Origin of the sequence: Acinetobacter haemolyticus, assembly GCF_900406815.1 — a bacterium.
In the GTDB taxonomy this organism is placed as follows: Bacteria; Pseudomonadota; Gammaproteobacteria; order Pseudomonadales; family Moraxellaceae; genus Acinetobacter; species Acinetobacter haemolyticus_A.
Map to the genome: position 1 here is coordinate 57,672 of NZ_OVCN01000011.1, position 57,671 is coordinate 115,342.

Genomic DNA, 57,671 nt, shown 5'->3' on the forward strand with positions numbered 1-57,671 from the left:
TGTTCCAAACCAAGAGCAACACGACGGGGTTGAGTATGAGCATCGTCGACCAATGCTTGGACTTCAACGAGTAGGGGGCGAGTACCTTCACGGCTAATCATCACAATAGAGCCAGGAATTGCCTCATCATAGCGGCTTAAAAAGATGGCGGATGGATTTGCAACTTCTCTTAAACCTTTATCGGTCATTGCAAAGACGCCTAGTTCGTTCACTGCACCAAAACGGTTCTTTACCGCACGAATCATGCGATAACGTGAGTCAGTTTGCCCCTCAAAATACAAAACGCAGTCCACCATGTGTTCTAATACACGAGGTCCAGCGAGAGCACCTTCTTTAGTCACATGCCCTACGATAAACAAAGCAGTACCGCTATTTTTGGCAAAACGTGTGAGCAAAGCTGCAGATTCACGGATTTGTGAAACTCCACCTGGTGCTGATTGTAGCGTCTCGGTATATAAGGTTTGGATGGAATCTAAGATGGCAACAGCAGGGCGTTCTTGTGCCAAAACCTCACAAATACGTTCCACACAAGTTTCTGCCATTACTTTGAGTTGGTCAGTGGGTAAATCTAGACGCTGGGCTCGTAAAGCAACTTGAGAAAGAGATTCTTCGCCAGTGACATAAAGCGCGGAGCTGTTCTTACTGGCCATGTGGGTGGCTGTTTGCAGTAAAATCGTGGATTTCCCGATGCCAGGATCGCCCCCTATTAGTACCACTGAACCCGTTACCAGACCCCCTCCCAAAACACGATCAAACTCACTTACACCTGTCTCTAAACGCGTTTCATGGGACACAGAAACTTGATTAAGTGTTGTAATATTGGCAACTTGTCCTGCATAGCCCCCAATTTTAGATTGACCGCGATGAGTAACAGTAGGTTCGATACGTACTTCGACCAAACAGTTCCATTCACCGCATTCAGTACATTGCCCAGCCCATTTTGGATGATCAGCACCACATTGTTCACAACGGTAAACAGTTTTAATTTTTGCCATATTTAAAATTGAAAAATTTCTGTAAATTAGTTAAAAAGTAAAGTAAATACGAAAACGATGCGTCGAGTCCATTTTTTCTTGATAAGGATAAAGAAAAAGGGCGTTTTTTCGTATTATTACTGGTTAAAGGGAAGTGCTCAGAAAAATAACATGATATAAGACTTTTACAAGTAAGATACAGTGTGTTTTTGAGACTAGATATTTCTTCAGTTCACTTTTTCCATGGAAGGTCTTTGAGCGTTTGTTCAATTCTTGTCGTGAAGCTTAAGTTGAATGGCATAGATATTGCTCTTGCTCAGACAAATGGGAATTTAACAGTTGTTATATTTCCGACGTATATAAAAAAGGTTGATTTTTATGAGTGCAGCAGAAATTGTTGATTGGTTTAATGGTATTATCTGGAGCCCAGCGCTAATCTATTTATGCTTAGGTGCAGGTTTATTTTTCTCTATTCTTACGCGGTTCGTTCAAATCCGACAACTCAAAGAGATGGGAAGATTATTAATAAAAGGAACTTCCTCATCACAGGGTATTTCCTCTTTCCAAGCGTTATCCGTTTCGCTTTCTGGTCGTGTTGGTGTAGGTAACATTGCTGGTGTTGCAGCAGCAATTGGTTTTGGTGGTCCTGGTGCCGTATTTTGGATGTGGGTTGTTGCATTCTTAGGTGCAAGTACAGCATATGTTGAATCGACTTTAGGTCAAATTTATAAAGTAGAATACCAAGGTCAATACCGCGGTGGTCCTGCTTTCTATTTTGATAAAGGCTTAGGACAACGCTGGTTAGGTATTTTATTTGCGATTGCTGCAATTATTTCCTGTGGTTTGTTCTTACCTGGTATTCAAGCAAATGCAGTCGGAAATGCATTTACGCAGATCACAGGCCCTGGAGCGATTGTCTTTGGTGATGTCGGTGTATATAAGCTTCTCGCACTTGTTGTGATCGTAACCTTATTATCGGTCATTATTTTTGGTGGTATTAAGCGTATCGCACGATTCGCCCAGTTTGTTGTGCCATTTATGGCGCTTGGCTATATCATCATGGCATTGGTGATTGTATTCATCAATATTCAAGAACTTCCAAATGTTATTCGTATGATCTTCGCCGATGCTTTTTCACCAATGGCGGGTGTTGGTGCTGCGATTGGTTGGGGGGTAAAACGTGGTGTTTACTCAAATGAAGCAGGTCAAGGTACAGGCCCGCATGCGGCAGCTGCAGCTGAAGTTCAGCATCCTGCTCAACAAGGTCTAGTACAGTCTTTCTCTGTTTATATCGATACTTTATTTGTCTGCTCTGCTACAGCTTTCATGATCTTGATTACAGGGATGTATAACGTTCAAGGAACTCTAGAAGCAGGTCAATTTATTGTTCAAAATGTTGGTGCATCTGTTGAGATTGGTTCGCCAGCATTTACTCAAATGGCAGTAAGTACAGTCTTTGGTGGTTTTGGTCAAATCTTTGTAGCGTTAGCGGTGTTCTTCTTCGCTTTCACAACAATTATTGCTTACTACTATATTGCTGAAACCAACATTACTTATCTCAGCTATATCACAAAAAACCCTTCATTAATGTTCCTCACCAAATGCTTCATTATCGCAGCAGTGATTTATGGTGTGATTAGTGCAACAGGTTATATTTGGGGCATCGGTGATATTGGTGTTGGCTTAATGGCTTGGATTAACATCATTGGTATTATCTTGACGTACTTTATCTGGAAGCCGACAATTAAAGCATTGCGTGACTATGAGAAACAGCAAAAAGCTGGTGTAACGGAATTCACATTTGATCCAGTTAAGCTTGGTATCCGTAATGCAACATTCTGGGAAGATCGCCTCAAGAATAAATCGAAAAAAGATTAAGTCTTGATGTCTTCATCTTAATATTCTACTTAAAAGCAGCCTAAATGGCTGCTTTTTTGATTTTTACTTGAAATATTAATGAATATAGGTCATGAATTAGTAAAGATATCTAAACAGAATGTGGGCTTAAATAAGAATAAAAAAAAGCATGTTGGATTGATTCAAAGTGATTTTGAATATCAGCGACCAGCAAGGTGAAAGATATTCATAAAGAAAGCTAATTTTTTTATCCATCAGCATCTTCCTCAGAGAAATTGGCGTTTTTTTATGTTTAGACTTTAGCCTGTCGATTGATCACGCTATACTGCTGCGAATCGTAAAAGTTAGGTGCTCAGATGCGTCCAGTCATTTGTTCTATCAGTGTGTTGCTGAGTTGTGTTGTATTAACAGCATGTGGTCAGTCAGGTGCATTGCAATTACCGTCTGATCCAAATCATGATAAACGTGCAAAATATTTGCTTTACAAGAATGAAGCATCGTCAGCCAAAGTTTCTTCTGATGTAAATGCTGATGATAGCAAAGCGGAAAATCAAGCTTCGCAACCTTCGACTCAATCTCAGACCACTTCACCTTAAGTTTGTAAATAAGGACATCTTCATGAGTTTCACTCGCATTAATGGAGTATTGCATGCAGAGCAATGTTCATTAGATCAGCTCGCACAGCAATATGGCACACCTTTATATGTTTATTCCAAAGCAACGTTGGAAAAACATTATTTGGATATGGATCGTGCTTTTGATTTTATTGATCATCAAATCTGTTTCGCAGTGAAGTCAAACTCAAATTTAGCTGTTCTCAATGTTTTGGCAAAGTTAGGTGCTGGTTTTGATATTGTGACTGGGGGAGAGCTTGCGCGTGTCCTTGCAGCAGGTGGTGATCCAGCCAAGATTGTTTTTTCTGGCTTAGGTAAATCAGAGGCAGACATTGAGAAAGCATTAACCGTGGGTATTGCTTGTTTCAATGTAGAGTCATATGCCGAGTTAGACCGAATTCAAAAAGTCGCAGCAAAACTTGGCAAAAAAGCGCCGATTTCGTTGCGCGTTAATCCTGATGTGGATGCGAAAACCCATCCATATATTTCGACAGGCCTAAAAGAAAATAAGTTTGGTATTCCGAGTGATGCAGTCGATGCAACATATCAATATGCAGCATCCTTACCGAATTTAGAAATCGTGGGTATCGATTGTCATATCGGTTCACAATTGACAGAAACCAAGCCTTTCGTTGATGCACTTGATCGTGTCATTTTAATGATTGAGCAGTTGAAAAAACTTGGTATCAACCTCAAACATATTGATATCGGCGGTGGTTTAGGAGTCTGTTATAAAGATGAAACACCACCAACGGTGGCTGAATATGCAAATTCAATGCGCCCAGCTTTAGAAAAATTGGGTTTAAAAGTTTATATGGAGCCAGGACGGAGTATTTCAGCCAACGCAGGTACTTTACTGACAAAGGTCGATTTGCTAAAGCCAACCAACCATCGCAACTTTGCAATTATTGATGCAGCAATGAATGACTTAATTCGTCCTGCATTATATGAAGCTTGGATGGATATTCAGTCAGTTAATCCAAATCCAGATGTTGAAGTAAAAACGTGGGATCTCGTCGGCGCTATCTGTGAAACAGGTGATTTCTTAGGTAAAGAGCGTGATTTAGCTCTACAAGAGAATGATGTGTTGGCCGTCTTGGGTGCTGGTGCATATGGTTTTGTGATGAGTTCAAATTACAATAGCCGTGGTCGTGCTGCCGAAGTAATGGTCAATGGTGATCAGGCCTATTTAATTCGTGAACGTGAAACAATAGAATCACTCTGGGAAAAAGAGCGTTTGTTGCCTGAGGAGTAAATTGGATGTTTTTAGAATTTACCAAAATGCATGGTTTGGGCAATGATTTTATGGTCGTTGATCTCATTACCCAGCGAGCTTATCTAGATAGCGTGACGATTCAGCGTTTAGCAGATCGTCATTTTGGTGTGGGTTTTGATCAGCTTTTAATTGTTGAACCACCTGATTTTCCAGATGTTGACTTTAAATATCGTATTTTTAATGCGGATGGTTCCGAAGTTGAACAATGTGGAAATGGCGTCCGTTGTTTTGCACGTTTCGTGCATGAACGCCGTTTAACCACAAAAACCAAGATCCGTGTTCAGACCAAAGCTGGTATTGTAGAACCTGAGCTGGGTGCCAATGGTTGGGTTCGTGTCAATATGGGGCCACCAAAATTTCTTCCAGACGAGATTCCGTTTGTAACTCAAGTCGATGAAGATATTGAGGGTTTATACTCCTTAGAGCTTGCTGATGACAAGAGCATTAATATTGACGTCGTCAATATGGGTAATCCGCATGCAGTGACGATTGTTCCAGATGTACTAACCGCTGATGTAGCTGGAATTGGTCCACAAGTTGAATCGCATGTACGTTTTCCAGAACGAGTCAATGCAGGCTTTATGCAAATTTTGGATGAAAAACACGTGCGTTTACGCGTGTTTGAGCGTGGTGTTGGTGAGACCTTAGCTTGTGGTACAGGTGCATGTGCTGCAGCTGTAAGTGGTATGCGTCGTGGTTTACTTGCGAGTGAGGTTGAAGTTCAACTTGCAGGTGGTAAGTTGCATATTGCATGGCGTGAAGGTGATGTCGTCTGGATGACGGGTCCAACTGCATATGTATATGAAGGGCGTTTGGATTTACGTTATTTTCAATCTTAATGCACTTAAGAGCACCAGATCATGGTGCTCTTTTTTATTTTAATAGCTTGAAGTTGCTGATGAATAATAAAATTATTTTTTTACCGGGTGCATCTGGCGATCTAAATTTTTGGCAACCTGTAAGTGATTTGTTGCCTGATAGATATAACAAAGAAATTATAGGTTATCCTTCATTTGGTTTTGTTGAAGCAGATAAAAATATAGAAAGCTTCGAGGCATTGATTGATTATGTGATCGGAAAAGTTCAACAAGAATGTGTGATCGTCGCTCAATCCATGGGTGGGATTTTTGCAGTTGCCTCTGTTTTAACTAAACCTGAATGGGTAAAAGGATTAGTATTGGTTGCCACGTCTGGTGGTATTCCGCTGGAGCCTTTTGATGTTCAAGATTGGCGTGAAGGGTATAGCCAGCATTATTTACAATATCCAGATTGGTTTGTGACAGCCAATATTGATTTTGATGCTGAGTTAGATTCAATTGATATTCCAGTATTGTTATTGTGGGGAGACCAAGATCCATTGAGTCCACCCACTGTCGGGGAATATTTAAATCAACGCTTTCCAAATGCTGAACTGCACATTATAAAGGATGGTGATCATCAGTTTGCTCATACACATGCACAGCAGGTAGCAGCATATATTGATATTTATTTGAATCGTCACAATTCAAATTAACGTTTACTAAACGCAAGTTTGAGTGCAAACAGAATAAAAATACTACCTGTAATTCGATCCATATAGCGAATAAATTTGGGTTGTTTCAAGTAATGAGAAACCGTTTGCATGGCATAGATCAGGAACATCGACCAGATAAAACCAATGACCACATGAATCATTACTAACCCCATCGTCCAAGCAATTGGTGAGGCTGATTGCGGAATAAACTGAGGTAGAAACGAAATATAAAAAATACCAACTTTAGGATTCAGTAAATTACCTAAGAAACCTTTCACAAACCAGTTCTGAGTTGAATGCGTTGTGGGAGTATTTGTGAGTTGTGCGCGAGGTTTTAGGAGCATATTAAATCCAAGCCATGCAAGATAGAATGCACCCATCCATTTTAGAATGTTAAAAGCCAGATCAGAAGTCATTAATAATGCCCCTAATCCGCCAGCCACGATAAGTCCCCAAGCAATACACCCTAAGTTAATTCCCAATGCTGCTTGAAAGGCTTTTAATTTTCCTTCGAGTGTTGCAGTACGAATAATCAAGGTTGTGTCTAGGCCAGGAGTGATCGTGAGGAGGGTAATTGCGATTAGATAAGGGATTAGAATTGTTGTCATGGCAGTGGGCTAAAGTCTAATGCTTGAAATTTATTGTATTACAATGATCAATGATCTTCGAGATGTGTTTAATACTGAGAACAAACATTGCTAGAATAACACGATGTAGGAAATAGAATGGAGAAAGATTTGGAAGCTCCTGAAAAGCTGCTGTCGATGTGGTTAAAAGAACGAATTATTCAAAATCAGTCAGCGCATACGATTTCCGCTTATCAACGTGATCTATCTGATTTCTTTAGATTTTGTGAATATAAGCAATTGCAGCTACAAGATGTTGAAGCCTCAGATTTAAGAGAATATTTGGCATCTCGGGTAGAGCAGGATCAATTGAGCTCCAGTAGTTTGCAACGAAACTTGACGTCAATCCGTCAATTTATGAAATGGGCAGCGCAAGGACAATATCTACAACATAATCCATCTGCCGATCTTAAGTTAAAACGCCAACCTAGACCTTTACCGGGTATGATTGATATCGAAACGGTCAATCAAATCTTAGATCAGGCTGTACCAGAAAAACCGATTGATCAACAGCTATGGTTACGAGATAAAGCTATGCTGGAACTTTTATATTCAAGTGGATTGCGTTTGGCTGAACTGCAAGGTTTGACCATTAAGGATATTGATTTTAATCGCCAGCTATTGCGTATTACGGGTAAGGGCAATAAAACCAGAATCGTTCCTTTTGGTACTAAAGCAAAACGAAGTTTGATTGAATGGCTGAAAATTTATCGCATTTGGCAAGGTAGCTTTATGGCTGACTCGGCAGTATTTATTTCTCAACGAGGGGGTGCCTTGATGCCGAGGCAGATTGAAAATCGGGTGAAATTACAAGCACAGCGCGCTGGGGTGAATGTTGATTTACATCCACACTTGTTAAGACATTGTTTCGCGAGTCATATGCTTTCAGCGAGTGGGGATTTGCGCTCTGTACAGGAAATGTTGGGGCATAGTAATTTATCTACCACACAAATATACACCCATGTAGACTTTGATCAGTTGGCAAAAGTTTATGATCAAGCCCATCCTCGCGCACAAAAAAGTTAATTTTTGATATATTATGTTGCAAAATTGCTTGTTTAATAGTCGATGAATTTTCCACTTTCTCTAGAAAGTTCACTAATTCATGGTGCTTACTTTATTGCCAGTTTTTATATAAAGTTGAAGTCTGTTTAAAATGATGAGAAATGATCTGCCATAGATCATTCTAAATTGAAGAATAAAGTTTGTTTTAGGTCTTTGAATTATTTAAAAGATTAGAAAAATCAAAATGTAATATTCATTTTGCTGATAAATTAAAACCGTTAAATGAATAATTGTTTCAAATTAGTGAACTGGGCATTTCATCTTTTTTATTGTGCTAGCAGAAATTGTGACTTGACCGAAATGCCAAATACATTGCAAGATAGGGCACCTAAAAAGTTTCATTCGAAGAGTTAGAATACTCTTTACTACATTTACTTGCTTAGAACAGCCGAGGATTACATGAAGGCTCTTGTTGCTGTAAAACGTGTGGTTGATGCCAACGTTAAAGTTCGTGTTAAGCCGGACAATAGTGGGGTTGACCTTACTAACGTTAAAATGTCTATCAACCCATTCTGTGAAATCGCAGTTGAAGAAGCGGTTCGCTTAAAAGAAAAAGGGACGGTTACAGAAATCGTTGTTGTTTCAGTGGGTACTAAAGATGCGCAAGAACAACTTCGTTCTGCAATGGCTTTAGGTGCTGACCGTGGTATTTTAGTTGAAACTGCTGATGAAGTTGGCGCTTTAGAAGTTGCTAAAATCTTGAAAGGCGTAGTAGATGCTGAGAAACCAGAACTTATCCTTCTTGGTAAACAAGCGATTGATGACGACTCTAACCAAGTAGGTCAAATGCTTGGTGCTTTACTTGGCGCTGGTCAAGGTACTTTCGCATCAGAAGTTAAAGTTGAGGGTGGTAAAGTTCAAGTAACTCGTGAAATCGACGGTGGTTTACAAACTGTTGAGCTTGGTCTTCCAGCAATCATCACAACTGACTTACGTTTGAATGAGCCACGTTATGCTGCGCTTCCAAACATCATGAAAGCGCGTAAAAAGCCGCTTGATACTAAGTCACCTGCTGATTTTGGCGTTGCAACAGGCACTAAACTTAAAACAATTAAAGTTGAAGCACCTGCTGAACGTAAAGCTGGCATACAAGTGAAGTCAGTAGACGAGCTTGTTGAAAAATTGAAAAATGAAGCGAAAGTGATCTAAGGGAGTAAAATCATGAGTATTTTAGTTATCGCAGATCACAACAACCAAACTTTGAATGGTGCGACATTAAACGTTGTTGCAGCAGCTCAAAAAATCGGTGGTGACATTACTGTATTAGTTGCTGGTTCTGGTGCTCAAGCAGTTGCTGACGCTGCTGCTAAAGTTGCTGGTGTAAGCAAAGTATTACTTGCTGACAATGCTGCTTATGCAAACCAACTTGCTGAAAACGTTGCTGGCTTAGTTGCTGACATCGCGAAAGGCGGTTACAAATACGTATTAGCTGCATCTACAACAACTGGTAAGAACCTTCTTCCACGTGTTGCTGCACTTTTAGATGTAAGCATGATCACAGACATCATCTCTGTTGAATCTGCAAACACTTTCAAGCGTCCTATCTATGCAGGTAACGCGATCGCAACTGTTCAATCTGACGAAGCAATCATCGTTGGTACAGTTCGTGGTACTGCATTCGATGCAGTGGCTGCTGAAGGTGGTTCTGCTGCAGTTGAAGCTGTTGCTGAAGCAAACGATGCTGGTATTTCTAAGTTCGTTGGCGAAGAAATCGTGAAACTTGATCGTCCAGAATTAACTGCTGCACGTATCGTTGTTTCTGGTGGTCGTGGTGTAGGTTCTGGTGAGAACTATCACAAGGTACTTGATCCATTAGCTGACAAGCTTGGTGCTGCACAAGGTGCTTCACGTGCTGCGGTTGATGCTGGTTTTGTACCAAACGACTTCCAAGTAGGTCAAACTGGTAAAATCGTTGCGCCAGACCTTTACATGGCGATCGGTATTTCTGGTGCGATCCAGCACTTAGCTGGTATGAAAGATTCTAAAGTTATTGTTGCTATCAACAAAGACGAAGAAGCACCAATCAACAGCGTTGCTGACTACTGGTTAGTTGGTGATTTGAACACTGTTGTACCAGAATTGGTATCTAAACTTTAATTCTCTGAATTAAGTTGAAAAACGCTCCGAAAGGAGCGTTTTTTTATTTAATAATCTGAATAAGTAAATGGTTAAACAGAAAAGGATATAGCCGATTTAAGTTTCTTACGGATAGATGAAAAGTAACTTAAAGTGTACTTTTAAGTACACTTTTGTTACAATAGTGGGTTAGGTCCATTTTGGATAGGTTTTCCCCCTGAATGAAATTTGATTTTCGCTTTAATTCTGTGGCACTGCTATTGTGCGCATTTTTGTTGATAACTTTATATTTTTCTTTGACTCATGTTTCGTTGTTAGCAGCTCTAAATGTGCACTTCATTGAGAATTTTCAAGCAATTCTATTACTGATCTGTGTGCCATTTACTTGGTTTTATATGAAACCAAAAACACTTTCAGAACAGAAGAAATGGTTTTGGTTGTGGGCGATGGCATGGTGGTTGATGTTTTTCGGGCGAAGTATAAGTTGGGGGCGTGATTATTTCCCAGAGGTTCCGCATCTATATTTTCGTATGATTTCGATTGTATTAATTGCACCAGTCGTATTTATGTTGTTTTCTCCGAAATTACGTGCCGAAATTAAATATAAACTGCAATCGGTTACATTTCCATTTTGGTATATGATTATCGCGGTCGTCTCTTTGCTTTTTGCAGATGGTGTGGAACATCACCGTTTATTTGATGCGTTGTTGTTTAACAGTGCGATTAATCGCGATATTGTAGAAGAGCTATACGAGCTACCATTTCTTTTTGCACTATTCTTTTCTGCTTTTTATTTTATGCAGAAAGATAGAAAATCGATCCTTAAAGTTTCTATTCCCGCTATAGAATCTCACCAGCTTTCACGATAAATGGCAGTCTTAAATCTTTATGGGTGAGTTGTTAAAGGGTGAAGTCTGTATAAAACGATGAGGGTCTTAATATCGGACCGATGTAGGCCTCATGAGCCAGTATGGGGCAGTTTTTCTGAACGTTAAAGAAACCTCTGTTATCGGGTTTAGTGACACCAAATGATGAGAATTAGTGTTTGCTAAACATATCGCAATGTATAGCAGAAATGACAATCATCCCCACTGATTTGACAAGGATTGTCGATCTTTTACCCAAAAAGATATTATTTATTTTTTTATCCTCCTATCCAGAATCTAGTAATTTTAAGTCTTTAATATCTATATGGTTTTTATTGTAAAAAAATGCTAATTTCACTGAGCTAAACTCCCTGTTAATCAGTTGTCTATGCTATAATTCTTCGCTGTATTTTTTATTTTTAGTTCAAGTTTTTTGAGCTGAATTTTTGCAAGATTGAAGACATAAAAACAGGTAGAGCCTTCTACTTGTAAACAAGGAGTATGCATGAGCGTATCGGAAATCAGACCGATTGCCATTGAGGACGAACTCAAGCATTCATATCTAGATTACGCAATGAGCGTAATCGTATCTCGTGCATTGCCAGATGTTAGAGACGGTCTAAAACCTGTTCATCGTCGTGTATTATTTGCAATGCATGAATTGGGCAATGATTATAACAAAGCGTACAAAAAGTCTGCCCGTGTTGTCGGGGACGTGATCGGTAAATATCACCCTCACGGTGATAGTGCGGTATACGAAACGATCGTTCGTATGGCACAGGACTTTAGCTTGCGCTACATGTTGGTTGATGGTCAAGGTAACTTCGGTTCTGTGGATGGGGATAGCGCGGCAGCCATGCGTTATACCGAAGTACGTATGCAAAAGTTAACCCATGAGATCTTGGCAGACCTAGAAAAAGATACGGTCGATTGGGAAGACAACTACGACGGTTCTGAGCGTATTCCTCAAGTCATGCCGACCCGTATTCCAAATCTGTTGATTAATGGTACGACAGGTATTGCAGTTGGTATGGCGACCAATATGGCGCCACACAATATGACTGAGGTGGTTAACGCATGTTTGGCTTATGCAAATAATCCAAATATTTCTGTAGAAGGTTTGATGGAACACATTACGGGTCCTGATTTCCCTACGGGCGGTATCATTTATGGTAAATCGGGTATTGTGGACGCTTACCGTACAGGTAAAGGTCGTTTACATATTCGTGGTAAATATCATTTCGAAGAAGACCAGAAAACAGGTCGTACAACGATTGTTTTTACTGAAATTCCTTATCAAGTCAATAAAGCAAAAACCATTGAGCGTATTGCTGAACTTGTTAAAGAAAAGAAACTCGAAGGTATTTCTGAACTTCGTGATGAGTCAGATAAAGAAGGGATGCGTATCGCAATCGATTTGAAGCGTGGAGAAAACGCTGAAGTCGTTGTGAATAATTTATTCTTGCATACTCAACTTCAAAATTCATTCAGCATCAATATGGTCTGCCTAGATAATGGTCAGCCTAAATTGATGAATCTTAAGGATATTATTGCGGCATTTATTCGTCACCGCCAAGAAGTTGTGACGCGCCGTACTATGTTCGAATTACGTAAAGCACGTGAGCGTGGTCATATCTTAGAAGGTTTGACCGTTGCCCTGGCGAATATTGATGAGATTATTGAAACCATCAAGACCTCAGCTAACCCTGCTGAAGCGCGTGAGCGTTTACAGGCTGGTGAGTGGGCTGGCGGCGGTGTGGTTGCCTTACTTGAAAAAGCAGGTGCGATCTCAGTTCGTCCAGATGAAATCGAAGGTGAAGATCCGGCTCGCCCATTTGGCTTGACGGGTGATGTATACCGTTTATCACCGACACAAGTTGCAGCAATTCTTGAGCTTCGTCTACACCGTTTAACAGGTTTAGAACAAGATAAGTTACATGCTGAATATACTGAAATCTTAGGACAAATTGCTGAGTTAACCGCAATTCTTAATGATTTCAATTTGTTGATGAATGTGATTCGTGAAGAGCTTGCTTTAATCTTGCAGCAGTATGGTGATGGTCGCCGCACTGAAATTGTTGAGTCTGGTGTTGACTTCTGTCGTGAAGACTTAATTCCTGAAGAGCAAGTTGTATTGACTGTATCTCAAACGGGTTATGCAAAAACTCAACCGTTGTCAGATTACCAGGCACAACGTCGTGGTGGTCGTGGTAAGTCTGCCACTGCAATGAAAGATGATGACATCATCCAACATTTGATTGTGGCATCAAACCATGCAACTGTCTTGTGCTTTACTGATGTGGGTAAAGTTTATCGCTTACGTGTCTTCGAAGTACCGCAAGCATCTCGTGGTGCCAAAGGTCGCCCGATCATCAACTTATTGCCTTTAGATGCTAATGAAACTGTAACTGCGATCTTACCGTTGACAGAGTTCCCAGAAAATCACTATGTGTTTATGGCAACTGCTTCAGGTACAGTGAAACGTGTCGAATTGGCGCAATTCAGTAATATCCGTGCCAATGGTTTACGTGCAATTGAACTGAATGAAGAGGATACCTTGATCGGTGTTGCGATTACTGATGGTAATCAGCAAATCATGTTGTTCTCAAATGAAGGTAAAGCAATTCGTTTTGCTGAAACTGATGTACGTGCAATGGGACGTACTGCGAAAGGTGTTCGCGGCATGCGAGTAACTTTAGCGGCTGCGGTGGATAGTGAAGACACTGATTTGGACAATGATGATTCGGATGATAATGATGATTCGTCTGATTCAAATGTATTGAGCCGTATCGTCTCTCTCGTGGTTGTACCTGAAACAGGTGAGGTGCTGTGTGCGAGTGCCAACGGTTATGGTAAACGTACTCCAGTGAATGATTTCCCAACCAAGAAGCGTGGTGGTAAGGGGGTAATTGCGATTAAGACCTCTGAACGTAATGGTGAGCTTGTCGGTGCGGTGTCAATCGATGAAACCAAAGAGCTTATGTTGATTTCTGATGGTGGTACTTTAGTCCGTACTCGTGCTGCTGAGGTTGCGATGACTGGTCGTAATGCTCAAGGTGTTCGTTTAATTCGTCTCAGTGATGCAGAAACATTGGTGGGTGTTGTTTCAATTGATGCTGTAGAAGTAGAAGATGAGGACGAATTAGAGGTGATCGAAGGTGCAGAGCATCCAGAGGCACAAACAGTAACTTCAGAAGAAGTTGCAGTTGAACCAAAAGATGATACTCCTGAAGCGTAAATTCATTCATCCTAAAAAAGGAAGCTAAATAGCTTCCTTTTTTATTGGTTTCATCATCACCAAACGGTAATAAGATAAGGCCAATAAGACTGCGCCAACTGTGCTGAGATAAATAAGCTTGGGTACAATGATAGAGGTAGGTACGCCCATTTGATTGAGTTGAACGAACATTTGGACACCGTGTGTAGATGGTAGCATCCAAGCAAACCATTGCATCCATTCAGGCATACCTGCATGTGGCCATGCTGCACCAGTCAGTAAGAATAAGGGAACAGAAGTCACTACAACCAAATGTCCAACGCGTTCAGGCATATCGACCAGAGAACCAAGTAACATGCCCAAGCCAATAACACAACTCACATAAACAGGAACAGCGAGCAACATGCCCCAAAAGTTCCCTCCATGTGGATATTCATATAGCCAAAACGTGAAACCATATAAATAAAGGCTGCCTAAGCCACTAATCGTAAGGATCGTTGCAAATATTGCCCAGAACTCAACGGGTTCAGCGGACCAACCTTTCTCGCGATAACTGGCGATGAGCATCGCCAAGCCGAGCAAAATGGTTTGATGAATGATTAGACTGGCAACAGCAGGGAAGATGTAACTGCCATAACCCGATAGTGTATTGAATAATGGAATATTATGAATCGGCATTTCAATTTCAAATTGGGAGGCTTCTCCAAATTTTTCTAAATGCTCTTTCAACGTATACTCAATCGAGGTCGCAAGACCACTAGCGGCTTCTTTAGTTTGTAAAAAATATGCCGTACTAAGATAAAGTCCAATTCCGCCCATTTCACCATGTCTAAGGCTTTGGCTCAGATTTTCTGGAAGCAACAGAATCGCTTCAGCTTTTTGGTTTTTCACCATTTGCTCAGCTTCAAGGAAGTTAGCTGTGACAGCTTGTATCTGGATATGTGGGCTATTGGCAGTTTGACTAATAATTTTAGAGCTTAAAACACTTTGTTCTTCATCAACGATCACGATTGGAATATTTTCTGCAACTTGCGCTTTATAGGCAGTCGGATAGAAAAAGCTATACATGATGATAGAGGCAATCAGTGTGGTAAACACTGAATTATTCTTCAGAATATTTTTGAAAGTTTGTCTGTAATAAAAGAAAAATGATTTCATGAGTGAATCTCCTGAACATTCTTCTTCAATAAACGAAGGCTCAATACGCTAAATAACAATGCAAAAACAAGCAGAATGATGAAAGGTACAACTGAAATAATGACATCGCTTCCAATCACCCATTGCTCAGTTTGTAATTTTGCGTAAGGGGTAAATGGAATAATCATTGACCACAATTGAGTAAATGCAGGGGCATTATTTAAGGGAAGTGTTACCCCGGCGAAACTCATGGATGAACCACCATACAGCGCAATAAAACCAAAGCTTTTAGGCAGGTCTTTGGTGGCTAAAATAACGCTACTACTGATCATGGCATAGGCAAAATAAAACACAAACTGAGCAATCAAAAGAAAGCTAAGTGAGCCTGCGATAAAATAGCCTTTGACCTGGGTGAGCCAAAACATCCAGCACCATGTCCAGAAACAGAAAATCAGCACATAAAGCAAAATTTTTCCAAAAAACCGAGAGACAATTTGTGTTGAACCGAGCCATGCTGCAAAGGTATGACGCTTAAATTCTTGTCCGATCGCAAACGCAATACAACAGCATAATAATAAATGGAGTACAGCAGGGACAATGAAAGGTTCTAAAAATAGCTCATAACTCATGCTGGGGTTATACAGCATAGAGACTTTGACATGTGGCGTAGGGAATTCAGCATAAGGGATTCTATTTGCTAAATAACTATTGCCTAAATAATCACCAATTGCATTGAGGGTACTACTTTGCATTGCTGAAGAAATGGTATTGCCAATACTAAAAAAAGATTGGTTATAAGCCATACTAATTTGAGCATTTTTTGCCTGAACCAGTCGTTGCTCTGCACCTTCAGGAATTAAAACAAAGCCCCAAACCTGAGTACTATTAATCATACGTTCAACTTCGTCTTGACTTGAACTGATGGTCTTTACACTTAGACTTGGGTTAATACTGAGATTATGAATAATTTGTCGGCTTAATTCACTGTGGTCTTGATCTACAATTGCAATAGGTAAGTGTTCAGCTTTACCAGCCGAAAGCATGCTGGTAAAAAAGATAATGACCAACAAAGGCATAATGATTGCCATAAAGGCATCTACTTTATGGCATTTTAAATAACGCAACTCTCGAAGCATTGCAGCAAACATTGGTTATTTTGCCTCTTTAATTTTAAAGAGTACGCTCATTCCAACTTTTAGGTCTGGAACAGATTGCTCAGGTACTAAATGAAATTTAAAGCTACGAATATCATAACCACCTGTTTGACGCGTGGTCTTAATGGTCGCAAAATCGCCTTCGACATCAATGTTCTTTACTTTAAATATTAATTTTTGATTAAGGGCTGGTACAAAACCTTCTAAAGTTTTGTTTTGATATACGCTTTCATACATATCCTCACGGACATTTAAACTGACCCACATCTCATGGTCTTCAATGATGCTGACCACTGGCACGCCAGTTGCCACTAACTCTGTCAGTTTGCCATAGGTTTTGGATACCGTACCATCGATAGGTGAATACAGTTTAGTTTCTTCGGTCAATGCATTAGCTTCTTTGACTGCAGCTTGAGCAATGGCGACTTGTGCATCGGCTGTCGATTTTTGCTGTTCAGTACTACCACGTTTAGCGCGTGCATATTGTTGGTAAGAGGCTTCTGCAGTTTCTCGAGCAGAGGTTTGGGCTGCAAGCATTTCATCACGGCGTTGGCGAGAAATAACACCTTGTTGATAAAGGTTTTCACCACGCTTATAGGTTGTTGCTGCCAGCTCTGCCTGCGTTTTTAAAGCTTGCCAGTTGGCGTACAAGGTTTCAATATTTTCCTGTTGAGAGCCACGGTAAACTGTTGACTGGAACGCCATTGCACTTTGTAAGGCTGCTTGAGCTTGCTCTTTTTTTGCTTCAAGTTCAGGACTTACAAAGCGAATCAGTGCTTGCCCTTTTTTAACGGTTTGCCCTTCAGTAACATAGAATTCTTCGATACGACTAGGTACTTTGGTACTGATGTGTATGGTTTCAGCTTCTACTCGTCCTTGTAGTTCAACTGCTTGAGGTTGATATGCTTTCCACAAACCATAGGCAATTAAGCCAAGCAAGATGAATAGGATGATCAAACCAATAATTTTAACTTTACCTTTCTGGGGTGGTTTAGTAGGCGGTTCTTGAGTATTCGATGGTGTAGCATTCTCGTTAGTGTCGATTTGTTCCGTTGTAGACACTTGCTCATTCACGACTGCAGTGGTTTGCGTTTCATCCGCTTTTTTCACGTTATCTGTATCGCGTTCTGAATTGGATGATGAATTTTCTTGGCTCATAAATGTCTCCAATTAACGGATAAAGTCAGTACGTGGTTGATTAACATAGAGCTTGAACTCATCAATCGAGCCATAGCTTTGTAGTAAGGTTGCTAAAGATAAAATATATTTATAAGCATTGATTGCCATTTCACTTCTCAATGCGTTCAATGCATTTTGTGCATCTATGACTTGGGTTGCAGTTCCCATACCTTCTTTAAAGGAAAGTTGTTGAATACGCAGATTCTCTTGTGCCGCTTTGGTGTTTTGTGTCAATAGTTGGTGGCTGGTTTGCGATGCATTTAATTCGCTATAGGATTTGTAGAGCACATTTTCAACTTCTTGTTTGGTACGTTCGGTCATGAGTTCTGCCGCATAACGTTTGAGTTCAGCTGCACGTACATTTTTGTTTTTATCCACGCCTGAGAATAAATTATATTTTGCCATGACACCAATGATCCAGTTTTCTTTCTCATCTAGTCCGTATTCACCAAAAGCAAATACACTTGGTTTTTTTGCGGCTTGTTGGATTCGGACATTTTCATTGGCAAGCTGAGTATCCATTTGCAGTTTTTTGATGAGGCTTGAATTCTCGTCGTAGTTTGCAAGTAACTTATCTAAGGAATGATTGTGATCATTATTCACAAATAGGGGCGTGCTCAGACTTAATGATGCTTTGGTTTGCAACAAATTTTGTAAGCTAAACTCACTGGCTTTTAAATTCGACTGTGCATTTTGATAGGTGCGTTGTGCATTATTACGAGCAACTTCAAACTGCATGCGTTGTCCTTTATTAATAAAACCCTGCTTTTCCAATTTCAATGCATTGTCATAATGTTCTTGCATAGCATTTAGATTGAATAAACTGGCATTTAATAATTGTTGTTGTAATTGCACATTAAAATACGCTTGGATCATTTCGAAACGTTGAGAATCTTGTTGTTGTTTCTCGCTAATATCAGAACGTTTGGACTGGATACTGGCAATTTGTTTGGCGCTACTAATTTTTCCACCCGTGTAAAGTGGCATGACCATAGAGACAGATGTTCTCACATCATGATCTTTAATGGTGACATCTAAATTATTGGGTACTTTATTTAATCCATCATTTACGGTCTGGTCAAAACCTTGGCTGATTTGGTCGATCACTTCTGGTGGGAAAACATTTTCCCATTGATATAATTTGTCATCAAAACCGCGTGTGAGTGAATTTTCTAATCGACGTTTACTCGACTCCAAAGGAACACTCGTTTCACTATGAAAAGAATAAGCACGCGCATTTAAATCAATGCGGGGGAGTCCTAAATGTTTGACAGCCTCCATTTCTAAACGAGATGCTTGTTGAAGTGCTTGCTGAGCTTGGGTTGAATAAGCATTTTCGACGACAAATTTCTCTGCTTCGCTATAGCTGAGTGTTTGAGCAAATGTAGATGTAGAAAATAAAGCATAGCTGATTAGACTAATACAGACGCTTAGCTGCTTTGGAAACCGTGTGACCTTAAAACTCGGTCGATTATGTCGTTTCAACATTATGGTATGTCGCACTTTAATAATATCCTGAGTGAGTCTAAATTCTTTTTATAAAATTGAAATAATATGTTTTTAATTAAATAGTTATATTGCTCATGTTGATGTATCAAAATTGTAAAAAGTAGAGTTTTTAATCTAAATATATTTTCCAAAAATTAGATAATTTGCTCATAAACAAATAGAAACGGTTGTTGTTAAAATCAGTCAAATACCCAAAGATGATTGAAATATTTATTGGATAAGCTGCTGCAAGCTACGTCAATCTGTGCTTAAATTCCTATCTCAATTTGTTTCACTTTGACAAGGGAAAATTCATGCGTGCTTATAATTTCTGCGCTGGTCCTGCTGCATTACCTACTGCTGTTTTAGAAAAAGCTCAACAAGAAATGTTGGATTGGCAGGGTAAGGGGCTGTCGATCATGGAAATGAGTCATCGTAGCAATGATTATGTTGCTGTTGCGGAAAAAGCTGAAGCTGATTTACGCAAGCTCATGAATATTCCTGAGAACTATAAAGTGTTGTTCTTACAAGGTGGCGCATCTCTCCAATTCTCTGCGATTCCACTCAATTTGTTGGGTAAAAATAGCAAGGCTGATTATATCCATACTGGGATTTGGTCTGAGAAGGCATTAAAAGAAGCAAAGCGCTACGGTGATGTAAATGTTGTAGATGCGGCTACTTTGATTGATGGCAAACATGCAATCACAGAACAAAGTACTTGGAATCTTTCAAATGATGCAGCGTATATACATTATGCTGATAACGAAACCATTGGTGGTTTACAATTCGCAAATGTTCCAGATGTAAAAACGCCGTTGGTTTGTGATTATTCTTCTAGCATTTTATCTGCACCTGTAGATGTAAATAAATTTGGACTTATTTATGCAGGTGCACAAAAGAATATTGGTCCTGCTGGATTAACAATTGTGATTATCCGCGATGATTTGCTGGATCAAACAAAACCAGAAATTCCAAGTATTCTTAAATATGCAGATCAAGCGAAGAATGGTTCGATGGTAAATACACCTGCAACATATGCTTGGTATTTGTCTGGTTTGGTTTTTGAATGGTTGCTCGAACAAGGTGGCGTAGAGGCGATTCATAAAGTGAATCAAGAAAAAGCAAAACTCCTCTACGGTTATATCGATGCTAGCGATTTCTATAACAACCCGATTGCAGTTGCAAATCGTTCAATGATGAATGTTCCTTTCACATTGGCAGATGAGGCACTGGAAAAAACTTTCTTGAAAGAAGCTGAAGCAAATCATTTGCTTAACTTAGCAGGGCACCGTTCGGTAGGTGGTATGCGTGCAAGTATTTACAATGCAGTCCCGTTAGAGGGCGTGCAGGCACTTGTTAACTTTATGGATGAGTTTACGAAGCGTCATGGTTAAGCAATAAATCATCGCTAAAATAAAAGCCCTCAAAGTTATTTGAGGGCTTTTACTATTTTGAATAATGAATATGGTCAAAAATTAAAACAAGCCAACTTGATGAAAAATAAGTGCTGCTAAAAACATACCGAGTAGAAAGAAGCAATAAGCACCAACATCAAGTTTAAGACCTTGATCACTTGAATGAATAAGACTGGTGGTCGTTTGTTCTGGTATAATTTTCATTAGAACGCCTAAAATGCCATTTATGTGATTTTTTGTCACTTTAAAGCATTTTTAGCATAAATATTGGCCTGAATCCATAGGTTGCCACGAATATATTCGCCAATGTTAAAGTTTTTATACAAATCATTTTTAGTTGCGATGCGAATAAGGATTGCAGGTAAATCATCTTCTAAAACTAAAGTGACATCATAAAGCGTATATTCATCTTGCATAAACTGCGTTGTGGTTTTACCCACGATATTACCTTGGAACCAAGCTTCATCTTCTTGACCTAATGTTTCGCCAAATAAATAGGCAACCATTTTAGAAAAGTCGACAGTTACAGGTTCTTGATCTTCTGGTGTTTTTGGTTCCCACTCATTAATAAGCTCCTGTAAGTTTTCAGGTGCAATCCCATTATGTTCTGCAAGAATTGCATTTAATGCTCGGTGGTGTTTAATTGAAGCTGGGTCATCAACAATGATTTTCTCATCTTTGGAAACTGTTTCTAGTTCATATGCCCAAGCATTAAATTGAACTTGATAACTTTGGTTTTTGTCATATTGACAACGATTTACACTAAACAAATTATCAAATGCATAAATCACCGTATTTTTATTTAAGTTCAAACGTAATACCGCTTGAGTTGCAGAATCACAGGTAATAATTCGTTCAATCTGTGCTTCATATTTATATGGACTTTCAAAACTCGGAAATGCTGTTTTTAAGGCGCGAGGTTTTTGATCTTCTACTGCGATGATTTGATTAATTGAAATGTTCTGATTACTTGGTCCACGAATCAACCAAAATGATTGATCCATTTCCTGTTCATTTTCACACAGTCCCATCGGCATGACAGGTGCATCCAACGCCAATCCTAACCATTTGGGAACATCAGTTTCGGGGGTATCTGTTAACAGATTCCAATGCTCAGCATGATTACCGAAATTTTGATCTTGAATTGTAATGGTTTCTGGACTGTTTTGATTTTTCATAAAGCACGATGCAAAAAGATTGAACTTAATCTATTTAATCGAGGGTAACTACCATATTTCAAGTCTGGATATGTAATTCTACGAAAATTAATTGGTTTTTATTTTAATGGCCCAAAACGGTGAAACCCTAGGATTAGCCTATCATCTTAACTCTACTTTTCTTGTAATCTGCTAAACTATATTTTTATTCTTGAGAGCGCTTGCCAACGTGCTGCCATTTAAACTGTGGGTAGATGCGGATGCTTTACCAAAAATCTTACGTGAAGTAATTTTACGTGCCTCGGACCGTTATCAACTCGAAGTCACTTTTGTTGCCAATCAAAATGTAGGGATTACACCTTCGATCCGTATTAAATCAATTCAAGTGATGAGTGGGGCAGATCGCGCTGATCAAGAAATTGTAGATCGTATGCAAGAGCATGACATTGTCATTACACAAGATATTCCGCTTGCAGCTCAAGTGATTGAAAAGGGTGGAATTGCAATTCACCCTCGAGGTGAGATCTATACCACTGCCAATGTCAAAGCTCGATTACATTTACGTGATTTTATGGATACTTTGCGCGGTGCAGGTGTACAAACGGGAGGCCCTCCACCAATTTCAGAGCGAGATAAACGCGAATTTTCGAGTGCTTTAGACCAAACAATCCTAAAACAAAAACGTAAAACCGCTGGTTGAGCACGTTATGCCATCTCGACTTAATTTAATGCTGACCTATGGGCTACTCGTCTTTATTTGGGCTTCAACACCATTAGCAATCGTCTGGAGTGTGTCTGATCTACATCCAATGTGGGCATTACTGTTACGTTTTTTGATTGCATTACCCTTGGCAATTACGGTGCTACTTTGTTTAAGGGTAAAGTTTCCAATGCATAAGTTGGCGTGGTTGAGCTATATCGCTGGGTCACTCAGTTTAATTGGTTCGCAAGTTTTTACTTATGCAGCTACGGCTTATTTAAGTTCAGGTCTAATTGCATTGATGTTTGGTCTAGCACCGATTATGGCAGGTTTAATTGGACGATTTGGCTTTCAACAAAAATTAGCAACTCTACAATGGGTGGGGATGGGGACGTCAATTATTGGGTTAACGATGATCTGTCTGAGTGGGAATCAAAAACATGTACAACCCCTTGGAATTTTATTGATGTTACTCAGTGTTTTTTCTTATTCGCTCTCTATCTTTTGGGTGAAAAAGATCAATGCCATTGTACAACCCATGGCACAAGCAACAGGTTCGATTTTAGTTTCGACATTTTTTGCCTTGTTATTATTGCCTTGGATCTGGCAATTCGCACCAACTCAGATTCCCTCAGCAAAATCGTTATTGGCATTGACCTATACGGTAATCATGGCTTCGTTGATTGCAATGTTTTGTTATTTTAAGCTGGTTCAAAACTTACAAGCGACCACATTATCTTTAACGACTGTTATGACGCCGATGCTCGCAATTCTGATAGGCGCTTATCTTAATCAGGAACAATTGTCAGCCCAAGTCTTTATCGGTGCCAGTATTATTTTATTTGGCTTATTGCTTTATTTTTATAAAGATTTAAGCACCCATCGACGATTAAGAGTTTGAAATTAATGGCTTGAATTAAGTGTTGATTTCATCTTGTTGTGCTTGCTTAATACTTGCCGCAAGTTTTGCACGGTCTTGAGGATTTAAAGTAATAAAATACGCGCCAATACGGAATTTACCTTGCTCATCTGCTGTACTATGAGCAACTTGTGCGGTCGCAGCGATATGAAAATAGTTTTCAGGATGACTCAAAGTAATATGAATATAAGTTCCTTCGTTAATATCCTGAGCGCTGCAGAAACTTAAACCATTTTCCGAAAAATTGACTTGTTCTGGTACAGACAATTGAGATTGTACGATATTGTCGTAAAAAGAGCCTGTAATCAGATTTAGTTTTTGGTTAAAAAGGGATAAGATGCGAGCAATTTGTTGATCTTTTTCATTTAATTGTTCTAATTCGTAGCGAAATGCATGATCAAATTGATCTAATTCAGCAAGTAGTAGAAAATAGCGCGGTAATACAAAATGAGAGTCATAAGGATCATTCAGTGCGACATCATCTGGAATGATTTGATAGTTGATTCTCAACACAGCATCAATACGAGACATCACACGACGTTCGGTGTTGTCGTCAACAAGATGATGTTGTGCATTTTCCATAATAAATCACCTCGGACTAGATGGTATGTTTAAGCCAATCTCGCTGTATATAGGGTTGAGATACACTCGTGCTCGGCGGAGTAATCATTTTATTTCTTTTATCGCCTTGGTTTCCATGATTGGTTTAACTCTAGGCGTCGCTGTTCTCATTACAGTTTTATCTGTTATGAATGGTTTTGATCGAGAATTAAAAACTCGTGTCCTCGGAATGGTACCACAAGCTACTGTTTCTTCTACTCAAATTTTAACAGATTGGCCAGAACTTGCAAAAAAAGTTGAGAGTCATCCACATGTCACTGGTGTAGCGCCTTTTACTCAATTGCAGGGGATGTTGACTGCTCATGGGCAGGTTGCGGGGATTATGGTCACGGGCATTGAACCTGAATATGAAAAACAGGTTTCAATCATCCAAGACCATATGGTGACAGGTAATCTAAATGCCTTACAAAAAGGCGAGTTTGGTATTGTTCTTGGAAAGGACATGACGGATGCACTGGGTTTGGGGCTAAATGACAATGTCACTTTGGTTCTGCCAGAGGCAACACCATCACCAGCAGGTGTAGTACCACGTTTTAAACGTTTCAAGATTGTCGGTATTTTTAGTGTGGGTGCAGAAGTAGACTCAATGGTGGGTTACATTGCGTTGAATGATGCTTCAACCTTATTACGGTTACCAGATGGTGCACAGGGTATTCGTTTAAAGTTAGACAATATTTTTGCAGCGCCTAAAGTGGCAAATGAAATTGTAAGTGAATTGCCGAGCAATTTTTACGCATCAAACTGGACATATACCCACGGTAATCTATTCAATGCGATTCAAATGGAAAAGACATTGGTCGGTCTACTTCTATTTCTGATTATTGTTGTGGCTGCATTTAATATCGTTTCATCATTGGTGATGGTGGTTACTGATAAAAAATCAGATATCGCTATTCTAAGAACGCTAGGTGCTTCGCCGTCCATGATCACTAAAATTTTCATGGTGCAGGGTACGGTGATCGGTGTTATTGGAACGATCGCAGGGACAATTTTAGGGGTTACTTTAGCACTGACAATCAGCGACATCATCTCTTGGTTTAATACCGTTTTAGGGCTAAATCTATTTGATGCATATTTTGTTCATTACTTACCTTCATATCTCAGATGGCAAGATGTGGTTGTGATCGTGATTGTGTCTCTGTTATTAAGTTTCTTGGCAACGATTTATCCTGCATTACGTGCAGCCAAAGTTCAACCTGCTGAGGCACTGCGCTATGAGTAAGATTGTTTTAGAAGCTAAAGAAATTTATAAGCATTTTGATGATGGCAAAAGTAAAGTTGAAGTCATCAAAGGTTTATCGCTTCAAGTGAATGCGGGTGAGTTTGTCTCAATTGTTGGAGCGAGTGGTTCTGGTAAGAGCACTTTATTACATGTATTAGGTGGCTTAGAGCAACCTTCACAAGGTCAAGTGTTCTTGCAAGGACAGCGTTTTGATAATTTGGGTGAAGCTGACCGTGGTTTCAAGCGAAATCAATATTTAGGTTTTGTTTATCAGTTCCATCATTTGTTACCTGAGTTTTCAGCTTTAGAAAATGTAGCGATGCCGTTGATGTTCCGTGGCGATGTGCAATATAAGTCTGCTAAAGCTCAAGCTGAGTACTTATTGGACCGCGTGGGTTTGTCACATCGTATGGACCACAAGCCTGGTGAGTTATCTGGCGGTGAGCGTCAACGCGTAGCACTTGCTCGTGCCTTGGTAACTAAGCCTGCTGTTGTACTTGCGGATGAACCGACAGGTAATCTGGATCGGAAAACGGCACTGAGTGTTTTTGAATTATTGACGGATTTGAAAAATGAACTCAACATGGCGATGTTAATTGTGACCCATGATGAGCAATTGGCTCAATCGGCAGATTCAATTTTACATATGCAAGATGGTTTATGGATTGAACAATCGTAAATTATTGACTTAAGCTCTTGTTAAAGCCCTGAAAAAGGGCTTTAATTTTGCCCATAGAAAAACAAAATTAAACTTATCATTGATGTTAAAAATTATTTTATTGGGGTGGGTAGCGGGCGTCGCACTCATGGGAATTAATATTCCTATTATTACAACCACATGGTGGTTTTGGTTGATTATTGCGATTGCAATCTTTGGTTTTGGATTTTATTGGAAAAAACAGTATTTTCATCATCCTGCTTACAAAGCCTTGCTTTTAATCAGCACGACTTGGGCATTATTTTGCGCAGGCTATCATTACGCTGATATTCAATTACAACAACGACTTATTTTTAAAGAGCAAAGTATTGAACCATTTGAAGCCATTGTCTATGTGAAAAAGATCAGTGAACTCAATGAAAATGGTGAGAAACAGATTGCCGAGGTTTTAAATCGACATGTGCAAAGTGTGGATTGGTTTCTTCATTTAAGCAAAGAGAAGGATGCAGCTAAGGTAACACCAGAATTTAAATTGGGACATTATTATCGTATATCTGGTCAGATACGACCTGCCCATAGTTATGCTGTTCCTGGTGCATTCGATCTGGAAAAATGGTTTTTACAACAAAATGTGCAGTCAGGATTTTCTGTGAGAAATATCCAGCCCATCCATGAAGATGAGCTGTATGATCTTGGGTATTATCGTCATTTGCAGCAACAACAATCTTACTGGGCTAAATGTTTATTAGCTGTTGAAAAAAAGCGTCTCGCTTTTCGACAAATGCTACAGGCTTCAACATTTCAACACAAAGGTTTGTTATTGGCTTTACTCACTGGCGATGAAAGCCTGTTATCTGATGATGTAAAACAACAATTTCAACAACTTGGAATTTCTCATCTATTGGCAATTTCTGGACCACATGTGTTGGTATTTGCATTGATGCTGACGTGGTTATTACAAAAATTGATTCAACACTACTGTCCAAACATTTATTTGAAATATCCTCGACAATTATTGTTATTAATTCCTTTCATATTTAGTGTTTTGCTATATGTGGCATTTGTTGGTTTTGAGATTCCAGCAATGAGGACCTTACTAACCGTCAGTATTGTAAGTATTTTTATGTGCTTGAGACAGTCGATTCAAGCATTTAGTGTGTTGGTTTACAGTGCGAGCTTATTATTAGTTTTAGATCCATTTAGCATTTTATCTGCTGCGTTTTGGTTATCTTATGGTGCTTGTTTTATTCTGCTAAGAATTTATCAAACCATTCTACAGTTACCACAAAATGTAAATTTAACATTCAAGCAAAAATTTATCTGGGGTGGACACCTTCTGATTGAATCGCAATGGAAAATATTTGTCGCTTTATTGCCTTTGGTTTTAATTTTCTTTCAGCAAGTTTCATGGTTCGCGCCCTTAACCAATCTTATTGCAATTCCCTTGTTAAGTGTTTGTATTGTCCCTTTAGATATTCTTGCGGCATGTATTTGGTTAATCATTCCTATATTGGGGCAATGGTTATTTCAAATGAACGATGTGCTTTTGTCTTTTTTAATGCTGATTCTAAATGTACTCCAATCGATTTCCCCTCATTTGTATGGGATAAGTTTTACTCCTTGGATGATGTTAAGTGTAATCCTTGGTATGTTTCTTTTGTTTTTGCCTAGAGGTGTTATTCCAAAATTTTGGGCGGGGGTTTGTTTTCTACCGATATTATGGGGTGTAAAAGCTCAATCAGAGGCATTGCATATATTGGATGTTGGTCAAGGACAAGCAATCCTAGTACAACATTCAAGAGGTAATATCTTGATTGATACTGGTGGATCATTTGATGAAGCTAAATTCAGTATGGGGGAGCGAGTGGTTATTCCTTTTCTACGTCAACAGGGAATTCGGCGACTTGAACATGTAGTATTAACACATTTGGATCAAGACCATAGTGGGGCATTTACGTCGATTCAAAATCGTTTTGAAATTGATCTGGTTCAATCAAATGAAAAGCATGAAAAAATGCAATTTAAAGAAAATTTTTCATTTTGCCACCAAGGGCAAAAATGGTCATTTCCCAATATGACCATCCAAATTTTATTTCCCCAACCCCACGAATTGAGCTATGCGAAAGATCAGAAAAATGAATATTCTTGTGTGCTCTATGTGCAATTTTTAGATGCTCAGCCTTATCAGAACTTTTTGATTATGGGGGATGCAGGATGGGAAACGGAATATAAATTGCTACAACAATATCCAGATTTAAAAGTGGATGTGTTAATTCTTGGTCATCATGGGAGTAAGCATAGCTCTGCTTACGAATTTTTGGAAACCCTCAAGCCCCAACTTACAATTGCTTCGGCGGGGTTTAATAATCGTTACGGTCATCCCAGCCAGCAGGTCTTAAATCGATTGCAGCACTTAAATATTCCCATATTAAATACCGCTGATACAGGCACGATCAGTTTTATGATTAATAATCAGGATGGGGTGCTGCTACAACATCGACAGCAAAGAAAATGGTTATCCAAAAATAGCCTAAGTAATTGATGCTTGTTGAGTTGAATGACGAACTTCTGCCACTTTTATTAAAGCTTCATTTTCATCTATATCATAAATTCTTTTTAATTCTTTGTTTGCACTAAAACGTTTATAACTCCAGTGATAATGTTCAGGGTGGCGTTTGATTAATTGTTCCAAAGTTTGATGGATAATCAATGTTCCGTCTTCGGCACTACCTTGGTAAATTTGAGGATTAATGGGTTCGATAAACATGTCAAAGCCAGCTTGTTCGTTTCGCATGGTATAAATGAGTAGTGCCTTTGCTTTCGTTTTTTGAATTAATTTTGCACTCAAACTACTTGAGGCGAGGGGAATGCCAAAATAATTGATCATCTCTCCGCCATGATCAGGCGTGTGGTCGGGCAGGATTGCAGTTGTACCACCTTGTTTTAATGCTTTAAATATCTGGCGGACACCACTTTCATCAGTTGGGACAAGATGAGCCTGTTCACGACTACGTGCTTCTCTCACAAAACGATCTGCATCAGGATTTTTAACAGGTTTGTAGAGAATCGTCATTTGTGTGTATTGAGAAAGCCAAGCATTCATCACTTCCCATGTGCCAAAATGGGGTACCACGAGCACAACCCCTTTTTTTTCAGCCAACGCCTCATGTAAATATTGCTCACCATAAACATTTTGAATGCGTTGAATATTTTTCTGATTGGAAGCTCCCCAAATGCTTAAAAACTCAAAGTATGAAGTTAATTCATTTTGAATTGCTTTTCTGGTCAACTGTTGTCTTTGTTGTTGATCCATCTCAGGAAATGCAATTTGTATATTCAACCCAATAATTTTCGATAGCTTGGAAAGTTGTAAACTCGTGAGTAATCCAGCAAGCATACGCGCAAAGAAACGTCCTAATTGAATCGGTTGACGACTCAAAAGTTTGATTAGACGGTAACTGGTGTTGCTAGATTTTGATTGAGTCATGAATTTAAAATGTGAAAAATTACAAAGGGAAATTATAAGGTAAAAAATAATTATAAGTTAAGATAAGTTATTTAAACAGTTTTGCCCAGATCAGCGTATATAATAAAGCCACTTTAAAATATATTGGATTGGAGTCTTATGTCCGATTGGCCACCAAAACCACAAAATGAACCAACAAATCCTAATAATGTGACAGGCAAAGAATGGCAGATTTTAGAAAAGGCTGTGTTGGCTTCTGTCGAAGAGCAGCGTCGTAGTCGACGTTGGAGTATCTTTTTTAAATTCCTAGGTTTTGCATACTTACTTTTCGTGTTGATTGCAATGGGTAAGGGATGTTCAACATCTTCGACGAAAACAACCACGAATATCACAAGCGATCATTTGGCTGTAGTCGATATTATTGGAACAATCGATTCTTCTAGTGGTGCATCTACTGTTAATAGTGAAGATACAAATAAGGCGCTTAAACGTGCATTTGAGTCAAGCGGCAGCAAAGCGGTTGCATTAAATATCAACTCTCCAGGTGGCTCTCCTGTCCAATCTGACGAAATTTGGCAAGAAATCCGTTACCTGAAGAAGCAACATCCTGATAAAAAGGTTTATGCTGTGATTGGTGATATGGGCGCATCGGGTGCTTATTATATTGCTTCAGCAGCAGATGAGATCATTGTAAATCCATCGAGTTTAGTGGGATCAATCGGTGTCATTATGCCAAATTATGGCTTGAGTGGGTTGGCTCAAAAACTTGGAATAGAGGACCGTACCTTAACTTCAGGTAGCAATAAAGATATTTTGAGTATGACTAAACCTCTCGATCCAGCCCAAAAACAACATGTGCAATCTGTACTGGACAATGTGCATGCTCATTTTATTAATGCAGTTAAAGAAGGGCGTGGCAAGCGTTTGAAATCAAATGATCCTGCGATTTTTTCAGGTCTATTTTGGACAGGTGAACAGGCAGTTGCTTTAGGTGTTGCAGACCGTAACGGTAGTATGACGACATTAATGCGTGATCTCAATGTGAGCCAAAAAGTTGATTATACTGTTCAGCGCAATCCATTCGAGTCTATTTTAGGGCGCATGGGTGCAAAGATTGGTGAGGGAATTAGTAGTTCACTCGCAGATCAACTACAGACTCAACAAAACGCAAAAATACAATAATTTATTTAAAAATGTTTTAAATTCAGGGATGTAATTATTTGCAGCCCTGAATTTTATAAAAAATAACTACTCAGTTCTTCCTTTTCAGTTGCTAGACTGTTTAAGTGGAAGATAATTTATATCTCAGTAAACTTTAAAAGACTGTCATGAAACCTATTATTCATTTTGCCCATGCCAATGGTGTTCCCTCTAAAGTTTATCAAAAACTTTTTCAGCAATTGAAAGATCACTACGACATTATTTATGTTGCTGAGATTGGAACAGATAAGCGTTATCCAATAACAGATGGCTGGTCACATTTGGTAGACCAAGTAATTGATAGTGTTGTGCAACAAGCACAAGGGCGACAGGTGATTGGTTTAGGACATTCTTTAGGTTCGGTGCTGACATTGATGGCAGCTTATCGTCGTCCTGAGTTATTTTCTCAAGTGATTATGCTGGATCCACCTTTAATTATTGGTAAGGCTTCTTTTGTTTTTCATCTGGCTAAAATTTTTAAGCCTAAACTAGTCGACAAGATCACTCCAGCAGGTCTATCGGCTCGCCGTCGAGATCATTGGGAGTCACGTGAACAAGCTGCCGAATTGCTTGGTTCAAGAGGTTTCTACCAACATTTTGATCCTGACTGTTTTCAAGCGTATATTGACTATGCATTAACCAATGATCCGCAAAGAGGTGGGGTGACATTGACGATTCCCAAAGCGGATGAAGTTGGATTATTTAGAACTACACCTTCGATGTGGTGGTTGCCGATGCCAAAACCGCCCGTTCCAGTCCATTTAGTGGTTGGTCGTGACAGTGTTTTCTTAAAAGAAAAATTTCCTCAAGTTGCACAAAAGAAATTAGGTATTCCTTTTTCAGTTGTCGAGGGTGGTCATATGTTCCCCTTAGAACATCCATTGGAAACGGTAGATAAGGTCAAAAGCTTAATTGTTAAGAGATAATGGACAGCATTAACCAGCAAATCGGAATTTGCTGGTTATGGTTAAATCACCATTGTGCAAACTGAATGGGTTGAGTTAATGGTTTTTGATTGAAGTAGGCTTGACCATTTTTCCAAGTTAACTGACCCGTACAAAACCATTGTACAACTTGAGGGTAAATGAAATGCTCAAGTTGGTGTACCCGTTGCGCTAAGCTTTCTACCGTGTCATTTAGACTGACTTGAATTGCAGATTGTGCAATGCTTTGACCAGCATCTAATTCTGCTGTTACAAAATGAACCGTACAACCATGCAAGCGATCTCCAGTATTTAACACACGTTGATGTGTATTAACACCTTTATAGAAAGGCAGCAGAGAAGGGTGGATATTTAACATTTTACCTTGCCATTTACTGACAAAGTTTGGTGTTAAAATCCGCATAAAACCTGCAAGTATGACTAAATCAACTTGCCATGCGATCAATTGTTGATGCATAGCTTCATCAAAGCTTTCTCTAGTTGGAAAGTCTTTATGTGAAATGACTGCGGTTGCAATATTGGCATCTTCGGCACGTTGTAATGCATAAGCATCAGCTTTGTTGGATAAGACACCAATGATTTGCCCTGACAGATTAGTATCTATCAGGGCTTGTAGGTTGCTACCGTTGCCAGAGACAAGGACCGCAATTCTCATTATGCAAAGATCACACGAATTTTTTCGTCAGCGCCTTCAACAGATTCAGCATTTTCTTGGATATGACCAATCTTCCAAGCTTTTTCACCTTGTGCATTTAAGACTTCAATTGCTTTATCTGCTTCACTAGGATCAACCGCAATGACCATACCAACGCCACAGTTAAATGTGCGATACATTTCGAAGCGTTCTACATTGCCTTCGCGTTGTAGTAATTGGAATAACTCAGACCATTCCCAGCTTGATTCATCAATGACAGCTTGTGCGCCATTAGGAAGAACGCGAGGAAGGTTACCTGGTAAACCACCACCTGTGATATGTGCCATTGCATGCACGTCAACTTGTTTGCACAGTTCTAAAACAGGTTTTACATAAATGCGCGTTGGTTCCATTGCAACATCAGCGAGTGGGCGACCATCAACGATTTGAGTTAAATCTACATTCTTAACATCTAAAATTTTGCGTAGTAATGAATAACCATTTGAGTGAGCACCACTTGATGCTACACCGATCAAAACATCACCGGCTTTGACTTTAGTGCCGTCAATGATCTTACTTTGTTCAACGACACCTACTGCGAAACCAGCAAGGTCGTAATCTTCACCTTCATACATACCCGGCATTTCAGCAGTTTCACCACCGACCAGTGCGCAACCAGCAAGCTCACAACCTTTACCGATACCCGTTACAACGTTTGCTGCAACATCTACATTCAAATGTCCAGTTGCATAGTAATCTAAGAAGAATAAAGGTTCTGCACCACAAACCAGTAAATCGTTTACACACATTGCGACAAGATCTTGTCCAATTGTGTCATGACGATTGAGATTGAGGGCTAAGCGTAATTTTGTACCTACGCCGTCAGTTCCTGAAACCAATACAGGCTCTTCATAACCTTTTGGAATTTTGCATAGTGCGCCAAAACCACCAAGACCGCCCATGACTTCAGGACGAGTGGTGCGTTTTGCGACAGATTTGATACGATCGACCAGTGCGTCGCCCGCTTCAATGTCGACGCCCGCATCTTTGTAGCTTAAACCAGTATTTGGGGTAGAAGTTGAGTTGCTCATAGTGAAGTCTCCGCATTGGCGGCAGATTATAACCTGAATATACGAAACTCTTATGTTATTTATGCTCGAAAATGCTATCTTTATTAAAAATTTTTTCCATTTATAACGATTACACGAACAAAGGTTAAATTTTATGCAAGATCTGGTACTCCGCCGTATCTTTATCCTCGCTGGGATCGCATTATTGCTTTGGGTGCTTTATCTACTCAAGCCGATTGTGATCCCGTTTGTTGGTGCGTTTTTGATTGCATATTTTTTTAGTCCACTGGTTGACGTCTTAGTGAAGATCAAGCTACCACGTTGGTTAGCGATTAGTGTGGTATTTATCGGTATTGGTGTGACACTAACCGTTGTTTTATGGTTCCTGGCTCCTCTTGTATGGAAACAATTGATTTATGCTCGGGATAGCATTCCAGCAGGTATTCATTGGGTAAATGCAACGTTTCTACCTTGGATGTCTGAAACTTTTGATTTGGTTCCAATGGAAATTGACACTGATCAAATCTCAAAAGTCGTGATGGAATATGTACAAACAAATTATAGCTCAGATAGCATTCAAACCTTTGCTCTACGTCTTGCACAATCAGGTCTAAATTTTATCCAAATTGGTGGGATTATTATTTTGATCCCGATTATTTCTTTCTATTTCCTTTTGGATTGGGAAAGAATGCTGCAAAGTTTACGTCGCTTGATTCCACGTCCATATGAAGCATCTACTTTAAAAATTATCCGCGAATGCCATAGTGTATTAGGTGCGTTTGTAAAAGGTCAGTTTTTAGTGATGCTTTTATTAGGGGTGATCTATGCTGTAGGACTGCAACTTATTGGCTTAGAAGTGGGGCTGATTATAGGGATGGTCGCAGGTCTGGCAAGTATCATTCCATATCTTGGTTTTGCCGTTGGGATTATTGCTGCAGTTATAGCAACTTTATTTCAGTTTGGACTAGATTGGACACAACTGCTTTTGGTTGGAGCTGTTTTTCTTGTTGGGCAAATGGTGGAAGGCTATATTCTTCAACCTTTCCTACTCGGAGATAAAATTGGTTTGTCTCCAGTTGCGGTAGTATTTGCTGTTTTAGCTGGTGCGCAACTCGCAGGTTTTCTTGGAATGTTGATCGCATTGCCTGTTGCAGCGGTGATTGTTGTATTACTCAGACATGCTCGAGACAATTATGAAAAAAGCAGATTCTATGGAATCCCCCAAGAAATGGTTGTCGTTGAAAGTACGCCACAACATGTCAGTGTTGAAACCGATCAAGTAGAGCTTGATCTTGAAATAAAAAACTCTCAAGATACAGAGACTTCTAATCTAAAAGATGACTCCAAGTAAGCGGGGAACAAATTAACTCTATGCGTCAATTACAACTGGATATTGAACCACAACTGGATGCCCGAATTAGTGATTTTTCGGGGCCGGGTTGGGGACCTGTAGTTGATGCAGTGAGACAACTACATACAGGGTTGGTTAGCCGTCTGTATATTTATGGTGGTGCTGGAACAGGAAAAAGCCATTTATTATCAGCGATTTGTGATTCATATCTAGAGCTGGGGCGTCCAGCCATAAAGGTTTCTTTGCTGGCTTTATTAGATGCACCAATTGAAGCGATTACTGCTTTAGAGTTTTATGATTTAGTGGCATTAGATGATATTGATGCAATTAGTGGAGTGCCTCATTGGCAAAAAGCAGTTTTCCATTTGATGAATAACCATGAGGGGCAATTAGTATTCTCATCTCGAGTAGCGCCGATTGAATTGAAATTAGAGCTTCCTGATTTGCAATCAAGATTGACACAGGCTGTGAGCGTAAAAGCGCCAAATGGAAGCTCTTTTGTTGATCGACAGGCATTACTACAATCTGTGATGATACGTCGAGGCATTCATTTTGATCAGCAAATTGTGGACTACTTATTGCACAATGGTCCTCATCAAGCTTCAATTCTTTTACAGACATTGGCTCAATTAGAAAAAATGCTAAAAGGTGAAAAAACCAAGCTATCTAACACCACATTGAAACAAATTTATGCATTGATTGATGAATATCGCCAATAGCATAAAATTTCTTGAGTAATTTCGAGAGCTGTGACAAAGTACGCACAAAGGATGTGGTTGCAAAATCGGATTTTTGCAATACCTAGAAAAATGAAAATAGAAGGAGAACGGTATGCTCAAGCGGACGCTTGCCTGTGCTTTATTTGCGATTACTGGACATGCATATTCAGCAGATATTCTTGTTACGACATTAGTGGATGAAGACAAAAATGATTCCGTTTGTTCATTACGTGAAGCTATATTCTTTTTAAATAATCGAACTGAAGATCAATATAAAAATGGCTACAACGGATGTGGTAATAAAGACTCTAACTCGACAATCATATTGAAGCGAGATCAAGAATATAAGCTGAACTCAACATTAAAAATCTCTGCTCCAATGACTATCGCGACGCAAGCTAGTACTGATTTTAATGATAGTACAAGAGGTCTCAATAATGCCAAGATCACTGTAAATGGGAATTATCGTATCTTTGAAATCGATGATGGTAGTGTTGAAGATGCATTAGTTGTTGTAAATTTAAAAGACCTCGACCTTAAAGGGGCATCAGAGCGACTAAACAACATTGGGGGCTTAATTCTAAATCGTGAAGATCTAAGAATTGAATATTCCCGTCTAATAGGGGGTAATGCAACTAGAGGCGGTGCAATTTATAACGCAGGTACGCTATCAGATACGCAAAAGACAGCAGGAAGAGTGGTTGTTCAAAACAGTATTTTTAAGAACAATAAAGCTGACCAAGGTGCTGTTATTTACAGTGAAATGCCTCGCTATTTGATTTCACACTCTGTGATTCGGGATAATGAAGGTTTATCTAATCCAGAGGGGGCGTTACTATTCGTCCAAACGGGTTTAAGTGATCAAACGATTGGTACTGCTTTGCAAAATCGAGATGCGGGAATCACAAATAGTACGATTTTTCACAATAAAGGTGGTCATGTCGCTAATATTCGCGAAGGTATGATTTTAAATAATTTGACAGTAATCAAAAACGCAGCTGGGCTGTATCTGCAGTCATTAAATCGAAAAGTAACAACAACGATTACTGAGGATGGAGAAACAAAAGAGGAAGTTAAGGAGTATCCTAGTTCTTATATCTCCAACAGTATTATTGTTGAAAATGGTAATAAAAACTGTACAACAACAACGAATGATACAACTGTGGTGCAGAGTAATTTAACAACAGTTGAATGCGATCATAATCCGACCGACCGTTTGCCTAATTTTATGATAGGAAATAACAAACTGATTGCTGGAAAGGATGATTTGGGAATCTGTGATGCACCACCTGCAGATGGTTTGTTATGCCCATACAATACACCTAAAGATCAGATGTTAGGTTTTTTCAAGCCACGTTTATTGGCTTCATATAATCGTTTGTCTGATTCACTTATTGTTAATAAAGGGCGTATTTATAGTGATGGCACGAACTTTAGTTTAGCAAATTGTGAAAGAACAGATCAGCGAGGCGTAAGCCGTACTGGATATACTGAACTGTGTGATATGGGAGCGATAGAGCTGGTCGTTGATCGTAGTAATATTCCAATTGCAGGACAGGATATTTTTTTCAATGACATTGCAAAATTTAATATCTCTGAAAGTTTAGTCGATGGAGAGTTACTTGACCCTGCGACATGTGAAAAGATATTAGGTAAGCGCTCAGATGGACAAGCATGGCGCTATGGTTGTTTAGAGATTGTACAGAATCAAACACCATCAAAGGGAACGATTTCATTAGATCAAGATGGTAATGTCACTTATGTGCCATTTAGTAGTTGGCATGGAGCTGATATGTTTAAAATGCGCATTATGACCACAACAACTCGTTTTAATGATATTTCTACTCAATATATTGAAATTCTAACAAATATTGTGCAAGAGCCAAACAATAATTTTAAAAGTAAGACGGTAAATACGGGTGGAGGGAGTATAGGATTTGGTGCGATTTTAGCATTACTTGGGTTAATTGGATTACGTCGTTTTAAGTCATAATCAAGGATGATGAGATGAAAAATTATAAGAAAGCAGTTTTGGCAACTATGGTGTTGGCTTCGATGTCATTAATTGCGGCTACAAGTAATGAACCTATTAAAGTCACAACATTTGCTGATGAAGATGGTGAGAATCCAAAGGCATGTTCACTACGAGAAGCGTTGGAAACAGCTAAACGACGTGCGCCTTATGGTGGATGTGTAATAAAAGACACATCAACTGGTACGCAAAAAAGAATTCAGCTGGAAAAAGGTACCTATACTTTAAAGCGTGAACTCACTCCTCAAACAGATATTACTATTTTAGGGGCGAGCCCTGTAGATTGGGATGAGCGAAATGTGCTATTGAATGACGTAACTAGCCAGTATCCAGCACAAATTCCATTACAAACAACAATAAAGGCAGAAAACTCACGTATTTTTAATACGGCTTTTTCACAAAAAAGTTTACTCTTGAGTAATTTAATTCTAGAAGGTGGGCAAACGTCGGGTCTTGGCGGAGCGATTTATGCTGGCGGTGATGTATCTTTGCAAAGTAGCCAGATATTAAAATCTAATGCTGGCCAAGCAGGAGGGGCGATTTACCTCGCTGGCAATGCAAGTAGTTTGTATATATCGAAGAGTTTGATTCAGGGTAATAAGGCACCTATTGGAAGTGTGCTTGCAATGCATGATAAAAATGATTTGGGCTACACTCAGCGCAATATTACAATTAATTCAAGTAGCCTAATTGGAAATGGTCTAGCTAGTTCTAAGAGTATGTTTGAGTTTGTTGGGGAGCCAACAGTTGTGCTGGAATCTAATACGATTGCTAAGAATATAGCGAACTCGTCAAATGGAAATCTTATCAAGTTTACAGGGGATGCAGAAGCAGGTACAACAACGGGTAATAGCTCTAGCGTATTAAGTACTTTGAGTCGTTTAACATTAGAGAATAATACCATTGTTCAGAATAATGCATTTACGACTCTGCTGTACGATAAGCTGGGTACAAAGCGACTTAACTTAAATATTATTGGTTATAATGGTGATGAAAATACCTATGCTTGTCGTTATTTATTGGGTAATGTAAAAGAAGAAAAAAGAGTAGGTTTAGTTGCAAGTTATAATGCATTTGCACGTTCAGGTAAGAATCGTTGTGATTTACCTGATGAGGTTTATAGTGAAGATACAACAAAAGAAACAAATATTGATATTACTGGAAAACCTATAACTCTATATTTAAGTAGCCAGATTCCAGCATCAGCTTATACTGCTTTCTTGCCTTTATATTATCCAATTAATAATAATAAGGGTGTAATCAAGGAGGATGAGAAAATAAAAGATTTGGTGGATACCGGTGTAATCGCTTGTAGCTTAATGGATCAACGTGGCTTGGCCCGAGTGACAGATGGAGTATTACATTATGATCCAGCATCTCGAAATACCTGTGACATTGGCTCTGTCGAGTTAATGCGATTAACAGCAGGAGATATTTCCGATTTAACAAATACTTCTATCAGTAATATGCTAGAGAACTATCAAAAAGGATATGATCTCTTTGATGATTTGGTAAAAAAACCAAATAATGTAGACTTTGTGACTTACTACAAATTCCGTGTAGAGCAATATAAAAAAATATTGGATGTGTTTGCAGACCCTGAAAAGAGAAAAAATGCACTTAAATATCGTGCAGTTTATATAGATCTTCGTGACTTTGGTTTACCTTTACCAAGAGAAGTATCGATGGGTGCAGGGAAGGCAAATGCCTTAGAGTTTTTTAATCCTGAACAGTATGATATAGAGGTTGAAGCACTTGGGGTTGGGCAAATTAATGGTGCAGTTGAGGATATTGACGAAACAGACAAAAATCTGTTTTGTGAATGGAATGCAGACCTGCAACAGATCATAATGTATCGTATTGATGATCACATTACTCAAGCAGGAGATAAAGAGTATTGCAAATATACGATTACTTCTATAGATAAGAGTGTGACATCGTCTGGTTTATTACAGGCTGCTTTTGTAAATATTGCACCTGTAGTCAAAGATACTTCTGTAACATTGAAATATAAGCAAAGTGAAACTGCGACATTGAATTTGCTAGATTTTGCAAATGATGATGGTGATACAGGTAAAAATGGTTCAGGTCCTCAGTTAAAGCCAAATAAACCTGCTTTTTGGCGTAATGCTGAGGGCATAGAATTACCTATCCGTTTATCAAATGTCTCTAGTAATTTGATTATTACTGCTGATCGAGAGGGGAATTGTCCTGCGCCAGATCAACAGGAAAAATGTTACGGTGGGAATATTTATATTAAAGAAGCAAATGCTTTTAACCAATTTAACTTTTCATTTAACTACCAAGTTTATGATAATGAACTTCCAACGCCTGCGATCTCAAATGTGGGTACAGTTAGAGTGATAAGCACGGCTAATACAACAGATAATAAACGTAATGCGAATAGCGGTGGAGGAAGTACAACACTTCTATCATTATTTGGTCTACTTGGCTTGTTAGCTTATCGCCGTTTTAGAAAGTAAGATCAATGTAAAAATAGCGCCATATGGCGCTATTTTTTAGTAAACAAAAGTTATTTAGTGTTCAGAATATTTAGTTAAATATTCTTCTCTAATATTTACTCGCTCTTCTAAACTTGCATTTTGCATGCGTTTACGTAAGGTGCTGCGTTCTTGCGTGCTCATTCTCTGCCATACATCACGCATTTTTTGTTTTTCATCATCGGGGAGTTGAGTAAACCACTCCATGCGTTGTTGCAGTTGAGAGCTTTGATCGTTAGGAATCTCTTTAAGCGTTTGATATCGCTTTATAAGCGCACGTTGCTCTTCTGGGGATAAATCATCCCATGCTTCTTCTGTCGTTGTTTTAACTGGCTTGGAAAATGGCCAAAAGCGATCTGAGCCAGCAAAACTCGTCTGTAATAAGCCGACTGTACATACAACAAGTGCTAATCTTTTAGCTGCCATGTCGAACCTTATCCTCGCCCAAGACCATTAACATTTCCATATCTTCAACCATTTGAGGGGATAGTTTTGGATTAATCACAACTTGGTTTTGTGGTTTATCTGTCAATTGTAAAGAGTTTGGTAAAATCACAATACCTGTAATTGCAGCAGCTAAGGCAAAACCAGACATTTTCCAAATGCTGTAATAAGACGTTGGTTTCTTTTGGACACTATCCAAAACATGATTCATCACCATGAGCTTATTGTGCTGCTGTTCTTTTGCAAGTTGATCAAGTTTGGAAGTCACTTGTTTAGTGAACTCATCTTTATTCATTTGATGATCCTCCCGTATGTGGATTTAAATGCGCGAGAGCAACTCGGAGCCCCTGAATTGCACGGTGATAGTGTGTTTTTACACTACCTTCACTACAGTCCATAATTTGAGCAGTGGTCATCGTGTCGAAACCCTCCCAAGCTCTCAGCATAAATGCTTGTTGTTGGCGAACTGGTAACTGATGAATGGCTTCTTGAATTTCATCCATTGTGACTTCTTGATCAAGAAACTCAAATGGATTCGGTGTAGATTCATCAATGATATCAGTAATTTCTTCATCATCATCTAAATTAATTTTTTTAAATAAAGAAAATGGATTTGCGCGGCGTGCTTCCTTACGTCTCCAATCTTGTAGTTTATTATTAAGGATTGTATAGAACAGAGGGTACCATTCTTCAGTACTTTTATCTGCATATGATTTATGCAAAGAAATAAATGCTTCTTGCACTAAATCCATTGCGATCCCTTGTTGCCCTTGTGTAGCACTTTCCATCATTACAAGCGCACGACCAGTCACATCTTGCATAAAAAAACGAAGACGTTGTTCAACAGTACTGGTATCAGTACTGTTGCCAGTTTGAGCCTGTTTCGGTGCTAAATCCATAGAGATGGAAAATCCTGTCATGGAAACCCACCATTATTATCAATTCATTAATCATATAACGTTGAAAATGGTGGATGCGTTGACAACTTAAGCAATTATTTTTTGTAGTGTAATTGATTTTTCCAACAAAAAAATCGGCTTTAATGTAATTTAACGTTTTATAGACGTTGACGGACCATCTCAAAAAAGCAGATTGAACCTGCGATTGCAACGTTTAAAGATTCTTGTCCCCCCGGTTGAGGAATTGTTACAGCTTGAGCATGTTCAAGTGCATACTCACTTGCACCTTGACCTTCATTCCCTAAAATCCATACGCATGGTTGGGTCAAATCTTTGGAATATAGACTCGTTGATCTATGTGAGCTGGTGACAAAAACAGGGATCTGAAATTTTGGAAGAATTTCATTGAGCTGAAAGTTTTCAAAACAATTCAAACTAAAATGAGCACCCATGCCAGCTCTTAGCACTCTTGGAGACCAAAGTGTTGCAGAGCCTTGCGTACAAATGATTTGTTTGATATTGGCAGCAGCTGCTGAACGTAATAATGTCCCCACATTTCCAGGGTCTTGGATATTTTCCAAAATTAAGGTATCAACACCAAAGTCAATTGTTGATGCTGTTTTAGGTAGATCAATAATGGCTAAGCAGGGAAGCGTCGTGCCTAGAGTGCTTAGATCTTTATAGAGTACTTCGCTAATCACAAAAACATGACCTTGATGTAGCTCCATCACTTTTTGTAGATCTGTATGTGCAAGCGCTTGTTCAGTTGTAAATAAAGAAAATATTTTTTTCTGTTGTAGCAACCATGCAATACAAAGATGACTACCTTCTAAAACGGTTTGTTGATGTTTTTTTCGAGCACTATTGAGTTCAATTAAGCCACGCAAATGTTTAATTTTTGCATTGTCTTTTGATTCTAAAAAGATAACCGCCATAAGAAGAACATCCGAGGGGGCATCAAGATGACATGATGCCCGAAGTAATTAAGTTATGAATGATAGCTCGTTACACGTTGAACTTCATTTTTAGAACCAATAATAACAGGTACACGCTGATGAAGCTCAGTTGGCTGGATTTCCATAATACGAACTCGACCTGTTGTAGAAGCACCACCAGCTTGTTCGATTAACATGCTCATCGGGTTGGCTTCATACATAAGACGTAAACGTCCTGCTTTTTTCGGATCTTTCAAATCATATGGGTAAAGGAAAATCCCACCACGACATAAGATACGATGAATATCACCTACCATACATGCAACCCAGCGCATGTTGAAATCTTTTTCACGTACTGATGTTTTCCCTGCTAATAGCTCATCGATATAACGCTTTACAGGATTTTCCCAATGACGTTGATTTGATGCATTGATTGCAAACTCTTGAGTATCCGCTGACACTTGTACATTTTCAGTGGTCAATAAAAATGTCTGTGAGTTTGGATCTAAAGTAAAGAACACCACGCCTGCACCGACTGTAAGCGCCAACATGGTTGATGGACCATAAAGAACATAGCCTGCAGCGACTTGCTCGATACCAGCTTGCATAAAGTCGGCAGACTGAGTTACTGCATTTTTTGCGGGCAAGATCGAGAAGATCGTACCAACACACATATTAATATCGATGTTACTAGAGCCATCTAGTGGATCAAATAACACTAAATATTTTCCATTTTCTTGAGCAGGGGTAAAATCGTCCAACTCTTCAGATGCTAACCCACCGACTTGAGGGTGTACTTTTAACGCATCGATTAAATAATCGTTAGAAATTACATCTAATTTCTTTTGAGTTTCACCTTGAACATTTTCATTGCCCGCACTTCCTAGAATTCCAGCTAAAGCGCCTTTTTGTAATGCTTGATCAATAGTCTTGCAGGTTTCAGCAATTGTTGCGATGACTTGAGCCAATTCTGGAGTCAAATTCCCATTTTGTTGTTCTAAATATTGAGACAAAGTTAGGTTTGACATTTTTAATAGCTCCAATTTAGCTGTGTCAGAAATGGATAAAAAAGAATGCGCCTATTCTAGATGAGATCGCTATAAAATAAAAATTATCTTACTTTATTTATGTTGCTTTTATGATTACAAGTATGGCATTACATGCTATGTTGATTGGATATTAAACAGGACGTTGGAGATCGAAAATGTCAACTAAGACTTTTGAGGCAACACCTACTGCAGGTGAGCCAATTAATTTAGATGAAATTTCTAAAGAATGTGTCAAGGATGCTTGGAAAGAGTATGAGGCAAAGCCTGAATATAAAAAGTTTAATAAGCATGACTTGATAGAATCAATGCAACCTAACGATGATGATACCTCATCTCAAACATAAAAAATGCTCACATGATGTGAGCATTTTTTATTAAACTTATTTATCTTAATAAAGGTGGCACAGCTTCGTAGTTGATCTCAACACGACGGTTTTCTTTCCAAGCTGCTTCGTTGTGACCTGGGTTTACAGGAGCTTCTTTACCATAGCTAACTGCTTCAAGCTGCTGAGGATTTACACCGTTTGTTACTAAGAAGCTTTCAACTGCTTTTGCACGACGCTCGCCTAATGCCATGTTGTATTCACGGGTACCGCGTTCATCGGTATGTCCAGTCAAAGCTACACGTGAATTTGCATTTGCAACTAAGAACTGCGCATGTGCTTGTAATGTTTGGTAGTCTTCGTTAGATAACTCACTGCTGTCATAGTCAAAATGAACAACGCGTTTCGCCAAGAATGCTTTATTTGCAGCAGTCACCCCTTTTGCAGATGCACCAGCTAAGTTTTGTGCATTTAAGGCTGCATCTTCGCTCAAACCTTCAGTACTTACTGTCGTACCTGTTGGTGTATTTCCTGCACTAATGTCTGTTGCTGGTTTACGGCTTGCACAACCAGTAAATACTAGCGTTGCAGCAATGAGTGGAAGGCTAAGATATTTCATATTCATGTGATTCTCCAATCAAGTAAATTTATTTTGGTGCCCAAGCCGGTTCACGAACTTCACCTTGCTCGCTTGGTAAATTCATACGGAAACGACCATCAGTAGACATGATTGAAAGCAAGCCACGATTACCTTCGCGTGTTGCATAAACAACCATTTGACCATTTGGTGAGAAGCTTGGTGATTCATCTAAGCTGGTTGGGGTTAAGATATTTGTAATCCCTGTATTAATATCTTGGAGTGCAACTTTATAACTACTTCCACTTGGGCGATGTACTAGAGCGAGTCTTTTTCCGTCCGCACTCAAGGTCCCACGTGCATTGAAAGCACCGCGGAAGGTGAGCCGTCGTACTGATTTATCTGCAAAGGTATAGCGATAAATTTGTGGAGAACCACCGCGATCAGACGTGAAAATAAATGATTTACCATCTGGCGAATAACGTGCTTCAGTATCAATCGCAGTATCATTGGTCATGCGCTGTACTTGACGTGTATTCAAATTCATTTGGTAAATTTCAGGATTACCATGCATCGATGCTGTAAATAACATCGATTGACCATCAGGTGAGAAGCTCGGCGCACCATTTAAGCCTCTAAAGCTTGCAAGTACTTCACGTTGACCAGTCGCTAGATCTTGCAAATAAATGGCTGGACGCTTGGTTTCAAACGAAACATAAGCAATTTTCTTCGCATCAGGCGTCCAAGTTGGGGAGAGGATAGGATCACGTGATGAAAGTACGGTTTTCGGTTGTTCACCATCGGTGTCCGCAATTTGTAAGGTGTAACGCTGTGCGGGATTTGCTTGATTACGGAGTACATAAGCAATACGACCACTAAAGTCACCGGGGATGCCTGTCAGAGCTTGATAGATAGCATCACTGATCATATGCCCAGCTTGACGTACACGACCAGCAGGGACAGTCAAAACCTCATTGAGTAAGTATTGTTGTTTTTGTACATCGTAAAGCTGATAGTGGATTTCAAAAGTATTGGCATTTATAGCCTTACTTTGACCAACCACAACATATGGAACACCCGCATTTTGCCAATCACTTGCCTGAATCTGATTCATACTGGCAGTTGCAGGTAAATTCTGTGACGCACTGGTAAAACGACCAGAGCGATTCAGATCGCTCTCGACAATTGGATAGATCGCATTGTCATTTGTAAATGGGACAATAGCGATTTTTGGCGCTTTTTCGGGTGCTTTTGCAATCTCCAATTGAAGCTGCGCAAAAGTTGTCATCGGAATAGTAGTACTAATTGCAGTAAAAACGGCAATTGCGATGAGATGCTTACGAGTCTTTTCCATAGTTACAATTACTTGCTCTCGTTTTTTTGTGGCTGTTGATTATTTAACATAGTTACATGCTTTGTGCTATTACAAGCATGTAACGTTAACCATTTATTACTATTTTGCTGTGAAATTTGAAGTAAAACTTCGAGCTTCACGTCTTGCATCTGGATCTTCTGGCATCGGATAAGGAGCTGCTGCCCGTATCGCTGCTTCAACACTGGCTTTAACATCAGGATCACTTGCTGTCACAACAACAGATAAGACCGCACCGTTATCACTTAATGTTACCCGGGCACTAGCTCTTTGGCCTGATGAACCTAATGGCATAGTCCAAGCACGGTAAATTTTCTGTTCGAAATCACGTTTAGCTGTTGAGGCAATACGTCTAGATTCAGCTCTTTTCTGTGCTGCCTCTTGTTCCGCCTGTTTTGCAGCAGCAGCTTTCGCGTCTGCCTCGGCTTTTGCTTTGGCATCTGCCTCGGCTTTGCGTTTAGCATCTGCTTCGGCTTTTGCTTTAGCATCCGCTTCGGCTTTGCGCTTAGCATCTGCCTCGGCTTTTGCTTTAGCATCCGCTTCGGCTTTGCGCTTAGCATCTGCCTCGGCTTTTGCTTTGGCATCTGCTTCGGCTTTGCGCTTAGCATCTGCTTCGGCTTTTGCTTTGGCATCTGCTTCAGCTCTACGTTTAGCATCTGCGGCAGCTTTTGCTTTGGCATCTGCTTCGGCTTTGCGCTTAGCATCTGCCTCGGCTTTGCGTTTAGCATCTGCTTCGGCTTTTGCTTTGGCATCTGCTTCAGCTCTACGTTTAGCATCTGCGGCAGCTTTTGCTTTGGCATCTGCTTCGGCTTTGCGTTTAGCATCTGCTTCGGCTTTGCGTTTAGCATCTGCTTCGGCTTTTGCTTTGGCATCTGCTTCAGCTATACGTTTAGCATCTGCGGCAGCTTTTGCTTTGGCATCTGCTTCGGCTTTTGCTTTAGCATCCGCTTCGGCTTTGCGCTTAGCATCTGCCTCGGCTTGACGTTCTTGAGCAGCTAGTTTTTCTTGTTGGATTTGTTCTGCCTTCTGTTTTTCAGCTGCAAGCTGTTGTTCAGTCGGCTGTGATGGCGTTGCTGGTAAATTTTGTGGCAACGTTTCATCTACAATAGGGCTTTGAATCTCTTCGGCTTGATTTTCAGCTGTGGTTTCATAATCGATTGTTTGAGGTAAGTCATCTGGATTGACCAAAATCGTTTTTACTTTTTTTGGTTGCTCAAGAGGTTTGCTCATACCTAAGTACAACAAGCCAACAATAGCCACAGCATGAATACCTAGCGTAAAAGCTAGTGCGATCGCATTTTGTTTTTCTTTAAAAGGCGGCTTTTGGAATTTTTTCATAGTTTATTCTAACGGCTTAGTCAGCAGGCCTACTTCAGTTAGACCCGCATTTTGTAAACTTGCCATTAGAGCAATCACATCACCATAAGGACGTGATTGATCACCATTTACCAAAACGGTCAGCGTTTTATTTTCTTGCTCGGCTTGGGTTTGAGCATCATTTAGAATACTTTCTAACTCTTGAAATGACAGAACCTGATTTTTATCATGCTCTTTATATTCTAAATAAATATTGCCATTGCTACCGAGGGTAACGATTGGTGGTCGCTCTTTTGACTCAATTGGATTGTTATTGGCTTGTGGCAAATCAACCTTGATTCCACTGGTAATCATCGGTGCTGTAACCATAAAAATGACTAACAGCACAAGCATGACGTCAATATAAGGAACGACATTCATATCGCTTTTGAGCGGCTTTTTGATGCGTTCAAAACGCCCTGATCGTTGAATCGCCATTATGCATCTTCCTGAGCCGTTCCAATCGATTGACGTTGTAACAGCGCCACCATTTCTTCCGCAAAAAGAGCACGATCTGAATAGATAGCTTCACCTTTCGCTGTAAAATGGTTAAATGCAAGTACTGCTGGAATCGCAGCAAATAGACCAATTGCAGTTGCAATTAATGCTTCTGCGATTCCTGGGGCAACAGTGGCCAAAGTCACTTGATCAACTGCAGCAAGACCAATAAAGGCATTCATGATGCCCCAAACGGTACCGAATAAACCAATGTATGGAGCGACAGAACCAATGCTTGCTAATATGCCTAGGTTTTGCTCTAAGCCGCCTTGTTCACGGCTTAAACCAACGCGCAACATACGTTCAGTACCTTCAATGGTTTGAGCTGTGTCAGCTTTGCGTTTTTTAAGTTTAAAGAACTCAGATAAACCTTGATAAAAAACATCTTCTAAACCGTTACGTTTAGAGTTCAATTGGGCATTGTTATATAGGGTATTTAGCTCAGCACCAGACCAGAACATTTTTTGAAAATGCTCATCATCTTGCCCCGTTTTTTTAAAGCTCATATGCAATTTAGCAATCACATACCAACTATAGATTGAGGCAAGTAATAAGATCAGCATGACCAGTTGTACAACAGGGCTTGCTTGTAAAATAAGGTCAGAAATGTGCATTGAAGATTCTAAATTAGTTGCCATAAGTCACTGTGCCAAAAGTTTATTTTTCGTCCTGTGCTAATTCTTTTTGAATCAGATCACGAATTTCTTGAGGAAGGCGTCGAGGCATCAATTCTTTGTTTAGACATGCCAACACAACCTCACCAGAAGCCAGCAAGATTTCACCACGATATATATTCTGTTGCAATACAAAAGATGCAGCTTTACACGAAATAACACGCGCTGTAACGGTAATCAAATCATCCATTAATATAGGGCGTACATATTTGACTTGAATTTGGTGTACGACGAAGTTGTAGTCCTGTTGATGCCAGTAGTGATCTACGCCGGCTGCACGCAACCATTCGGTACGCGCTCGTTCCATGAAGCGAATATGATTGGCATGGTAGACGATACCGCCTGCATCTGTATCTTCAATATATACACGGATATTAAATTCAAAATGATTTGCCATGTCCTTTAACCTATTTCAGTATGTTTCGGGCGATGGTGGAATGATAGGGTTTCGAGCTAGCGATGGAAATAGTAATAAATAACATATTGGTGACGAAGGGAAAAATAAAGCCCTGTGAAAGAGCTTATTCGGATAAAGTGATAATTGCTTAAAACTCGTTCCAGTCTTGTGAAAAAGTTTGAACAAGTTTTCCATCTGCATAAGTACTAACTAACGCTGTGCCATTAGTAGCTTGATGAATTGAAATAGCATTTCTTTGATTATAGAGATCAGTAATTTCAACATTTGCGGAACTTGGTTTTAAGTCCAAAAGATCTTTAAGTGTTGAAAAATTTAATATAGAAGCAAAATTGACTGAAAAAATGTTGCCGTTGAATTCACCGTCTATTTCTCCTTTTGTAAAATCTTCTATATGACTACTTGATGGGTAATAATTTGAGATGAACTGGTAATTTTTTAGGTTGTATAGATAGTGGTTTTTATTATCAAGTTTTTCTACTAATTCGAGCGTGGACTGATCAACTTCGTATGTCTGCTTAATAAGATCATAAGTAGATGATGATGTTTGGATTATTTTTCCATTAAAAATGATTGATTTTTCACTTAAATCAATATTTATATTTGACAGCTTTAATTCATTTTTTAGTGATGCTGTAGTGTTATTACTAATGGATTGAATTGTGCCAGAAACTGTACCTGAGAATGGAGTGTCTTGAAAAGGATAATTAAAATTTTTACAGTTATTTAGAGTAATACTGTTGTCACTATTTATTTTTACTGTTCCAGTTCCACAAGAAAAATCTAAGTTTGTGACTCTCTCATAAATGCTTTGTGTAATACCGGTGATATAAAGTATTGAATTATTTGATATATGTGATAGATTTACTACGGACTTACTGATGATCTCGGTTGTTTCTACTTTTTTATAATCCAGTTTTTGTTTACCATTAAAATCCGTCTGATTATCATCTCCATCACCGCAAGCTGTTAATAAGGCTAGACTAATATAAAGTATTGTTGTTAAAAACTTATTTTTCATTTCAATCCTTAATAAAATAGTAAGGTAAGTAGAATAATCTGTAAATTATTTTAATTACTTTACTATGAAAAGTATTTTATTAATAATAAATTTTATTCAGGCGGTGTCATACCAAATTGTAAATAAGCCATATTGGTTGCAATACGACCACGTGCAGTACGCATCACATAGCCTTGCTGGATCAAATAAGGTTCAATCACATCTTCCAGTGTTCCACTGTCTTCAGCCATTGCCGCAGCTAAAGCCTCAACCCCAGTCGGACGACCTTCAAAACGTTCTAAAAGCATAGACAAATAACGGCGGTCTAATGTATCTAAGCCATCTTTATCAACATTTAACATATCTAAGGCGCGTTGCGCCATGTCTTGAGTAACCTCACCAGTCCCTTTGACTTGAGCATAGTCACGAACTCGACGTAATAGGCGGTTAGCAATACGAGGTGTGCCACGTGAGCGACGTGCAATTTCCATTGAGCCGTCATGCGTGATTGGTACATCCATGAGGTTTGCTGAACGAGTAACAATATGAGTTAAGTCTTCGACAGAGTAAAACTCAAGACGCTGTACAATTCCGAAGCGATCGCGTAGAGGAGAGGTGAGTAGACCTGCACGTGTTGTTGCAGCAACCAAAGTGAATGGTGGGAGGTCTAATTTAATTGAGCGAGCAGCAGGACCTTCACCAATCATAATATCGAGTTGATAATCCTCCATTGCCGGATAGAGAATTTCTTCAATTACGGGTGAAAGACGATGAATTTCGTCAATAAACAGAACATCACCTTCTTCAAGATTGGTCAGCATTGCTGCTAAGTCACCAGCGCGTTCCAGTACTGGGCCAGAGGTTGACTTTAAATTGCCACCCATTTCTCGCGCGATAATGTTTGCCAGTGTGGTTTTACCCAAACCTGGTGGACCAAAAATCAGGGTATGGTCTAAGGCCTCACCACGACCGCGAGCCGCGCCGATGAAGATTTCCATTTGCTCACGGACTACAGGTTGACCAATATAGTCAGCCAATGACGTAGGGCGAATGGCACGATCAAAATGATCTTCTGGTTTTTCTGTTCCGCTAATAAGACGATCTTGCATATATCTATTACTTCATCATGGATTTAAGCGCAGCACGAATAATATCGGCAGACTCAGTATAGTCTGCTTTCACGGCAGCAACAGCTTTTTGTGCTTCAGCAGGTTTATAACCCAACGATTGTAATGCGGCTTCGGCTTCGGCAACAGGTGAGTTTGACATGAACTGGATTTGCGTTGCCGCTGCATTGCTTGAGCCACCTGTAGGATGGGCCAAGGCTTTAAAACGGTCACGTAATTCAATCATTAGGCGTTCAGCAGTTTTTTTACCTACACCCGGAACTTTAATCAGGGTATTTACATCATCATGTTCAATGGTATGAATTAGTAATTCAACACTCAGGGTGGAAAGAATACCGAGTGCCATTTTAGGCCCTACACCATTGACTTTGAGTAGCGTGCGGAAAATGGTTTTTTCCTGCGCATCGCTAAAGCCATACAATTGCTGTGCATCTTCACGGACAACTAAATGTGTCCATAACGTGACTTTTTGTCCTTTTTGTAATTGGCAAAATGTTGAAAGTGGGGTGTCGATTTCATAGCCAACGCCATTCACGTTGAGTAATACGGTTGGGGCTTCCAGGGCAAACACTTCGCCAATTAAACATCCGATCATGAGTAAAATTTCACTATTTTTTAAAACAATTTAGTTGGTGATTTAAGAGACTAACAGAGCTTAATTTAAGCCTTTAAAAGAATCCTATTTTATTTCCTTGCAACTCTTGCGCCAGACTATAAGCCTGATGGTCAGAGAACTTACTAATAATATCCAAGACTTGCATAATATTATTATAATGGTTGTTTTGCAGATTTACGCCTGAATGTTGCAAAATTGACATTAATCGCTGTTCTTTAAAGCTTAATGTCTTATGCGGCATGGTCAAAGGAATAAATGCATCCAGAATGGTTTGTAGACTTTGATGGGCAATAATTTCTAAACCTGATTTTTGAGGATGTTCAAAAATTCGGTCACGTGCCAGATTCTTCGCCGTTTGAATGCCTGCCTCAATATCTGGTGAGCAATATTGTAATAGGCTACCTTTGAGTTGACCTGTCAAAATTTCAAAATGATGTTTTGCAAACGCAGTGGTGACTTCATCGACCAAACGCTTCATGACGCGTCCGCGTAATGCTGCAATTTTTTGCTGCCAAGTGGTATGCGGTAAATGCAATTCCTCTGGATAGCCATAATCAGCAATCAAATTCAGGAAAATCGGTTCAACTTCAGCATAGTTCAACATATTGAGAATAATGCCATCTTCCAGATCAATTAGCGCATAGCAAATGTCATCAGCTGCTTCTAATAAATAGGTCAGTGGATGACGGCAATAATGATATTCACCCAGTTGAATTAAACCGAGCTGTTCAGCCAATTGTTTTAAAATTTCTTTTTCAGACTGATAACAGCCAAATTTTGCCCGTTGATGAGAAGGGGTATCACCTTGTTCTTCAATCGTTTTAGACAGCCACGGATATTTTAAATAAGCACCCAGCGTGGCACAGGTTAGGCGCATTCCGCCATCATCTGGATGATAATCAATCCGGCTAAGCAGGCGAAGTCCTTGAGCATTGCCTTCGAACTGACGTACATCAGCTTCTTCTTCTGGGGTCAGTTTGGTTAGAAAGTCGCGATGTGAGGCATCATCAAACCATTCACGAATGGCATATTCACCTGCATGACCAAAGGGTGGATTGCCAATATCATGGGCTAGACAGGCGGCCTGGATAATCGCACCAACATCGGCAGGGGAAATCCACATCGGTAATTCATCTTTGATTTTTTCTGCAGCTAGCATACCGAGTGAACGACCAATACAAGAGACTTCAAGTGAATGAGTCAGACGTGTATGAATCCCATCATGTTGAGTCAGAGGGTGAACCTGTGTTTTTCTATTCAGTTGACGAAAGCTTTGGGAAAATATAATTCTGTCGTAGTCTTTGTGGAATGGGCTTCGAGCCAACTCATTGCTGCTTTTTTTACTACCTAAACGAATTGCAGATAGCAATTCCAACCAACGCATTTGTTCCATTTATCATTATTCAAACTAAGTTCGCTTCATCATGCCAAAAAAAAGATTAAAGCACTAGCGTAGCGCGACATAGATTGTCTTGTTGATAGAAAACTAAATCAGAATAATCACTAAAATAATCGGTCAAATATTTAAAAAACTGAAATGTGATTTGTTCTGCAAAATAAAAGAATTGTTACGAATAAAGTAAAATAGATCAGGCGAGACAGAAATAGGGCATTCATCGTCGAAAACTCTGATTTTTAAGTTGGATATGGCTAGCTGAAAAGAGGCTTTCACAGTAGAATATGCGCTCTTTCATAAGTCACATTGCGGTGGGTCTGTTCGATCTGCCCGTGGAGCCAAAGTCAACATGTTTATCGTGGCCGGTGCATCAGCACATTCTTCTTTTAAGAAAGCTCAACTCTTAAACCGTTTAGCGTCAATGAGTTCTGTTCAATCTTTTGACAGCCAGTGGGTTTATTTGTTTGATCAAGCGCTCAACGAGCAGCAACATCAATCGGCATTACAACTTTTAAACGATGGTCAATCTTTCGAACTTCGCCAAGCTGCAAGTGATGAAATCCAAATTTTAGTAACTCCACGTGTTGGCACAATCTCTCCGTGGTCGTCTAAAGCAACTGATATTTTCCAAAACTGTAATACACCAGTGCACCGTTTAGAACGTGGTCTTTTATTTACGTTAAAAGGTGTGACTGAAATTACGAATGAAGTGAAACAAGTACTTCATGACCGTATGACGGAAACAGTTTTTGCTCAAATTGAAGAGGCAAAAGCTTTATTCTCAGAAACTGCGCCGAAGCCACTCAACTCAATTGATATCTTGGGTCAAGGTAAAGAAGCATTAGTTAAAGCGAATAATGAGTTTGGCTTTGCTTTATCTGAGCAAGAAATTGATTACTTAACCGAAGCATTTACTAAGCTTGGTCGTAATCCAAATGACATCGAATTGATGATGTTTGCTCAGGCGAATTCTGAACATTGTCGTCATAAAATCTTTGGTTCTGAATGGACAATTGATGGTGAAAAACAACCATTATCATTGTTCCAAATGATTAAGAATACCTATAAAGAATCTCCAACAGATGTATTGTCGGCGTATAAAGACAATGCCTCTGTGATCGTGGGTTATGACACCATGCGTTTTTATCCAAAAGCGGATGAAAATGGTCACTTCGTTTATAAATATAAGAGTCAAGCTGCTCATATTTTAATGAAGGTTGAAACACACAACCATCCAACTGCAATTGCTCCATTTGCAGGTGCTGCAACAGGTTCGGGCGGTGAAATCCGTGATGAAGGTGCAACAGGTCGTGGTGGTAAACCAAAAGCAGGTTTAACAGGCTTTACTGTTTCAAACTTGAATATCCCTGGTTTTGAACAACCTTGGGAAGAAAACTACGGTAAACCTTCCCGTATGGCATCGCCATTACAAATCATGATCGAAGGTCCATTGGGTGGTGCTGCGTTTAACAACGAATTTGGTCGCCCAGCATTAAATGGTTATTTCCGTACTTTCGAACAGAATGTGAATGGTGAAGTGAAAGGCTTCCATAAGCCAATCATGATCGCTGGTGGTTACGGTAACATTCGTCCTGACCATGTTGAAAAAGATGCGATTCAACCAGGTGACTTGCTCATTGTATTGGGTGGTCCAGCAATGTTGATCGGTCTTGGTGGTGGTGCTGCATCATCTGTAGATAGCGGTACCATGGGCGAGAGTTTAGACTTTGCTTCGGTACAACGTGAAAATCCAGAAATGGAACGCCGTTGCCAAGAAGTGATTGATACGTGCTGGCGCTTAGAAGACTTTAACCCAATCGTGTCTGTACACGACGTGGGTGCGGGTGGTCTATCAAATGCGATGCCTGAACTAGTGAATGATCACGAGTTAGGTGCTGTATTGAACCTTCGTAAGATTCCATCTTTAGAGCCAGGTATGAGCCCGATGGAAATCTGGTCAAATGAAGCGCAAGAACGTTATGTGTTAGCAATTCGTCCAGAATCTTTAGAACAGTTTGAAGAAATTTGTGCTCGTGAGCGTTGTCCGTTTGCTGTATTGGGTGAAGCGACTGAAGCACGTCATTTGACGGTTGAAGATCCATTATTTGAAAACAATGCAGTCGATATCCCAATGCAAGTGATGTTGGGTGGTACGCCTCGTATGCAACGTTCATATGAAACGATTGAACGTAAAGGTAATGACTTTGATGCATCAAAAGTTGATTTGAAAGATGCGATTTTCCGCGTATTGAAAAATCCAACAGTTGCGTCTAAATCATTCTTGATCACAATTGGTGACCGCTCGATTACCGGTATGGTTGCTCGTGATCAAATGGTTGGTCGTTGGCAAGTTCCTGTTGCGGATGCAGCAGTAACAACGACAAGCTTGCAAGGCTTCACGGGTGAAGCAATGGCGATGGGTGAACGTCCACCAGTTGCTTTGTTAAATCCTGCGGCATCTGCACGTTTGGCAGTTGCTGAAGCGATTACCAATATTGCATGTGCAAACATTGAACAAATTAGCGATATCAAACTTTCTGCAAACTGGATGGCTGCTGCTGGTCAAAAAGGTGAAGACCAAGCTCTGTTTGAAGGCGTGAAAGCGATTGGTATGGAAATGTGTCCTGCTCTAGGCATCGCAATTCCAGTCGGTAAAGATTCACTTTCAATGCGTACTACTTGGAATGACGGCGAAGATAAAGCCGTTACTTCTCCAATGACAGGCGTAATCACTGCATTTGCACCTGTTTTAGATGTGCGTAAAACATTAACACCTGAACTTAAGGACTTAGCAGATTCAGTACTTGTACGTATTGATTTATCTAAAGGTCAATTCCGTTTAGGTGGTTCGATCCTTGCGCAAGTCTATAAAGCAATCGGTTCGGTTACCCCAGATGTTGATAGTTTTGATGACTTCAAAGCATTCTTTGCCTTGATTCAAGACTGGAACAATCGTGGTTTGATCAAGGCTTACCATGACATTGGTGATGGTGGTTTATTGGCGACTGTTGCTGAAATGATGTTTGCTTCGCGCTTAGGTGTGGCTTTAGAAAATCAAACCACTGAAAGCTTATTTGCTGAAGAAATTGGTGCAGTACTTCAAATTACGGCTACTGATTGGGCGCAGTTAGAAGTTGAAGTTGCAGCATCTAGCTTGAAAGATGCCATTGCAGTGATTGGTCGTGTGAATTCAACTGATCAATTGGTTGTAAATGGTTTAACACTTGAGCGTGCTGAACTACAACAAGCTTGGGCTGAAGTATCGCATCAGATCCAACGTTTACGTGACAACGTTGAAACAGCTGATCAAGAGTTTGCCTTAATTGCAGATAAGAACCACAAGGGTTTAATTGCACAACCAACATATGACTTAAATGAGCCAGTTGAAGCACCGTTTATCAATACACGTCGTCCAAATATGGCAATTTTGCGTGAGCAAGGTGTAAATGGTCATGTGGAAATGGCTGCTGCTTTTGACAAAGTGGGCTTCAATACCATTGACGTACATATGAGTGATTTACTTGCAGGTCGCGTGAGCTTAAGTGACTTTGAAGGTTTAGTGGCGTGTGGTGGCTTCTCATACGGTGACGTGATGGGTGCTGGTGGTGGCTGGGCGAAATCAGTATTGTTCAATGCGAAATTACGTGATCAGTTCGAACAATTCTTCCATCGTGAAAATACATTCAGCTTAGGCGTATGTAACGGTTGTCAAATGATGTCACAACTTGCACCACTGATTCCGGGTGCAGAGCATTGGGGACGTTTCCACCGTAACATGTCAGAAGTATTTGAAGCGCGTGCAGTGAACGTTCGTGTAGAGAAATCTGTTTCTGTGTTGCTTGAAGATATGCACGGCTCGATTTTACCGATCGCAGTTGCGCATGGTGAAGGTCGTTTAGTTGCGACTGAACAGCAACTTGCTGCATTAAATGCTGAGCATCAAGTCGTCTTGCGTTATGTGGATAGCTTGGGTAATCCAACTCAGCACTATCCATTAAACCCAAATGGATCGCCTGAAGCGATTACAGCTCAAACTTCTAAAGATGGTCGTGCAACAGTCATGATGCCACATCCAGAACGTAACTTCCGTGCTTTGCAGCATTCTTGGAAGCCTGAAGACTGGGCTGAAGATGGTGCATGGTTGCGTATGTTCCGCAATGCACGTAAATTTATTGGTTAATGTGACTTAACCATATGAGCCACCGAAAGGTGGCTTTTTTGTTTTATGATATATTTGATATTAGTGAGTTTTCTATTTTATTTTATTGATTCTAAGCAAATGAAAAAAAGACTGTTAGATACTGCGACTGTAGTATTAGATAAATTTGTTAATCGTTATCATGATTATGAAAACTTTTGGGCAATAGGTGTTTTATATAGTCACTGTAAGGATATAAATCGATTTTCCTTAACTTTCGATCTTCTAAATCAGAAATGCTTCGAAAATGATGAGTTTTTAAAGAAAATAAATGATAAATTCTCAAAATATTTAGATGACTATTTGCTTATACATAATAAAAAAAGAGATGATGTAGCTGAGGCAATGATCAAAATTGCATTTGATAAAGATCATAAAATATCGGTAGAAACTTTATATGGTGATTACTTCCAAGTCAGAGTGATACTTATTGATTCGTATACTAGAAAGTTTTTTCGATATAGTGAGGGGTATTGTGTGCCTCATACTCAATGGTTAGAGCAAAGAAATTATATAGATTCACTACCGATAGAGAGTCACCAAGTCATGGGAAATAATAATTTCCCATTGGAACTTCCTAAAAAATCGTTAATGAGTACAGATGTATTATTTAACAGTTATACGGATCTATAGCCCATCTTCTCTTGGTGAAAGCCAATCTTTATATTTATCCCTTAAAGCATTCCTTTTTGCATCGTTAAAAATAATAAAATCAATACCACCATCATAGGGAGCAACAATGATGTTCTGCTCAAAAGAAACCATAAAAGCGCGAACTTCATCATCAGCGATCTTTTTCAATAACTCATTGTGTTGATTAGCTTGCCAAATTGTTTCTATAGAACATGGTCGAAAATAATGATCTTCTCCGTCATCATCATAATTTTCAGGATTCAGTTGCGTTAAGTTTATTTCTTGCTCTAAATGAAATTTGTAGGGGAGTATAAAGGTTGGATCATAGGCTTTATTGTTACGGGAATAGCTAAAATAGTGACCTGAAACTATAAAGATAGAGGTATTTTCCCCAAAACAGTCTGTAATAATTTTATTTTGTCGATTTAATAACAATTCATATTCGGCAGGCGTATCCGCATACCTTTTTGATTCGGGTAGGCTATGGATTCTTAACCAAGATTGTGGA

At 39.5% G+C, this 57,671-nt stretch carries 53 protein-coding genes (2 of these 53 cut by a window edge); 25 read left to right on the forward strand and 28 right to left on the reverse strand.

What is annotated here, in order from left to right:
* Positions 1-995, reverse strand: the 5' portion of a protein-coding gene (gene radA, locus DK207_RS09335) for a DNA repair protein RadA (protein WP_109440937.1). It extends 394 nt beyond the left edge of the window; the window shows 995 of its 1,389 coding nt (coding positions 1-995); its start codon is at positions 993-995; the stop codon falls past the left edge of the window.
* Positions 996-1,352: 357 nt separating this feature from the next.
* On the opposite strand from radA, the gene DK207_RS09340 reads away from it, so the two are divergent.
* The 5 genes from DK207_RS09340 to DK207_RS09360 all read left to right on the forward strand — a co-directional run bounded on the left by DK207_RS09340 (position 1,353) and on the right by DK207_RS09360 (position 6,234).
* Positions 1,353-2,852, forward strand: a complete 1,500-nt coding sequence (locus DK207_RS09340) for an alanine/glycine:cation symporter family protein (protein ID WP_109440938.1) — start codon at positions 1,353-1,355, stop codon at positions 2,850-2,852.
* Between the two features lie 335 nt (positions 2,853-3,187).
* Entirely contained in the window at positions 3,188-3,427 is a 240-nt protein-coding gene (gene lptM / locus DK207_RS09345) for an LPS translocon maturation chaperone LptM (RefSeq protein WP_109440939.1), read from the forward strand.
* Between the two features lie 22 nt (positions 3,428-3,449).
* Positions 3,450-4,700, forward strand: coding sequence for a diaminopimelate decarboxylase (gene lysA, locus DK207_RS09350; protein ID WP_109440940.1), 1,251 nt, complete (start codon positions 3,450-3,452; stop codon positions 4,698-4,700).
* 5 nt (positions 4,701-4,705) lie between these two features.
* Positions 4,706-5,560, forward strand: a complete 855-nt coding sequence (gene dapF, locus DK207_RS09355; protein ID WP_109440941.1) for a diaminopimelate epimerase — start codon at positions 4,706-4,708, stop codon at positions 5,558-5,560.
* A 59-nt stretch (positions 5,561-5,619) separates the two neighbouring features.
* On the forward strand, positions 5,620-6,234 hold the full coding sequence (locus tag DK207_RS09360) for an alpha/beta fold hydrolase (protein ID WP_213066236.1): 615 nt from the start codon (positions 5,620-5,622) through the stop codon (positions 6,232-6,234).
* Here the strand turns inward: DK207_RS09360 and DK207_RS09365 are convergent.
* Positions 6,231-6,842: a LysE family translocator gene (locus tag DK207_RS09365; protein WP_109440943.1), complete on the reverse strand. Its 612-nt coding sequence runs from the start codon at positions 6,840-6,842 to the stop codon at positions 6,231-6,233. The genes DK207_RS09360 and DK207_RS09365 overlap by 4 nt on opposite strands.
* A 156-nt stretch (positions 6,843-6,998) precedes the next feature.
* Between DK207_RS09365 and xerA the strand changes: the two genes are divergently transcribed.
* The 5 genes from xerA to gyrA all read left to right on the forward strand — a co-directional run bounded on the left by xerA (position 6,999) and on the right by gyrA (position 14,105).
* Positions 6,999-7,886 carry a site-specific tyrosine recombinase/integron integrase gene (gene xerA, locus DK207_RS09370; protein WP_162540217.1) on the forward strand — a complete coding sequence of 296 codons (888 nt, stop codon included), beginning with the start codon at positions 6,999-7,001 and terminating at the stop codon, positions 7,884-7,886.
* 438 nt (positions 7,887-8,324) lie between these two features.
* The gene (locus tag DK207_RS09375; RefSeq protein WP_109440945.1) at positions 8,325-9,074 is read left to right on the forward strand and encodes an electron transfer flavoprotein subunit beta/FixA family protein; all 750 of its coding nucleotides are present in this window, start codon (positions 8,325-8,327) and stop codon (positions 9,072-9,074) included.
* Positions 9,075-9,086: 12 nt separating this feature from the next.
* Positions 9,087-10,022: an FAD-binding protein gene (locus DK207_RS09380; RefSeq protein WP_109440946.1), complete on the forward strand. Its 936-nt coding sequence runs from the start codon at positions 9,087-9,089 to the stop codon at positions 10,020-10,022.
* Between the two features lie 200 nt (positions 10,023-10,222).
* Complete coding sequence (locus tag DK207_RS09385; RefSeq protein ID WP_109440947.1) at positions 10,223-10,870, forward strand: hypothetical protein; 648 nt, start codon at positions 10,223-10,225, stop codon at positions 10,868-10,870.
* Between the two features lie 502 nt (positions 10,871-11,372).
* Positions 11,373-14,105 carry a DNA gyrase subunit A gene (gyrA, locus tag DK207_RS09390; protein ID WP_109440948.1) on the forward strand — a complete coding sequence of 911 codons (2,733 nt, stop codon included), beginning with the start codon at positions 11,373-11,375 and terminating at the stop codon, positions 14,103-14,105.
* A 24-nt stretch (positions 14,106-14,129) separates the two neighbouring features.
* Here the strand turns inward: gyrA and DK207_RS09395 are convergent, their stop codons facing one another.
* From DK207_RS09395 to DK207_RS09410, 4 genes are read right to left on the reverse strand one after another with little or no spacing between them, the layout of a single operon-like run.
* Positions 14,130-15,242: an ABC transporter permease gene (locus tag DK207_RS09395; protein ID WP_109440949.1), complete on the reverse strand. Its 1,113-nt coding sequence runs from the start codon at positions 15,240-15,242 to the stop codon at positions 14,130-14,132.
* On the reverse strand, positions 15,239-16,369 hold the full coding sequence (locus DK207_RS09400) for an ABC transporter permease (protein WP_109440950.1): 1,131 nt from the start codon (positions 16,367-16,369) through the stop codon (positions 15,239-15,241). Before DK207_RS09400 ends, DK207_RS09395 begins: the two co-directional genes overlap by 4 nt.
* 3 nt (positions 16,370-16,372) lie before the next feature.
* Positions 16,373-17,533, reverse strand: a complete 1,161-nt coding sequence (locus DK207_RS09405; RefSeq protein ID WP_109440951.1) for an HlyD family secretion protein — start codon at positions 17,531-17,533, stop codon at positions 16,373-16,375.
* Between the two features lie 12 nt (positions 17,534-17,545).
* Entirely contained in the window at positions 17,546-19,042 is a 1,497-nt protein-coding gene (locus tag DK207_RS09410; RefSeq protein ID WP_109440952.1) for a TolC family protein, read from the reverse strand.
* Between the two features lie 314 nt (positions 19,043-19,356).
* On the opposite strand from DK207_RS09410, the gene serC reads away from it, so the two are divergent.
* On the forward strand, positions 19,357-20,436 hold the full coding sequence (gene serC, locus DK207_RS09415; protein WP_109440953.1) for a 3-phosphoserine/phosphohydroxythreonine transaminase: 1,080 nt from the start codon (positions 19,357-19,359) through the stop codon (positions 20,434-20,436).
* Positions 20,437-20,517: 81 nt separating this feature from the next.
* On the opposite strand, the gene DK207_RS15830 is transcribed toward serC, so the two are convergent.
* Positions 20,518-20,661 carry a hypothetical protein gene (locus DK207_RS15830; protein WP_004757630.1) on the reverse strand — a complete coding sequence of 48 codons (144 nt, stop codon included), beginning with the start codon at positions 20,659-20,661 and terminating at the stop codon, positions 20,518-20,520.
* Positions 20,662-20,696: 35 nt separating this feature from the next.
* The gene (locus DK207_RS09420) at positions 20,697-21,635 is read right to left on the reverse strand and encodes a hypothetical protein (RefSeq protein ID WP_109440954.1); all 939 of its coding nucleotides are present in this window, start codon (positions 21,633-21,635) and stop codon (positions 20,697-20,699) included.
* Between the two features lie 208 nt (positions 21,636-21,843).
* Between DK207_RS09420 and DK207_RS09425 the strand changes: the two genes are divergently transcribed.
* Together DK207_RS09425 and DK207_RS09430 are read left to right on the forward strand one after the other, a co-directional pair.
* Positions 21,844-22,314: a YaiI/YqxD family protein gene (locus tag DK207_RS09425; RefSeq protein ID WP_109440955.1), complete on the forward strand. Its 471-nt coding sequence runs from the start codon at positions 21,844-21,846 to the stop codon at positions 22,312-22,314.
* Between the two features lie 7 nt (positions 22,315-22,321).
* A complete protein-coding gene (locus tag DK207_RS09430) occupies positions 22,322-23,215 on the forward strand; it encodes a DMT family transporter (RefSeq protein WP_109440956.1) in 894 nt (297 codons plus the stop codon).
* Positions 23,216-23,230: 15 nt separating this feature from the next.
* On the opposite strand, the gene DK207_RS09435 is transcribed toward DK207_RS09430, so the two are convergent.
* A complete protein-coding gene (locus DK207_RS09435) occupies positions 23,231-23,815 on the reverse strand; it encodes a PilZ domain-containing protein (protein ID WP_109440957.1) in 585 nt (194 codons plus the stop codon).
* Positions 23,816-23,840: 25 nt separating this feature from the next.
* On the opposite strand from DK207_RS09435, the gene DK207_RS09440 reads away from it, so the two are divergent.
* From DK207_RS09440 to DK207_RS09450, 3 genes are all read left to right on the forward strand, one after another.
* Positions 23,841-25,076, forward strand: coding sequence for a lipoprotein-releasing ABC transporter permease subunit (locus DK207_RS09440; protein ID WP_109440958.1), 1,236 nt, complete (start codon positions 23,841-23,843; stop codon positions 25,074-25,076).
* Positions 25,069-25,755, forward strand: coding sequence for a lipoprotein-releasing ABC transporter ATP-binding protein LolD (lolD, locus tag DK207_RS09445; RefSeq protein ID WP_109440959.1), 687 nt, complete (start codon positions 25,069-25,071; stop codon positions 25,753-25,755). Before DK207_RS09440 ends, lolD begins: the two co-directional genes overlap by 8 nt.
* 82 nt (positions 25,756-25,837) lie before the next feature.
* Positions 25,838-28,276, forward strand: a complete 2,439-nt coding sequence (locus DK207_RS09450; protein ID WP_109440960.1) for a DNA internalization-related competence protein ComEC/Rec2 — start codon at positions 25,838-25,840, stop codon at positions 28,274-28,276.
* On the opposite strand, the gene DK207_RS09455 is transcribed toward DK207_RS09450, so the two are convergent.
* A complete protein-coding gene (locus tag DK207_RS09455; RefSeq protein WP_109440961.1) occupies positions 28,265-29,221 on the reverse strand; it encodes a lysophospholipid acyltransferase family protein in 957 nt (318 codons plus the stop codon). The two genes, DK207_RS09450 and DK207_RS09455, sit on opposite strands and share 12 nt — an antisense overlap.
* 138 nt (positions 29,222-29,359) lie before the next feature.
* Here DK207_RS09455 and sppA point away from each other — a divergent pair, with 138 nt between their 5' ends.
* The gene (sppA, locus tag DK207_RS09460; protein ID WP_109440962.1) at positions 29,360-30,382 is read left to right on the forward strand and encodes a signal peptide peptidase SppA; all 1,023 of its coding nucleotides are present in this window, start codon (positions 29,360-29,362) and stop codon (positions 30,380-30,382) included.
* Positions 30,383-30,528: 146 nt separating this feature from the next.
* Positions 30,529-31,326 (forward strand): alpha/beta fold hydrolase, encoded by a 798-nt coding sequence (locus tag DK207_RS09465; protein ID WP_109440963.1) that lies wholly within the window; start codon positions 30,529-30,531, stop codon positions 31,324-31,326.
* 46 nt (positions 31,327-31,372) lie between these two features.
* On the opposite strand, the gene purN is transcribed toward DK207_RS09465, so the two are convergent.
* A complete protein-coding gene (gene purN, locus DK207_RS09470; protein WP_171261745.1) occupies positions 31,373-32,002 on the reverse strand; it encodes a phosphoribosylglycinamide formyltransferase in 630 nt (209 codons plus the stop codon).
* Positions 31,999-33,069, reverse strand: a complete 1,071-nt coding sequence (gene purM, locus DK207_RS09475) for a phosphoribosylformylglycinamidine cyclo-ligase (protein WP_005089611.1) — start codon at positions 33,067-33,069, stop codon at positions 31,999-32,001. The genes purN and purM overlap by 4 nt, the downstream gene beginning before the upstream one ends.
* 133 nt (positions 33,070-33,202) lie before the next feature.
* On the opposite strand from purM, the gene cxpE reads away from it, so the two are divergent.
* The 4 genes from cxpE (at position 33,203) to DK207_RS09495 (ending at position 39,633) form a co-directional block, all read left to right on the forward strand.
* Positions 33,203-34,399, forward strand: coding sequence for a chloramphenicol efflux transporter CxpE (gene cxpE / locus DK207_RS09480; RefSeq protein WP_075315128.1), 1,197 nt, complete (start codon positions 33,203-33,205; stop codon positions 34,397-34,399).
* A gap of 20 nt (positions 34,400-34,419) precedes the next feature.
* Complete coding sequence (locus tag DK207_RS09485; protein WP_075315130.1) at positions 34,420-35,118, forward strand: DnaA ATPase domain-containing protein; 699 nt, start codon at positions 34,420-34,422, stop codon at positions 35,116-35,118.
* A 112-nt stretch (positions 35,119-35,230) separates the two neighbouring features.
* Positions 35,231-37,111, forward strand: coding sequence for a rhombotarget A (gene rbtA, locus DK207_RS09490; RefSeq protein WP_075315132.1), 1,881 nt, complete (start codon positions 35,231-35,233; stop codon positions 37,109-37,111).
* 14 nt (positions 37,112-37,125) lie between these two features.
* Entirely contained in the window at positions 37,126-39,633 is a 2,508-nt protein-coding gene (locus DK207_RS09495; protein ID WP_109440964.1) for a CSLREA domain-containing protein, read from the forward strand.
* Positions 39,634-39,687: 54 nt separating this feature from the next.
* Here the strand turns inward: DK207_RS09495 and DK207_RS09500 are convergent, their stop codons facing one another.
* From DK207_RS09500 to DK207_RS09525, 5 genes are all read right to left on the reverse strand, one after another.
* Positions 39,688-40,077 carry a DUF3106 domain-containing protein gene (locus DK207_RS09500; RefSeq protein WP_004640116.1) on the reverse strand — a complete coding sequence of 130 codons (390 nt, stop codon included), beginning with the start codon at positions 40,075-40,077 and terminating at the stop codon, positions 39,688-39,690.
* Positions 40,067-40,390 (reverse strand): hypothetical protein, encoded by a 324-nt coding sequence (locus DK207_RS09505; RefSeq protein ID WP_004640114.1) that lies wholly within the window; start codon positions 40,388-40,390, stop codon positions 40,067-40,069. The genes DK207_RS09500 and DK207_RS09505 overlap by 11 nt, the downstream gene beginning before the upstream one ends.
* Positions 40,383-40,994, reverse strand: a complete 612-nt coding sequence (locus DK207_RS09510; protein ID WP_005084495.1) for an RNA polymerase sigma factor — start codon at positions 40,992-40,994, stop codon at positions 40,383-40,385. Before DK207_RS09510 ends, DK207_RS09505 begins: the two co-directional genes overlap by 8 nt.
* A gap of 158 nt (positions 40,995-41,152) precedes the next feature.
* The gene (locus DK207_RS09520; RefSeq protein ID WP_075315138.1) at positions 41,153-41,929 is read right to left on the reverse strand and encodes a TrmH family RNA methyltransferase; all 777 of its coding nucleotides are present in this window, start codon (positions 41,927-41,929) and stop codon (positions 41,153-41,155) included.
* 53 nt (positions 41,930-41,982) lie between these two features.
* Positions 41,983-42,957 (reverse strand): class 1 fructose-bisphosphatase, encoded by a 975-nt coding sequence (locus DK207_RS09525; protein WP_005084499.1) that lies wholly within the window; start codon positions 42,955-42,957, stop codon positions 41,983-41,985.
* Positions 42,958-43,133: 176 nt separating this feature from the next.
* On the opposite strand from DK207_RS09525, the gene DK207_RS09530 reads away from it, so the two are divergent.
* Positions 43,134-43,322: an NF038105 family protein gene (locus tag DK207_RS09530; RefSeq protein WP_004640107.1), complete on the forward strand. Its 189-nt coding sequence runs from the start codon at positions 43,134-43,136 to the stop codon at positions 43,320-43,322.
* Between the two features lie 40 nt (positions 43,323-43,362).
* Here the strand turns inward: DK207_RS09530 and pal are convergent, their stop codons facing one another.
* The 10 genes from pal to DK207_RS09580 form a co-directional block, all read right to left on the reverse strand.
* A complete protein-coding gene (gene pal / locus DK207_RS09535; RefSeq protein WP_075315140.1) occupies positions 43,363-43,926 on the reverse strand; it encodes a peptidoglycan-associated lipoprotein Pal in 564 nt (187 codons plus the stop codon).
* A 22-nt stretch (positions 43,927-43,948) separates the two neighbouring features.
* Positions 43,949-45,232, reverse strand: a complete 1,284-nt coding sequence (tolB, locus tag DK207_RS09540; protein ID WP_004641814.1) for a Tol-Pal system beta propeller repeat protein TolB — start codon at positions 45,230-45,232, stop codon at positions 43,949-43,951.
* Positions 45,233-45,331: 99 nt separating this feature from the next.
* Positions 45,332-46,588: a cell envelope integrity protein TolA gene (tolA, locus tag DK207_RS09545; protein ID WP_075315142.1), complete on the reverse strand. Its 1,257-nt coding sequence runs from the start codon at positions 46,586-46,588 to the stop codon at positions 45,332-45,334.
* A gap of 3 nt (positions 46,589-46,591) precedes the next feature.
* A complete protein-coding gene (gene tolR, locus DK207_RS09550) occupies positions 46,592-47,044 on the reverse strand; it encodes a protein TolR (protein WP_004640103.1) in 453 nt (150 codons plus the stop codon).
* Positions 47,044-47,742, reverse strand: a complete 699-nt coding sequence (gene tolQ, locus DK207_RS09555) for a protein TolQ (protein WP_075315144.1) — start codon at positions 47,740-47,742, stop codon at positions 47,044-47,046. Before tolQ ends, tolR begins: the two co-directional genes overlap by 1 nt.
* Before the next feature lie 19 nt (positions 47,743-47,761).
* Positions 47,762-48,175: a tol-pal system-associated acyl-CoA thioesterase gene (ybgC, locus tag DK207_RS09560; RefSeq protein WP_004640100.1), complete on the reverse strand. Its 414-nt coding sequence runs from the start codon at positions 48,173-48,175 to the stop codon at positions 47,762-47,764.
* A gap of 148 nt (positions 48,176-48,323) precedes the next feature.
* Positions 48,324-49,214 carry a hypothetical protein gene (locus DK207_RS09565; protein WP_075315146.1) on the reverse strand — a complete coding sequence of 297 codons (891 nt, stop codon included), beginning with the start codon at positions 49,212-49,214 and terminating at the stop codon, positions 48,324-48,326.
* 92 nt (positions 49,215-49,306) lie between these two features.
* Entirely contained in the window at positions 49,307-50,302 is a 996-nt protein-coding gene (gene ruvB, locus DK207_RS09570) for a Holliday junction branch migration DNA helicase RuvB (protein ID WP_075315148.1), read from the reverse strand.
* Positions 50,303-50,309: 7 nt separating this feature from the next.
* Positions 50,310-50,915 (reverse strand): Holliday junction branch migration protein RuvA, encoded by a 606-nt coding sequence (gene ruvA, locus DK207_RS09575; protein WP_005229456.1) that lies wholly within the window; start codon positions 50,913-50,915, stop codon positions 50,310-50,312.
* Between the two features lie 73 nt (positions 50,916-50,988).
* Positions 50,989-52,329, reverse strand: a complete 1,341-nt coding sequence (locus tag DK207_RS09580; RefSeq protein WP_075315150.1) for a deoxyguanosinetriphosphate triphosphohydrolase — start codon at positions 52,327-52,329, stop codon at positions 50,989-50,991.
* Positions 52,330-52,681: 352 nt separating this feature from the next.
* Between DK207_RS09580 and purL the strand changes: the two genes are divergently transcribed.
* Both purL and DK207_RS09590 read left to right on the forward strand, forming a co-directional pair.
* Positions 52,682-56,512, forward strand: a complete 3,831-nt coding sequence (gene purL, locus DK207_RS09585) for a phosphoribosylformylglycinamidine synthase (protein ID WP_075315152.1) — start codon at positions 52,682-52,684, stop codon at positions 56,510-56,512.
* 99 nt (positions 56,513-56,611) lie between these two features.
* Complete coding sequence (locus DK207_RS09590) at positions 56,612-57,163, forward strand: hypothetical protein (protein ID WP_109440988.1); 552 nt, start codon at positions 56,612-56,614, stop codon at positions 57,161-57,163.
* Here the strand turns inward: DK207_RS09590 and DK207_RS09595 are convergent.
* Positions 57,158-57,671, reverse strand: partial view of a hypothetical protein gene (locus tag DK207_RS09595; RefSeq protein WP_075315156.1) — the 3' portion only. Its footprint extends 80 nt past the window's final position; only the last 514 of its 594 coding nucleotides appear in the window; its start codon lies beyond the right edge, outside the window — the gene reads right to left on this strand; it ends in the stop codon at positions 57,158-57,160. The two genes, DK207_RS09590 and DK207_RS09595, sit on opposite strands and share 6 nt — an antisense overlap.

Coding starts and splice junctions, on each gene's coding strand:
- DK207_RS09340 (WP_109440938.1), top strand. CDS start 1,353: ATGAGTGCAGCAGAAATTGTTGATTGGTTTAATGGTATTATCTGGAGC.
- lptM (WP_109440939.1), top strand. CDS start 3,188: ATGCGTCCAGTCATTTGTTCTATCAGTGTGTTGCTGAGTTGTGTTGTA.
- lysA (WP_109440940.1), top strand. CDS start 3,450: ATGAGTTTCACTCGCATTAATGGAGTATTGCATGCAGAGCAATGTTCA.
- dapF (WP_109440941.1), top strand. CDS start 4,706: ATGTTTTTAGAATTTACCAAAATGCATGGTTTGGGCAATGATTTTATG.
- DK207_RS09360 (WP_213066236.1), top strand. CDS start 5,620: ATGAATAATAAAATTATTTTTTTACCGGGTGCATCTGGCGATCTAAAT.
- DK207_RS09365 (WP_109440943.1), bottom strand. CDS start 6,842: ATGACAACAATTCTAATCCCTTATCTAATCGCAATTACCCTCCTCACG.
- xerA (WP_162540217.1), top strand. CDS start 6,999: ATGTGGTTAAAAGAACGAATTATTCAAAATCAGTCAGCGCATACGATT.
- DK207_RS09375 (WP_109440945.1), top strand. CDS start 8,325: ATGAAGGCTCTTGTTGCTGTAAAACGTGTGGTTGATGCCAACGTTAAA.
- DK207_RS09380 (WP_109440946.1), top strand. CDS start 9,087: ATGAGTATTTTAGTTATCGCAGATCACAACAACCAAACTTTGAATGGT.
- DK207_RS09385 (WP_109440947.1), top strand. CDS start 10,223: ATGAAATTTGATTTTCGCTTTAATTCTGTGGCACTGCTATTGTGCGCA.
- gyrA (WP_109440948.1), top strand. CDS start 11,373: ATGAGCGTATCGGAAATCAGACCGATTGCCATTGAGGACGAACTCAAG.
- DK207_RS09395 (WP_109440949.1), bottom strand. CDS start 15,242: ATGAAATCATTTTTCTTTTATTACAGACAAACTTTCAAAAATATTCTG.
- DK207_RS09400 (WP_109440950.1), bottom strand. CDS start 16,369: ATGTTTGCTGCAATGCTTCGAGAGTTGCGTTATTTAAAATGCCATAAA.
- DK207_RS09405 (WP_109440951.1), bottom strand. CDS start 17,533: ATGAGCCAAGAAAATTCATCATCCAATTCAGAACGCGATACAGATAAC.
- DK207_RS09410 (WP_109440952.1), bottom strand. CDS start 19,042: ATGTTGAAACGACATAATCGACCGAGTTTTAAGGTCACACGGTTTCCA.
- serC (WP_109440953.1), top strand. CDS start 19,357: ATGCGTGCTTATAATTTCTGCGCTGGTCCTGCTGCATTACCTACTGCT.
- DK207_RS15830 (WP_004757630.1), bottom strand. CDS start 20,661: ATGAAAATTATACCAGAACAAACGACCACCAGTCTTATTCATTCAAGT.
- DK207_RS09420 (WP_109440954.1), bottom strand. CDS start 21,635: ATGAAAAATCAAAACAGTCCAGAAACCATTACAATTCAAGATCAAAAT.
- DK207_RS09430 (WP_109440956.1), top strand. CDS start 22,322: ATGCCATCTCGACTTAATTTAATGCTGACCTATGGGCTACTCGTCTTT.
- DK207_RS09435 (WP_109440957.1), bottom strand. CDS start 23,815: ATGGAAAATGCACAACATCATCTTGTTGACGACAACACCGAACGTCGT.
- DK207_RS09440 (WP_109440958.1), top strand. CDS start 23,841: ATGTTTAAGCCAATCTCGCTGTATATAGGGTTGAGATACACTCGTGCT.
- lolD (WP_109440959.1), top strand. CDS start 25,069: ATGAGTAAGATTGTTTTAGAAGCTAAAGAAATTTATAAGCATTTTGAT.
- DK207_RS09450 (WP_109440960.1), top strand. CDS start 25,838: ATGTTAAAAATTATTTTATTGGGGTGGGTAGCGGGCGTCGCACTCATG.
- DK207_RS09455 (WP_109440961.1), bottom strand. CDS start 29,221: ATGACTCAATCAAAATCTAGCAACACCAGTTACCGTCTAATCAAACTT.
- sppA (WP_109440962.1), top strand. CDS start 29,360: ATGTCCGATTGGCCACCAAAACCACAAAATGAACCAACAAATCCTAAT.
- DK207_RS09465 (WP_109440963.1), top strand. CDS start 30,529: ATGAAACCTATTATTCATTTTGCCCATGCCAATGGTGTTCCCTCTAAA.
- purM (WP_005089611.1), bottom strand. CDS start 33,069: ATGAGCAACTCAACTTCTACCCCAAATACTGGTTTAAGCTACAAAGAT.
- cxpE (WP_075315128.1), top strand. CDS start 33,203: ATGCAAGATCTGGTACTCCGCCGTATCTTTATCCTCGCTGGGATCGCA.
- DK207_RS09485 (WP_075315130.1), top strand. CDS start 34,420: ATGCGTCAATTACAACTGGATATTGAACCACAACTGGATGCCCGAATT.
- rbtA (WP_075315132.1), top strand. CDS start 35,231: ATGCTCAAGCGGACGCTTGCCTGTGCTTTATTTGCGATTACTGGACAT.
- DK207_RS09495 (WP_109440964.1), top strand. CDS start 37,126: ATGAAAAATTATAAGAAAGCAGTTTTGGCAACTATGGTGTTGGCTTCG.
- DK207_RS09500 (WP_004640116.1), bottom strand. CDS start 40,077: ATGGCAGCTAAAAGATTAGCACTTGTTGTATGTACAGTCGGCTTATTA.
- DK207_RS09505 (WP_004640114.1), bottom strand. CDS start 40,390: ATGAATAAAGATGAGTTCACTAAACAAGTGACTTCCAAACTTGATCAA.
- DK207_RS09510 (WP_005084495.1), bottom strand. CDS start 40,994: ATGGATTTAGCACCGAAACAGGCTCAAACTGGCAACAGTACTGATACC.
- DK207_RS09520 (WP_075315138.1), bottom strand. CDS start 41,929: ATGGCGGTTATCTTTTTAGAATCAAAAGACAATGCAAAAATTAAACAT.
- DK207_RS09525 (WP_005084499.1), bottom strand. CDS start 42,957: ATGTCAAACCTAACTTTGTCTCAATATTTAGAACAACAAAATGGGAAT.
- DK207_RS09530 (WP_004640107.1), top strand. CDS start 43,134: ATGTCAACTAAGACTTTTGAGGCAACACCTACTGCAGGTGAGCCAATT.
- pal (WP_075315140.1), bottom strand. CDS start 43,926: ATGAATATGAAATATCTTAGCCTTCCACTCATTGCTGCAACGCTAGTA.
- tolB (WP_004641814.1), bottom strand. CDS start 45,232: ATGGAAAAGACTCGTAAGCATCTCATCGCAATTGCCGTTTTTACTGCA.
- tolA (WP_075315142.1), bottom strand. CDS start 46,588: ATGAAAAAATTCCAAAAGCCGCCTTTTAAAGAAAAACAAAATGCGATC.
- tolR (WP_004640103.1), bottom strand. CDS start 47,044: ATGGCGATTCAACGATCAGGGCGTTTTGAACGCATCAAAAAGCCGCTC.
- tolQ (WP_075315144.1), bottom strand. CDS start 47,742: ATGGCAACTAATTTAGAATCTTCAATGCACATTTCTGACCTTATTTTA.
- ybgC (WP_004640100.1), bottom strand. CDS start 48,175: ATGGCAAATCATTTTGAATTTAATATCCGTGTATATATTGAAGATACA.
- DK207_RS09565 (WP_075315146.1), bottom strand. CDS start 49,214: ATGAAAAATAAGTTTTTAACAACAATACTTTATATTAGTCTAGCCTTA.
- ruvB (WP_075315148.1), bottom strand. CDS start 50,302: ATGCAAGATCGTCTTATTAGCGGAACAGAAAAACCAGAAGATCATTTT.
- ruvA (WP_005229456.1), bottom strand. CDS start 50,915: ATGATCGGATGTTTAATTGGCGAAGTGTTTGCCCTGGAAGCCCCAACC.
- DK207_RS09580 (WP_075315150.1), bottom strand. CDS start 52,329: ATGGAACAAATGCGTTGGTTGGAATTGCTATCTGCAATTCGTTTAGGT.
- purL (WP_075315152.1), top strand. CDS start 52,682: ATGTTTATCGTGGCCGGTGCATCAGCACATTCTTCTTTTAAGAAAGCT.
- DK207_RS09590 (WP_109440988.1), top strand. CDS start 56,612: ATGAAAAAAAGACTGTTAGATACTGCGACTGTAGTATTAGATAAATTT.